Source organism: Micromonospora sp. NPDC005205, assembly GCF_040608275.1.
Lineage (GTDB): Bacteria > Actinomycetota > Actinomycetes > Mycobacteriales > Micromonosporaceae > Micromonospora.
In genome coordinates, this window is the sequence record NZ_JBEXHV010000023.1 from 1 (window position 1) to 56453 (window position 56453).

Consider the following 56453-nt stretch of genomic DNA (forward strand, 5'->3'; position numbering starts at 1 on the left):
CTTCCTCGGCGTCCTCCCGGTTGGGCAGGAACCGGGCGCACAGCCGCAGCGCCTCGGGGCGTACCGCGAGCAGCAGGGCGTCCAGGGCGGCCGGCCCCCGACCCCACCCGAGAATTAGCAGTACAGACGACGACATAGGGGACATAGTGCTCGACGTCAACTTCTTCGACGAGCTGCGCATTGGTCTCGCCACCGCCGACGACATCCGTCAGTGGTCGCACGGCGAGGTCAAGAAGCCTGAGACGATCAACTACCGCACCCTGAAGCCGGAAAAGGACGGGCTCTTCTGCGAGAAGATCTTCGGTCCGCAGCGGGACTGGGAGTGCTACTGCGGTAAGTACAAGCGCGTTCGGTTCAAGGGCATCATCTGTGAGCGCTGCGGCGTCGAGGTGACTCGCTCCAAGGTCCGCCGTGAGCGGATGGGGCATATCGAGCTCGCCGCTCCGGTGACCCACATCTGGTACTTCAAGGGCGTTCCGAGCCGGCTGGGTTACCTGCTGGACCTCGCTCCCAAGGACCTCGAAAAGATCATCTACTTCGCCTCGTACGTCGTGACGAGCGTGGACGCGGAGTCGCGTCACCGCGACCTCTCGACGATCGAGAACGAGATCCTGGCTGAGAAGCGGCAGTCCGAGAACAGCCGCGACTCGGAGATCGAGAAGCGGGCCGCCAAGCTCGAGGCCGACCTGGCCGAGCTGGAGGCCGAGGGTGCCAAGGCGGACGTCCGGCGCAAGGTCAAGGAGGGCGGAGAGCGCGAGATGCGCCAGATCCGCGACCGGGCCCAGCGCGAGATCGACCGCCTGGACGAGGTGCTGGACACCTTCCGCAAGCTGGAGCCGAAGCAGCTGGTCACCGACGAGCTGCTCTACCGCGAGCTGCGCGACCGGTTCGGTGAGTACTTCACCGGTTCCATGGGCGCCGAGGCGATCAAGGCGCTGGTCCAGAACATGGACCTCGACGCCGAGGCCGAGAGCCTGCGGGAGACCATCCGGTCCGGCAAGGGTCAGCGGAAGATCCGGGCGCTCAAGCGACTCAAGGTCGTCGCGGCGTTCCTGAACACCCGCAACTCGCCGCTCGGCATGGTGCTGGACTGCGTCCCGGTCATCCCGCCGGACCTGCGCCCGATGGTGCAGCTCGACGGTGGCCGCTTCGCGACCTCCGACCTGAACGACCTGTACCGCCGCGTGATCAACCGGAACAACCGCCTCAAGCGGCTGATCGACCTCGGCGCGCCCGAGATCATCGTCAACAACGAGAAGCGGATGCTCCAGGAGGCCGTCGACGCGCTGTTCGACAACGGCCGTCGCGGCCGGCCGGTCACCGGCCCGGGTAACCGCCCGCTCAAGTCGCTGTCCGACATGCTCAAGGGCAAGCAGGGCCGGTTCCGCCAGAACCTGCTGGGCAAGCGCGTCGACTACTCCGGCCGTTCGGTCATCGTGGTCGGCCCGAAGCTGAAGCTGCACCAGTGCGGTCTGCCCAAGCAGATGGCGCTGGAGCTGTTCAAGCCCTTCGTGATGAAGCGGCTCGTCGACCTCAACCACGCACAGAACATCAAGTCCGCCAAGCGGATGGTCGAGCGTCAGCGCCCGGTCGTGTGGGACGTGCTGGAAGAGGTCATCGGCGAGCACCCGGTGCTGCTCAACCGGGCGCCGACCCTGCACCGCCTGGGCATCCAGGCCTTCGAGCCGCAGCTGGTCGAGGGCAAGGCGATCCAGATCCACCCGCTGGTCTGCACCGCGTTCAACGCCGACTTCGACGGTGACCAGATGGCGGTGCACGTGCCGCTGTCCGCCGAGGCTCAGGCCGAGGCGCGGATCCTGATGCTGTCGTCGAACAACATCCTCAAGCCGGCCGACGGTAAGCCGGTCACCATGCCTACCCAGGACATGGTCATCGGTCTGTACCACCTCACCCACCTCACCGCCGGTGAGAAGGGCGAGGGCCGGGCGTTCAGCTCGGACGCCGAGGCGCGGATGGCCTTCGACAACGGCGAGCTGCACCTGCAGGCGCCGGTGAGGATCCGCCTGCGCGGCGTGGTCGGGGTCGACAACGGCAACGGCTCCGAGGCGTGGACCGCCCCGGAGGGCTGGGTCGAGGGTGACCCGCTGACCGTGGAGACCACCCTGGGTCGGGTGCTGTTCAACGAGACGCTGCCGCAGGGCTACCGCTTCGTGAACTACGAGATCCGCAAGGGTCAGCTCTCCGCCATCGTCAACGACCTCGCCGAGCGCTTCCCCAAGGTGGCGCTGGCCGCCACCCTGGACGGGCTCAAGGAGGCCGGTTTCCACTGGGCCACCTGGTCCGGCGTGACGATCGGCATGGAGGACGTCATCGCACCGCCGCGTAAGGCGGAGATCCTGGCGAAGTACGAGAAGGACGCCGACCAGATCGACAAGCAGTACCAGCGTGGTCTGATGACCGCCGAGGAGCGTCGCGGCGAGCTCATCGAGATCTGGACCAAGGCGACCAACGAGGTCGCCAAGGAGATGGACACCGCGCTGCCGCAGGAGAACCCGCTGTGGAAGATGATCAACTCGGGTGCTCGCGGTAACCTGCTCCAGCTCCGGCAGATCGCGGCGATCCGTGGTCTGGTGGCCAACCCCAAGGGCGAGATCATCCCGCGGCCGATCAAGGCCAGCTACCGGGAGGGTCTGTCCGTGCTGGAGTACTTCATCTCCACGCACGGTGCCCGTAAGGGTCTCGCCGACACCGCGCTGCGGACCGCCGACTCGGGTTATCTGACCCGTCGTCTGGTGGACGTCTCCCAGGACGTCATCATCCGCGAAGAGGACTGCGGCACCGACCGGGCGATCCCGATGCAGATCGGCGAGAAGCTGGACGGCAAGCTCGTCGTCCACACCCACGCCGAGACCAGCGTGCACGCCCGTACGCTCGCGGACGACATCAAGGGGCCGGACGGCACCGTGGTGGCCGAGCGCGGTCAGGACATCAACTCCATCGGGGTCGACAAGATCGTCGCCGCTGGTGTGGAGACGGTCCGGGTGCGCAGCGTGCTCACCTGCGAGTCGAAGCTGGGCGTCTGCGCGGCCTGCTACGGCCGGTCGCTGCCGACCGGTAAGTCGGTCGACATCGGCGAGGCGGTCGGCATCATCGCCGCCCAGTCCATCGGTGAGCCGGGTACGCAGCTGACGATGCGTACCTTCCACACCGGTGGTGTCGCGGGTGAGGACATCACCCAGGGTCTGCCGCGTGTGCAGGAAATCTTCGAGGCTCGGGTCCCGAAGGGTAAGGCGCCCATCGCCGACACCCCCGGTAAGATCCGGATCGAGGATGGCGAGCGCTCGCGCAAGATCATCGTGGTGCCGGACGACGGCAGCGAAGAGATCGTCTACGACAAGATCTCGAAGCGCGTCAAGCTCCGTACCCACGACGGCGGTCACGTCGCGGTCGGCGAGAAGCTGACCGAGGGCACCATCGACCCGCACGAGCTGCTGCGGATCATGGGTCCGCGGGCGGTCCAGGTCCACCTGACCAGTGAGGTCCAGGAGGTCTACCGCTCGCAGGGTGTGCTCATCCACGACAAGCACATCGAGATCATCATCCGCCAGATGCTCAAGCGGGTGACGGTCATCGACTCCGGCTCGACCGAGTTCCTGCCGGGTGTGCTCGTCGACCGGGCGCTGTTCGAGTCGGAGAACCGCCGGCTCGTCTCGGAGGGCGGCGAGCCCGCCGCTGGTCGTCCGGTGCTGATGGGTATCACCAAGGCCTCGCTGGCCACCGACTCCTGGCTCTCGGCGGCCTCCTTCCAGGAGACCACCCGGGTGCTGACCGACGCTGCGATCAACTCGCGCAGCGACTCGCTGGTCGGCCTCAAGGAGAACGTGATCATCGGAAAGCTCATCCCGGCCGGTACCGGCATCAGCAAGTACCGCAACGTCCGGGTCGAGCCGACCGAGGAGGCCAAGGCCAAGGTCTACTCGATGACCGGTTACCCGGAGACCGACTACGGGTTCGGGCCGGCCGGCGGGCAGGCCGTGCCGCTGGACGACTTCGACTTCGGGTCGTACCGCTAAGCACCAGTCACACGACGAGGCCCCCGGTGAAAGCCGGGGGCCTCGTCGTGTCCGTGCCAACCCACCGCTTGCGCCGGGTTCGGCATGATGGGGGGATGACGACCGCACCCGGGCAGGTGTCCGTCGCCCAGCAGGGCGTGCGCCACCCGCTTGACCCGGACCCGGCCCGCGCCACGAAGGCACGGGCGGTCTTCGCGCTGGGCCTGCTCGGCATGCTGACCGGGTTGTTCATCGGTGGCGTGGTGCCGGCCACTGTGGCCCTGCAGCTGGCCCGGCAGGCGCGCCGGGAAGCGTACGCCTCGGGGGGTTTCCTGACCGGCGGCGTCTGGCTGCGGCGGGGGGAGTGGATGGCCTGGACCGGCCTGGTGCTGGTCGCGGTCAGCGTCGTGGCCGCTGTGGTCATCGGGGTGGTCCGGTTGGCCGGCGCCCCGTTCGGCCACGACTACCCCGCGAACATGGACTGAGCCACCGGTGGCCGCGCCCGGCGCGGGCGGCGGTGCTGCCGGCGGTAGCCTGGCCGATGTCCACCGTGTGACGGTGGCGGCCTTTCGACAGGAGGACCTCGTGACGGAACCGGCGCGGCCCCCTGCGGACGAACCGGCCGGCCCGCCGGACGTGCCGGCTCCGCCACCCGAGCCGAGCGACTGGGCGCGCCCCGGCCCGAGCGACGAGACCCACCAGCCGGCGTCCGCCCCGGGCCCGCAGGCCCCTGCGACGCCGCCTCCCGGTTGGGGTCCGAACGGCTGGGACGCCACCGCGACGCCCGGCTCGGACCAGCCGTACCCGGTCTCCAGCGCACCGACCTCGACGCCGCAGGGCTGGGGCCCGCCCACCTCCGGACCGGGTGTGCCGCCCGGCTGGGGCCCACCGCGGGCTGGTTCGGGAATGCCCCACGGCTGGGGCCCGTCTTCGTCCGCACCGGGTGTACCGCCAGGCTGGGGTCCGTACCCGTCTGCGCCGTCCGCGCCGCCCGGGTGGGGCCCGTCGCCGTCCGCGCCGGTTGCGCCACATGGCTGGGGCCCGCCGTCGTCCGGGCCCGGTGCGCCGTACGGTTGGGGCCCGCCGCCGCCGGGGCACGGCCCCGGGTGGGGTGGCACGCCGGGGCGTTCCGTACCGCCGCCCACCGACGACCAACGCCGGCCGCCGAAGCGGGTGGAAGCGGTTTCGGGTACGCCGTTCGGCGTCGTGCACCTGGACGTGGCACCGGTCACCTCCGGGCTGGCCATCGGGGCGCTGGTGGCGGGGATCGCCTCACTTCTGGTCTCACTGCTGGTGATCTGCTTCGGAGTGGCTTTCAAGAACGACGGCGGGGCCTGGGCCTCCGGGGCGTTCGCCGCGCTGGGTGTGCTGGCCGGCGGGGCGGCGGTCGTCATCGGGCTGCTCGGCCGGCGACAGATCCGGCGGCCGACCGCCCCCTCCGCGGTCCAGTTCACCGGTCGCGGGCTGGCGATGGCCGGGATCAGTTGCGGCGCGGCGGGGGCGCTGCTCAGCCTGCTGGGCCTGGGCCTTGCCCTGCTTCTCACACTGACCTGAGGGTCATCACCGACAGATCCGGCACCTGACGGCGGTTTTCCGCGGAAGGCTTCCGGTCGCCCCGGGGGCGATGGGTGCTTCTGCGGGGAAGCCGGTACACTTGTATTCGTAGGTGCCCATCGCGGGCGACAGGGCAGGACGAGATCCGGCCGGCTGGTGTGAGACAGTCGCCGGGCCATTCCGTTTTGACCTGGGCGGTTGTGGTAGGTACTCTTTCCCCTTGTGCCCGGGCATGCCCGGGCAACTCGTGCGTGCGCTGTTTCCGGCTTACGGACGGCGGCACGACAAGCCAAGGATCCGGAGCGGGGCGACCCGCGCGCCGGTGACAAAACCCGGTACGAACGCGAGAGCGTCGCAACGGGGCCGTGACGAGGGCGACACGCCCGACCGCGGGTGCCGGGGTCTCCGCAAGGCGACCCTGGTCGGAATGTAGGAGAGCCGGTCATCAGGCCGGCTAACGAGCAGACGGCGCGGCCGCGGATGCGGCCGAAGGGAGCGGAGAAACCCGGTGCCCACGATCCAGCAGCTGGTCCGAAAGGGCCGCCAGGCGAAGACGACCAAGACCAAGACCCCGGCGCTGAAGGGTTCCCCTCAGCGGCGCGGCGTGTGCACCCGCGTGTACACCACTACCCCGAAGAAGCCGAACTCGGCGCTGCGCAAGGTCGCTCGCGTGAAGCTCAGCAGCCAGATCGAGGTGACCGCCTACATCCCCGGCGTCGGTCACAACCTGCAGGAGCACTCGATCGTGCTCGTTCGCGGCGGCCGGGTGAAGGACCTCCCCGGCGTGCGTTACAAGATCGTTCGCGGCTCGCTGGACACCCAGGGCGTCCGCAACCGCAAGCAGGCGCGCAGCCGTTACGGCGCGAAGAAGGAGAAGAGCTGACATGCCGCGTAAGGGACCCGCTCCGCGGCGGCCACTGGTCGCTGACCCGGTGTACAACTCGCCGCTGGTCACCCAGCTGGTGAACAAGATCCTGCTCCGCGGCAAGCGTCAGCTCGCCGAGACCATCGTGTACGCGGCCCTCGAGGGCTGCCGCGAGAAGTCCGGCACCGACCCGGTCGTCACCCTCAAGCGGGCGATGGACAACGTCAAGCCGACCCTCGAGGTGCGCAGCCGTCGTGTCGGTGGCGCCACCTACCAGGTTCCGGTCGAGGTCCGCCCGACCCGGGCGACCACCCTGGGCCTGCGCTGGCTGGTCACGTACTCCCGCGCCCGGCGCGAGAAGACCATGGTCGAGCGGCTGATGAACGAGCTGCTGGACGCGAGCAACGGCCTCGGTGCCGCCGTCAAGCGGCGCGAGGACACGCACAAGATGGCCGAGTCGAACAAGGCCTTCGCGCACTACCGCTGGTAACACCCTGGTTCCGGCGCCTCCGGGCGCCGGAACCGCCACCAGTTGTGTCGAGACGACGATAAGTAGGGATTGAAGTGGCCGCCGCAGACGCGCTCGCCAAGGTACGCAACATCGGCATCATGGCGCACATCGATGCCGGTAAGACCACGACCACCGAGCGAATCCTGTTCTACACCGGCATCACGTACAAGATCGGTGAGGTCCACGAGGGCGCTGCCGTCATGGACTGGATGGAGCAGGAGCAGGAGCGTGGTATCACCATCACCTCCGCTGCTACCAAGTGTGAGTGGAAAGACCACACGATCCAGATCATCGACACGCCCGGCCACGTCGACTTCACGGTCGAGGTCGAGCGGTCGCTGCGGGTCCTGGATGGTGCGGTAGCGGTATACGACGGTGTCGCCGGCGTGGAACCGCAGACGGAGAACGTCTGGCGGCAGGCCGACAAGTACAACGTCCCGCGTATGTGCTTCGTCAACAAGCTCGACCGGACCGGCGCCGACTTCTTCCGCTGCGTGCAGATGATGATCGACCGGTTGAACGCCACCCCGCTGGTGCTCCAGATCCCGATCGGGCTCGAGGGTGACCACATCGGTGTCGTCGACCTGATCGGCATGCGCGCGCTCACCTGGCGCGGGGAGACCCAGAAGGGTGAGGACTACGCGGTCGAGGAGATCCCGGCCGAGCTGGCCGACTCCGCTGCCGAGTGGCGCGAGAAGCTGATGGAGACCCTTGCCGACGTCGACGACGCGGTGATGGAGAAGTACCTGGAGGGCGAGGAGATCTCCGCCGAGGAGATCAAGGCCGCCATCCGGCGTGCCACCATCGCCGGCAAGGCCAACCCGGTGCTCTGCGGCTCGGCGTTCAAGAACAAGGGCGTTCAGCCCATGCTGGACGCCGTTGTCGACTTCCTGCCGTCGCCGCTGGACGTTCCGGCGATCGAGGGTACGGCCACCGACGGCGAGACCCCGCTGCTGCGTAAGCCGTCCAACTCGGAGCCCTTCTCCGGCCTGGCCTTCAAGATCCAGACGGACAAGCACCTGGGCAAGCTCACCTACGTGCGGGTCTACTCCGGCACGCTCGATTCCGGTTCCCAGGTGGTCAACTCCACCAAGGACCGCAAGGAGCGCATCGGCAAGATCTACCAGATGCACGCCAACAAGCGGGAAGAGCGTCCGTCGGCGCAGGCCGGCGACATCATCGCCGTGCAGGGTCTCAAGCAGACCACCACCGGCGACACTCTCTCCGACCCGGCGAACCCGGTCATCCTGGAGTCGATGACCTTCCCGGAGCCGGTCATCTCGGTGGCGATCGAGCCGAAGACCAAGTCCGACCAGGAGAAGCTGGGCACTGCCATCCAGCGCCTGGCCGAGGAAGACCCGACCTTCCGCGTCCAGCTGGACGAGGAGACCGGTCAGACGGTCATCTCCGGCATGGGTGAGCTGCACCTGGACATCCTGGTCGACCGGATGCGCCGCGAGTTCAACGTCGAGGCCAACGTCGGCAAGCCGCAGGTGGCATACCGCGAGACCATCCGCCGCAAGGTGGACAAGGTCGAGTACACCCACAAGAAGCAGACCGGTGGTTCCGGCCAGTACGCCCGCGTGATCGTGAGCGTCGAGCCGCTTCCGCTGGACAACGACTCGCCGACCTACGAGTTCGCCAACGCCGTCAGCGGCGGCCGCATCCCCAGGGAGTTCATCCCCTCTGTGGACGCCGGTGCGCAGGACGCGCTGCAGTACGGCATCCTGGCGGGCTTCCCGCTGGTCGGCGTGAAGCTGACCCTGCTGGACGGCCAGTACCACGAGGTCGACTCGTCGGAAATGGCATTCAAGATCGCCGGCTCGATGGTGATGAAGGACGCGGCCCGCAAGGCCGATCCGGCACTGCTCGAGCCGATGATGGCCGTTGAAGTCACCACTCCTGAGGAGAACATGGGTGACGTCATCGGTGACCTCAACTCCCGCCGCGGCATCATCCAGGCGATGGAGGAGCGCAGCGGCGCCCGCATCGTCCGGGCCCTGGTGCCGTTGTCGGAGATGTTCGGCTACGTCGGCGACCTGCGGTCGAAGACCCAGGGCCGGGCTAGCTACAGCATGCAGTTCGACTCCTACGCCGAGGTTCCGCAGAGCGTCGCGAAGGAGATCATCGCCAAGGCAACGGGCGAGTAGCGCTCTGAGCAGGTGATTCGTGGTTGGTCGCGGGAGGGTTCACCCGCCCGCGGCCACCACGATCGGATCGCGTGAGACCGGGCCTGTAGGCTTCATCGCCGCAGAACCCACAAAGGCTCTCCGGCCTTCGGGCCGGAAAGGCTGTCGACAGAGTCCTAAGCGCCGACCGGCGCGCCGGGCGTACGAACCAAGAAGTCCACAGGAGGACACCAGTGGCGAAGGCTAAGTTCGAGCGGACTAAGCCGCACGTCAACATCGGCACCATTGGTCACATCGACCACGGTAAGACGACGCTGACGGCGGCCATCACCAAGGTCCTGCACGACCAGTACCCGGACCTGAACCCCTACACGCCGTTCGACGAGATCGACAAGGCGCCGGAGGAGAAGGCCCGCGGTATCACGATCTCGATCGCGCACGTCGAGTACCAGACCGAGTCGCGGCACTACGCGCACGTCGACTGCCCTGGGCACGCCGACTACATCAAGAACATGATCACCGGTGCCGCGCAGATGGACGGCGCGATCCTGGTGGTCGCGGCGACCGACGGTCCGATGCCGCAGACCCGCGAGCACGTGCTGCTGGCCCGTCAGGTCGGTGTGCCGTACATCGTCGTGGCGCTCAACAAGAGCGACATGGTCGATGACGAGGAGCTCCTGGAGCTCGTCGAGCTCGAGGTCCGTGAGCTGCTCTCCTCGCAGGAGTACCCGGGTGACGACCTGCCGGTCGTTCGGGTTTCGGCGCTGAAGGCCCTCGAGGGTGACCCCGAGTGGACCGGCAAGCTGCTGGACCTGATGACCGCTGTCGACACCTCGATCCCGCAGCCGGAGCGCGAGGTTGACAAGCCGTTCCTGATGCCCGTTGAGGACGTCTTCACGATCACCGGTCGTGGCACCGTCGTCACCGGTCGCGTGGAGCGCGGCGTTCTCCTGCCGAACGAGGATGTTGAGCTCGTCGGTATCAAGGAGAAGAGCTTCAAGACCAAGGTCACCGCGATCGAGATGTTCCGGAAGACCCTGGACGACGCCCGCGCAGGTGAGAACGTCGGCCTGCTGCTGCGTGGTACCAAGCGCGACGAGGTCGAGCGCGGCATGGTCGTCGTGAAGCCGGGCTCGAACACCCCGCACACGGAGTTCGAGGCGACGGTCTACATCCTCTCCAAGGAGGAGGGTGGCCGTCACACCCCGTTCTTCCAGAACTACCGTCCGCAGTTCTACTTCCGGACCACGGACGTCACCGGTGTCGTCACCCTCCCCGAGGGCACCGAGATGGTCATGCCGGGTGACAACACGTCCATGTCGGTGAAGCTGATCCAGCCCATCGCCATGGAGGAGAACCTCAAGTTCGCGATCCGCGAGGGTGGCCGCACCGTCGGCGCCGGGTTCGTCACCAAGATTAACAAGTGAGCTAGGTAACCCCGATTAGACCCGCCGCCGGTCGTGCGGCATACTAGTCAGGTTGCGTAACGACAGTTCGTCGCCTGTGTTCGGCTTTCGCTGAACCTCCGGGTGGCGAGGCAGTCGAGCGTAGGGTGGTTGGCGGCCCAGTCGCCAACCACCCTCGCACGGCGTTCAGGTCGCGGTAATGCGATCGGCGCCTTGACCCCCCGTGCGGTCAGCACCACTCCGGTACCTAGGGGCGGAGCTCGGCCCGAGGGCGCGACACGCCCGACCGCGGGGGTCGGCGAAGTGGGCCTGTGCCAGCCGGTACAGGCGCCCGCAACACAGCGGCATCGAGAGAAGGAACAGAAGCCACCATGGCGGGACAGAAGATCCGCATCCGGCTCAAGGCCTATGACCACGAGGTCGTCGACTCCTCGGCTCGGAAGATCGTCGAGACGGTGACGCGCACCGGGGCGCAGGTCGCGGGCCCGGTGCCGCTGCCCACGGAGATCAACCGTTTCTGCGTTATCCGCTCGCCGCACAAGTACAAGGACTCGCGCGAGCACTTCGAGATGCGCACGCACAAGCGGCTGATCGACATCATCGACCCGACCCCGAAGACGGTCGACTCGCTCATGCGCCTCGACCTGCCGGCTGGCGTCGACATCGAGATCAAGCTGTAGGGACCGGACAATGGACAGGCAAGTCAAGGGGATCCTGGGCGCCAAGCTCGGCATGACCCAGGTCTGGGACAACAACCGTGTTGTTCCCGTGACCGTGGTCGAGGCCGGCCCGTGCGTCATCAGCCAGGTTCGTAGCGCCGAGAAGGACGGTTACTCCGCGGTCCAGCTGGCGTACGGCACCATCGACCCGCGCAAGGTCAAGAAGCCGATCAGCGGGCACTACGCCAAGGCGGACGTGGCGCCGCGCCGGCACATCGTCGAGCTGCGCACCACTGACGCTGGGGAATACTCGCTCGGCCAGGAAATCACTGTCGAGGAGTTCCCGGCCGGCGTCACCATCGACGTCACCGGCAAGACCAAGGGCAAGGGCTACGCCGGCCCGATGAAGCGGCACGGCTTCCACGGTCTGGGCAGCAGCCACGGTGTCGAGCGCAAGCACCGCTCGCCCGGCTCCATCGGCGCCTGCGCCACTCCGGGTCGTGTCTTCAAGGGCACCCGGATGGCCGGCCGCATGGGTGGCGTTCGCTACACCGTGCAGAACCTCACCGTCCAGGCGGTCGACACCGAGAACAACCTGCTGCTCGTCCGGGGTGCCATTCCTGGCCCCAAGGGCGCGCTGGTTCTGGTCCGTACCGCGGCCAAGAGCAAGGTGAAGAAGGGCGGTGCGGCCAAGTGACCACCGTTGACGTGCGCACCGTCGAAGGCACCACCAGCAGCTCCGTGGAGCTGCCGGCGGACATCTTCGACGTGCAGGCCAACGTCGCGCTGATGCACCAGGTCGTGGTGGCCCAGCTCGCGGCGGCCCGACAGGGCACACACAAGACCAAGACCCGGGCTGAGGTCGCCGGTGGCGGCAAGAAGCCTTACAAGCAGAAGGGCACCGGTCGCGCCCGGCAGGGCTCGATCCGCGCGCCGCAGTTCGCCGGCGGTGGCGTCGTGCACGGTCCCGTGCCGCGCGACTACAGCCAGCGGACCCCGAAGAAGATGAAGGCCGCCGCGCTGCGGGGTGCCCTCTCCGATCGGGCCCGCGCCGGGCAGGTGCACGTCGTCGAGGCGTTCGTCTCGGGCGAGAAGCCGTCGACCAAGGCGGCCCTGGCCACGCTGACCAAGCTCACCGAGGCCCGTCGGGTCCTGGTCGTGCTGAGCAGCACCGACGAGCTGAACTGGGTGTCGCTGCGCAACGAGCCGCGGGTGCACCTGATCGAGTCCGGCCAGCTGAACACGTACGACGTGCTGGTGGCCGACGACGTGGTCTTCACCAAGGACGCCCTGGACGAGTTCCTGGGTGTGCCCGCCGAGACCACCGAGGAGGGTGGCAAGTGAGCACCATCGCCGACCCGCGCGACATCATCGTGGCGCCGGTCGTCTCGGAGAAGAGCTACAGCGAGCTGAACCGGAACTGGTACACCTTCCTGGTGCACCCGGACGCGAACAAGACCGAGATCAAGATCGCTATCCAGCAGATCTTCAACGTCCGCGTCCTGACGGTCAACACGCTCAACCGCCAGGGTAAGCGCAAGCGCACCAAGACCGGCTTCGGTCAGCGCAAGGCGACCAAGCGGGCGATCGTGAAGCTGGCTGACGGTGACCGCATCGAGGCCTTCGGCGGCCCGGTCAGCTGAAGGGTGTAGACAATGGCTATCCGTAAGTACAAGCCGACGACGCCGGGCCGACGTGGCTCGAGTGTCGCTGACTTCGCCGAGATCACCCGGTCCACGCCGGAGAAGTCGCTGCTGGCTCCGTTGCCGAAGAAGGGCGGGCGTAACGCCCACGGCCGGATCACCACGCGGCACCACGGTGGCGGTCACAAGCGTCAGTACCGTCTGATCGACTTCAAGCGGGTCGACAAGGACGGCGTGCCGGCGAAGGTCGCTCACATCGAGTACGACCCGAACCGCACGGCGCGCATCGCGCTGCTGCACTACGCCGACGGCGAGAAGCGCTACATCCTCGCGCCGAAGGACATGAAGCAGGGCGACCGCGTCGAGTCCGGTCCGGGCGCCGACATCAAGCCGGGTAACAACCTGCCGCTGCGCAACATCCCGGTCGGTACCACGATCCACAACGTGGAGCTGCGTCCGGGTGGCGGGGCCAAGCTGGCCCGTTCCGCCGGCGTCGGCATCCAGCTGCTCGGCCGCGAGGGCGCGTACGCGACCCTGCGTATGCCGTCCGGCGAGATCCGGCGGGTGGACGTGCGCTGCCGCGCCAGCGTCGGCGAGATCGGCAACGCCGACCAGTCGAACATCAACTGGGGTAAGGCCGGCCGGATGCGGTGGAAGGGCAAGCGCCCGACCGTCCGTGGTGTCGCCATGAACCCGGTCGACCACCCGCACGGTGGTGGTGAGGGTAAGACCTCCGGTGGTCGCCACCCGGTCAACCCGCAGGGTAAGCCCGAGGGCCGCACCCGCCGTAAGGGCCAGCCGAGTGACCGGCTGATCGTCCGCCGCCGCTACGCCACGCGTAAGCGCGGCTGAGGGAGATAAGACATGCCTCGCAGCCTGAAGAAGGGCCCGTTCGTAGACGACCACCTGCTCAAGAAGGTGGAAGTTCAGAACGACAAGGGCTCCAAGAACGTGATCAAGACCTGGTCGCGGCGCTCGACGATCATCCCCGAGATGCTGGGGCACACGATCGCCGTGCACGACGGACGCAAGCACGTCCCGGTGTTCGTGACCGAGGCGATGGTCGGGCACAAGCTCGGCGAGTTCGCGCTGACCCGCACGTTCAAGGGTCACGAGAAGGACGACCGGAAGAGCCGTCGGCGCTGACGCCGCCAGGCATACGGATAGAGGGAACAAGGGGTTACAGCGATGCCAGGAAAGGGCGACGCTCCGGTGCTTCCGGGCGCGCGGGCGGTTGCGCGGCACGTGCGCATCTCGCCGATGAAGGCGCGCCGGGTGGTCAACCTCGTCCGCGGCCTGCCCGCGAAGGAGGCGCTCACGGTGCTGCAGTTCGCGCCGCAGGCTGCGAGCGAGCAGGTGTACAAGGTGCTCGCTAGCGCGATCGCCAACGCGGAGAACAACGAGCGGCTGGACCCCGACGCGCTGCTCGTCAGCGAGGCCTTCGTGGACGAGGGCCCGACGATGAAGCGGTTCCAGCCGCGGGCGCAGGGTCGGGCGTACCGAATCCGCAAGCGCACCTGCCACATCACCGTGGCGGTCGAAGCGGTCGCGCCGGCAGCGCCGAGGAAGGCCGCGGCGAAGAAGGCCGCCCCGGCCACGGAGGCCGCACCGGCCGAAGCGCAGAGCAAGACGGAGGACGCCGAGTAATGGGTCAGAAGGTTCACCCCACTGGGTTCCGGCTCGGCATCTCGACCGACTGGAAGTCCCGCTGGTTCGCGGACAAGCTCTACAAGGACTACATCGGCGAGGATGTCAAGATCCGCCGCATGATGTCCAAGGGCCTCGAGCGTGCCGGGATTTCCAAGGTCGACATCGAGCGCACCCGCGACCGGGTCCGGGTCGACATCCACACCGCCCGGCCGGGCATCGTCATCGGCCGTAAGGGTGCGGAGGCCGACCGGATCCGCGGCGAGCTTGAGAAGCTCACCGGCAAGCAGGTTCAGCTGAACATCATCGAGGTGAAGAACCCCGAGTCGGACGCTCAGCTCGTCGCGCAGGGCGTGGCCGAGCAGCTGTCCAGCCGGGTCAGCTTCCGTCGGGCGATGCGCAAGGCCATGCAGTCGGCGATGAAGAACCCGGTCTGCAAGGGCATCCGGGTTCAGGTCTCGGGTCGCCTCGGCGGCGCCGAGATGAGCCGGACCGAGTTCTACCGTGAGGGCCGGGTTCCGCTGCACACGCTGCGGGCCAACATCGAGTACGGCTTCTTCGAGGCCCGTACCACGTTCGGCCGGATCGGTGTGAAGGTCTGGATCTACAAGGGCGACGCCGTCATGGGCCGGGAGACTCCGGCCGAGGCCGGTCCGTCTCGCCCGCGTCGTGGTGAGCGTGGCGACCGTCCCGAGCGTCCGCGTCGTGGCCGGTCGGGTTCGTCCGGCACCACGGCTGGTGGCACCGAGGCCGGTCGGGCTGCTGCGACCACCATCGCGCAGCAGGCCGAGACGCCGAGCGGCGAGCCGGTGGACAGCGCAGCTGTCGCCGCCGTGGCTGCTCCGGCAGAAACGCAGCAGGAGGGCTGACAGATGCTGATGCCGCGCAAGCCCCCGAAGGGCTTCCGCAAGCCGCACCACCCGGACCGCAGTGGCGCGTCCAAGGGTGGTAACCGGGTGGTGTTCGGCGAGTTCGGGATCCAGGCTCTCGAGCCGGCGTACGTGACGAACCGGCAGATCGAGTCGGCGCGTATCGCGATGACTCGCCACATCAAGCGTGGTGGCAAGGTCTGGATCACGATCTTCCCGGACCAGGCCCTCACCAAGAAGCCTGCCGAGACCCGGATGGGTTCCGGCAAGGGCTCGCCCGAGTGGTGGGTCGCCAACGTCAAGCCGGGTCGGATTCTCTTCGAGATGTCCTTCCCCAACGAGCAGACCGCGCGAGAGGCCATGCGTCGCGCGATCCACAAGCTCCCGATGAAGTGCCGCATTGTTACGCGCGAAGTGGGTGAATCCTGATGGCAGCGGGCGTTAAGGCGACCGAGCTGCGTGAGCTCTCCGAAGAGGAGCTGGTCACGAAGCTGCGGGAGGCCAAGGCGGAGCTGTTCAACCTCCGCGTACAGGCCGCAACCGGGCAGCTGGACAACAACCGGCGGTTGCAGGTCATCCGTCGGGAGATTGCCCGGATCTACACGATCATGCGTGAGCGTGAGCTGGGGCTCTCGGCCGCGCCGACTGAGGTGACTGCATCATGACCGAAGAGACCGCCACCGCCGCCGCGCGGTCGCGCCGCAAGGTCCGCGAGGGCCTGGTGATCAGCGACAAGATGGACAAGACCGTCGTTGTCGAGGTCGAGGACCGGGTTCGGCACGCGCTGTACGGCAAGATCATGCGCCGTACGAGCAAGCTGAAGGTGCACGACGAGCAGAACGCCGCTGGCACCGGTGACCGGGTTCTCATCATGGAGACCCGGCCGCTGAGCGCCACCAAGCGTTGGCGGATCGTGGAGATCCTGGACAAGGCCAAGTAGCGAAGGCTCGAGCCCGGCGGTTGCGTCGGGCGTAGGTTCCGCCAGGCTCCGGCCGCTACGGCGGCCGGAGAACCGGCAGACATAGGAGATAGACGTGATTCAGCAGGAGTCGCGACTGCGCGTCGCCGACAACACGGGTGCTCGGGAGATCCTTTGCATCCGGGTTCTCGGTGGCTCCGGTCGGCGCTACGCGAGCATCGGCGACGTCATCGTGGCCACGGTCAAGGACGCGATCCCGGGTGCCGGTGTGAAGAAGGGCGATGTCGTCAAGGCGGTCATCGTTCGCACGGCCAAGGAGAGGCGTCGGCCGGACGGCTCGTACATCCGCTTCGACGAGAACGCCGCCGTCATCATCAAGGACGGCGGGGACCCGCGTGGAACCCGTATCTTCGGCCCGGTGGGTCGGGAGCTGCGGGACAAGCGGTTCATGAAGATCATTTCCCTCGCGCCGGAGGTGTTGTGACCGTGAAGGTCAAGAAGGGCGACACGGTCGTCATCATCGCCGGCAAGGACAAGGGTGCCAAGGGCAAGGTCATTCAGGCCTACCCGCGGCAGGACAAGGTCCTGGTCGAGGGCGTGAACCGGGTCAAGAAGCACACCCGCATCAGCACCACCCAGCGTGGCGCCAAGACCGGCGGCATCGTCACTCAGGAGGCCCCGATCCACGTCTCGAACGTGCAGGTCCTGGACTCCGACGGCAAGCCGACCCGCGTCGGTTACCGGATCGACGACAACGGCCAGAAGGTCCGCATCGCGCGTAGCACCGGTAAGGACCTGTGATGACCACGGCTACCGAAAAGACCCTGCCGCGCCTCAAGGAGCGGTACCGCAACGAGATCGTGGCCCAGCTGCGTGAGCAGCACAGCTACGGCAACCCCATGCAGGTGCCGCGGCTGGTCAAGATCGTCGTCAACATGGGTGTCGGCGAGGCTGCTCGCGACGCCAAGCTGATCGACGGCGCGGTCCGCGACCTCGCCACGATCACCGGCCAGAAGCCGCAGGTGCGGCGGGCGACCAAGTCCATCGCGCAGTTCAAGCTCCGCGAGGGCATGCCGATCGGCGCGAAGGTGACTCTTCGCGGCGACCGGATGTGGGAGTTCCTGGACCGGCTGCTCTCCATCTCGCTGCCGCGCATCCGCGACTTCCGCGGCCTTGACGGGCGCAAGCTGGACGGGCACGGCAACTACACGTTCGGTCTGACCGAGCAGTCTGTGTTCCATGAGATCGACCAGGACCGGATCGATCGCCAGCGGGGCATGGACATCACGGTGGTCACCACCGCCACGACCGACGACGAGGGCCGGGCGCTGCTCAAGCTCCTGGGCTTCCCGTTCAAGGAGAACTGAGATGGCCAAGAAGGCGCTGATCATCAAGGCGGCCGCGAAGCCGAAGTTCTCGGTTCGCGCGTACACCCGCTGCCAGCGGTGCGGGCGTCCGAAGGCGGTCTACCGCAAGTTCGGGCTCTGCCGGGTCTGCATCCGGGAAATGGCCCACCGCGGTGAGCTGCCGGGTGTGTCCAAGGCTTCCTGGTAAGGGCGACCGCGTCCCGGCCGTCGGCCGGGAACTCCTGCACCGATTAGGTATTGCTCTTCGCCGTAGGCCCGGAGCTGATGCTCCGGGAACCCCGGCGAGAAAGGCTGACGAAATCCATGACGATGACCGACCCGATCGCAGACATGCTCACGCGTCTGCGTAACGCCAACCAGGCGTACCACGATCAGGTGAAGATGCCCTACTCCAAGATCAAGGCGAACATCGCCGAGGTCCTGAAGGCCGAGGGTTACATCGCCACCTGGTCGGTCGAGGAGCCCGAGGAGGGCGCCGTCGGCAAGCGACTGGTCGTCGAGCTGAAGTACGGCCAGAGCCGCGAGCGGAGCCTGGCCGGCATCAAGCGCGTGTCCAAGCCCGGTCTCCGGGTGTACGCCAAGTCGGACGGGCTCCCGCGGGTGCTCGGTGGGCTGGGCGTGGCGATCATTTCGACGTCCCAGGGGCTGCTGACCGACCGGCAGGCCCGCAAGCGGAGTGTTGGCGGGGAAGTCCTCGCCTTCGTCTGGTAACGGGAGACAGGTAGAAATGTCGCGAATTGGACGTAAGTCGATCCCGGTACCAGCCGGCGTCGACATCACGATCGACGGGCAGACCGTCAAGGTCAAGGGCCCCAAGGGCCAGCTCCAGCACACCCTCGCCGAGCCGATCACGGTCGAGCGGGCAGAGGATGGGCAGCTGAGCGTCAACCGGCCGAACGACGAGCGCAAGGCCAAGGAACTCCACGGCCTGAGCCGTACGCTGGTTGCCAACATGATCGTCGGGGTCACCGAGGGCTACCGCAAGAGCCTGGAGATCGCCGGCACCGGTTACCGGGTCACCGCCAAGGGTTCGGACCTCGAGTTCGCGCTCGGGTTCTCGCACCCGGTGGTCGTCCCCGCCCCGGCGGGCATCACCTTCACGGTGGAGCGGCCGACCCTGTTCCACGTGGCTGGCATCGACAAGCAGCAGGTCGGTGAGGTCGCCGCCAACATCCGGAAGATCCGCCCGCCGGAGCCCTACAAGGGCAAGGGCGTCAAGTACCAGGGCGAGGTCATCCGCCGCAAGGCTGGAAAGGCAGGTAAGAAGTGAGCGCCACGCTGCTCAAGCGCCGCCGCGGTGTCGCCGCCAAGCGCGCCGTTGGGCGTGCGCGTCGACACTTCCGCGTCCGCAAGAACGTCAGCGGTACGGCCGAGCGTCCGCGCCTGGTCGTCACCCGCTCGCTGCGGCACATGGTCGCCCAGGTCGTCGACGACACCAAGGGTCACACCCTGGCGTCGGCGTCGACCCTGGACGCCTCGCTGCGCGGTGCGGAGGGCGACAAGAGCGCCCTGGCTGGCAAGGTGGGCGCTCTGCTCGCCGAGCGGGCCAAGGCCGCCGGCGTCTCCAAGGTCGTCTTCGACCGCGGCGGTAACCGGTACGCGGGGCGAGTCGCCGCGCTTGCCGACGCCGCCCGCGAAGCCGGGCTCGAGTTCTAACAACCCCGTCACGAGAGAGAAGGAAGGCTGCTGATGCCAGGTCAACAGCGCCGTGGCGGCGGGTCCGGTGGCAACGAGGGTGGTCGCCGCGACAACCGCCGTGAGGGCGGCCGCGGAAACGCGCCCGTCGAGAAGACCCCGCACCTTGAGCGGGTCGTCGCGATCAACCGCGTCGCCAAGGTCGTGAAGGGTGGTCGTCGCTTCAGCTTCACCGCCCTGGTGATCGTGGGCGACGGCGACGGCACGGTCGGCGTGGGCTACGGAAAGGCCAAGGAGGTGCCCGCGGCCATCGCCAAGGGTGTCGAGGAGGCCAAGAAGCACTTCTTCAAGGTCCCGCGGATCGGTCAGTCGATCCCGCACCCGGTGACGGGTGAGGACGCCGCTGGTGTGGTGCTGCTCAAGCCGGCCTCGGCCGGTACGGGTGTCATCGCCGGTGGACCGGTGCGTGCCGTGCTGGAGTGCGCTGGGATCCACGACGTGCTCTCCAAGAGCCTCGGTTCGTCGAACCCGATCAACATCGTGCACGCCACCGTGGCGGCCCTGAAGGGGCTTGAGTCCCCCGAGCAGGTCGCGGCGCGTCGTGGTCTGCCGGTGGAGGACGTCGCGCCGGCCGCCATGCTGGCGTCGCGTGCGGGGGTGGCGCGCTGATGGCACGCCTGAAGGTCACCCAGCTCCGGTCCGGTATCGGGACCAAGCACAACCAGCGTGAGTCGCTGCGTTCGCTCGGTCTCAAGCGGATCAACGACGTGGTGGTCAAGGAGGACCGGCCCGAGATCCGCGGCATGATCTTCACTGTGAGCCACCTCGTGAAGGTCGAGGAGGTCGAGTAATGACGATCAAGGTGCATCACCTGCGCCCGGCGCCCGGTTCCAAGACCGCGAAGACCCGTGTGGGTCGCGGTGAGGGTTCCAAGGGCAAGACCGCTGGTCGCGGTACCAAGGGTTCCAAGGCCCGCAAGAACATCTCGGCGGCGTTCGAGGGTGGGCAGATGCCCATCCACATGCGCCTGCCGAAGATGAAGGGCTTCAAGAACAAGTTCAAGGTGGTCTTCCAGGTTGTCAACCTGGACCGACTCGCTGAGCTGTTCCCGAATGGTGGTCAGGTCGGCCCGCTGGAGCTCGTCGAGTCCGGTGCGGTCCGCAAGGGTCACCCGGTCAAGGTCCTCGGCACCGGGGATCTCGGCGGTGTGGCGCTCCAGGTGTCCGCGCACGCGTTCAGTGCGTCGGCCAAGGAGAAGATCGCTGCCGCCGGTGGCTCCGTCACCGAGCTGTAAGGCGTACGACCATGGCGCCCGTCCAGTTGAGAGCAACTGGCGGGCGCCATGGTCTGCCTGGGCCGTGAGCGCCCGGTAACATCGGTTTCGATTTATGTAGTCGGGCGCATCTGCCCGGACCGGGGTGAGGCTGTTAGAGTCCCATCCCAGCCATGGATTGCGGGCACTCGCCCGTGATCCACCCCGACCCGCCAGGGATCACCGGCGGCCCGCCTCGCGCAGGAGGAAGAAGTTGCTGTCCGCCTTTCTCAGTGCGTTCCGTACGCCTGACCTGCGCAAGAAGCTGCTGTTCACAGTAGGCATCATCGCGGTCTACCGGCTGGGCGCAACGCTCCCCAGCCCGGGCGTCTCGTACGGCAACGTGCAGAAGTGCCTCGACACCATCCAGGGTGACACCACCGGGGTGGTGAACCTTCTCAACCTCTTCTCCGGCGGAGCGCTGCTGCAGCTCTCGGTCTTCGCGCTGGGCATCATGCCCTACATCACCGCGTCGATCATCCTGCAGCTGCTGACCGTCGTGATCCCCCGCCTCGAGCAGCTCCGCAAGGAGGGCCAGGCCGGTCAGGCGAAGATCACCCAGTACACCCGCTACCTGACCCTCGGTCTCGGTGTGCTGCAGGCCTCGGCGTTCGTGGCGCTGGCCCGCTCGGGCCAGCTGTTCCAGAACCGCTGCGACCAGTTCCCGATCATCCCCACCGGCACCGGCATCCCGGACTGGCTGACCCTGGCCATCCTGGTGATGACGATGACCGCCGGCACCGGCATGGTCATGTGGCTCGGTGAGCTGATCACCGACCGTGGCGTCGGCAACGGCATGTCCGTCCTGATCTTCACCTCGATCGCGGCGCGGCTGCCCAGCGAGGGCTGGCAGATCAAGACCAGCAAGGGCTGGGACATGTTCGCCCTGGTCATCGCGCTGGTCCTGGTGGTCATCACCGCTGTCACCTTCATCGAGCAGTCGCAGCGCCGGATCCCGGTGCAGTACGCCAAGCGGATGATCGGCCGGCGGATGTACGGCGGCACCTCGACCTACATCCCGCTCAAGGTCAACCAGGCTGGTGTGATCCCGGTCATCTTCGGTTCGTCGCTGCTCTACCTGCCGCAGTTGGCGCTGCAGTTCTTCGACCAGACCGACCCGGGCAAGACCCAGTCGTGGATTCAGAACAACCTGGTCAACCCGAGCAGCCCGATCTACATCGCGGTCTACTTCCTGCTGATCATCTTCTTCACGTACTTCTACGTCTCGATCACGTTCAACCCGACCGAGGTCGCTGACAACATGAAGAAGTACGGCGGGTTCGTGCCGGGTATCCGCCCGGGCAAGCCGACCGCCGACTACCTGGACTTCATCCTCAGCCGGATCACCCTGCCGGGCGCGCTCTACCTCGGCATCATCTCGATCCTGCCGAACTTCTTCTTCATCTGGCTGGACAACCAGCAGTACCAGAACTTCCCGTTCGGCGGCACCGCTGTGCTCATCATGGTCGGCGTCGGTCTGGAGACCGTGAAGCAGATCGAGAGCCAACTCATGCAGCGGAACTACGAAGGGTTCCTGCGGTAGATGAGACTCGTTCTGGTTGGCCCGCCGGGCGCGGGCAAGGGCACGCAGGCCGAGTTCATCGCCGCGCACCTCTCGGTGCCGAAGATTTCGACCGGAGACATCTTCCGGTCGAACGTCACCCAGGGCACGCCGCTCGGTGTCGAGGCGAAGCGGTACATGGATGCGGGCGAGCTGGTTCCGGACGAGGTCACCATCAACATGGTCCGGGACCGGCTGGCCGAGCCCGACGCCAGCGAGGGTTTCCTGCTCGACGGCTTCCCGCGGACGACTCCGCAGGCTGCCGCTCTGGACAAGCTCCTGGCCGATCTGGGCACTGCCCTGGATCTGGTCCTGGAGCTGGTCGTCGACGACGACGAGGTGATCCGGCGGCTCTCCGGCAGGCGCACCTGCCGGGGCTGCGGCAAGATCTGGCACGTCGAGTTCGACGCCACGACCCGGCCCGGCATCTGTGACCGCTGCGGCGCCGAGCTGTTCCAGCGCGACGACGACAAGCCGGAGACGATCGCGACGCGGCTCCGCGAATACAGCGAGAAGACCGCGCCCCTGGTCGACTACTACGGCGCTCAGGGCAAGCTGGTCGGGATCGACGCCACCGGGCCGGTGGAGGACGTCACCACCCGGGCCATCGACGCGCTGCGGTCGTACGGCGGCTGAGGTCCGGCCGGGCCACGGCGGATAGAGTGCGAACAGCGGGGTACGCGTTATGTGCCCCGCTGTTCGGCAACGAAAGGTAACCGCTCCATGCGTCGTCCCCAGCTGGACATCCAGCTGAAGACCCCTGACCAGATCGAGAAGATGCGGGCCGCCGGGCTGGTGGTGGCCGAGGCGTTGCGTCGGATGCGGGAGGCTGTCGCCCCCGGTGTGAGCACCGCCGATCTGGACGCCATCGCGGAGGCGACCATCCGCGAGGCGGGCGGCGTTCCGTCGTTCAAGGGCTACCACGGCTTTCCGGCGTCGATCTGCTCCTCGGTCAACGAGCAGATCGTGCACGCCATCCCGTCGCCGAAGCAGGTGCTCCAGGCCGGTGACCTGATCTCCATCGACTGCGGCGCGGTGCTGGACGGGTGGCACGGCGACTCCGCGATCACGGTCGGGGTCGGTGACGTCGACCCGGCGCTGTTGAAGATGGCCGAGGTCGCCGAGGACGCCATGTGGGCCGGTATCGCCGCCGCTGCGCGTGGTGCCGCCAGCGGCAAGGGCCGCCTCACCGACATCTCGCACGCTGTGGAGACCGCTGTCCGCAAGGGCGGCCGGTACGGCATCGTCGACGGCTACGGCGGGCACGGCATCGGCACCGAGATGCACCAGGACCCACACGTGCTCAACCACGGTCGGCCGGGCAAGGGTCCGCGACTGGTCACCGGGATGGCCCTGGCCATCGAGCCGATGATCACCATGGCGTCCCCGCGTACCGTCGAGTTGGCCGACGGGTGGACGGTCGTCACCCGGGACGGCTCTGTGGCCGCGCACGTCGAGCATTCGATGGCGCTGCTGCCGGACGGGGTCTGGGTGCTCACCGCGTTCGACGGTGGCCGGGCCCGCCTGGGCGACCTGGTGACCGCCCGCCAACCCGCGGGCACGAAAACTCCCTAGTACGCTCCCGGCCCCGCGTCGCGCCGTTGATCATGAAGTTCCAGCCCCGACACGCCGGTGGGGCGGGCAACAGCTTCATGATCGACCGCTGTCGGGGGCGGGCGTGAGTGGCGCGACGGTGGCATGCTTGCCGGCATGGACGGGCGCGACGGGATGCGAGCCGCGGACTCGGACCGTGCGGCGGTGGCTGACCGGTTGCGGGTCGCCCTCGACGAGGGCCGACTGGATCTGCACGAGTACGACGAGCGGTTGCAGCGGGCCTACGCGGCGCGCACGTACGCCGACCTCGAGGGCCTGCTGACCGATCTGCCGCCGGTGACGCCGGCGCAGCGGTCGGGCCTGGCGCCGGTCGCCGGGTCGACGATGAGCCCGCTGGGTGACCAGCTCGATCCGGCCTTCAGCAGGGGCGTGGCCGCCCGCTGGCTGGCCGAGGTGTGGTTCCCGTACCTGCGGGTGATCGCCATCGTGGTGACCATCTGGGCGGTGACGTCGGTGCTCAGCAAGGACCTGCTCTACTTCTGGCCGGTCTGGGTGGCCGGGCCGTGGGGCGCGGTGCTGGTGGTCCGCACGGTCAGCGGGCTGGCTGCGAAGGAGCCCCAGCGCCAGGCCGTGAAGCGCCAACGCCGCCGGGAGCGCAAGCAGGCAAAGCGCGCCCTCAAAGCCGACAACGACGAACCAACCCCCTGAACCCCACCGACTCCAAGCCGCGGACCGGACTCGCCGCGGTTGGTCGATCATGAAGTTGTTGCTGCCGACTACGGCGTGTCGTGACAACTACTTCATGATCAACAGGGCCTGAGGGTGGGGTTCGGAGGGGCTCGCGCGGGTTGGTGGGTGCCGGTTTGGCGGGGGGCCGCAGGCCGGCGTACACTTTCAGATCGGCGCACAGCGTCCACTCCGGCATGCCCACCCTGCGCTTCGGTGGGAGCTGGAGCCGCGGCTGGCGCGGGCTTCTGATTCTGATCAGATTTCCGTGTAAGACGTTGTGGGCCGCCCGGTGCAATCGACGTCAGGACAGCGGAGGACATGCCGAAAAAAGACGGAGCCATTGAGATCGAGGGTCGGGTCATCGAGCCCCTGCCGAACGCCATGTTCCGGGTGGAGCTCGCGAACGGCCACAAGGTGTTGGCTCACATCAGCGGGAAGATGCGGCAGCACTACATCCGTATCCTTCCGGAGGACCGGGTCGTCGTCGAACTCTCGCCGTACGACCTGACCCGCGGGCGCATCGTCTACCGCTACAAGTAGTCCTGACGACGGCCGGGAAGTCCCGTGTCCGTCTTCGACGTCCGGTGCCGCGCAGAACGCGTAACCGGGCCAGATGGGAAGTAAGGCAACCGTGAAGGTCAAGCCGAGCGTCAAGAGGATCTGCCAGAAGTGCCGGGTTATCCGCCGGCACGGCCGGGTCATGGTCATCTGCAGCGACCCGCGCCACAAGCAGCGCCAGGGCTGACTCAGCCCGTCCGGCCGGAGCACGGCCGGGTGGCGTTGGTCCAGGCGGATCCCCAGCGACACACACATCACACATGCTCGTCCCAGCCGCGAGCGGTACGCCAGACGTACCTCTGCGTGGCTGACCCCCGGTCGGAGGCCGGGGCCCGCTCGGGCAGCGACCGATCCCGGTCGCCGGCGCTCACCGCGTCGGAAGGACGGGACGGCCGGTAGCGGGGTGGGACGGGTCCACACCTCCGCCACACATCACGAGGAGTACGCCCGCACATGGCACGTCTAGTCGGCGTGGATCTCCCCCGCGAAAAGCGGTTGGAGATCGCGCTCACCTACATCTTCGGGGTCGGTCGCACCCGCGCCCTGGAGACACTCGCCGCCACCGGCATTTCGCCGGACAAGCGCGCTCGGGACCTCACGGACGAGGAGCTCGTGCAGCTCCGCGACCACATCGAGGGCAACTACAAGGTTGAAGGCGACCTGCGCCGCGAGGTCGCCGCTGACATCCGCCGCAAGGTTGAGATCGGCTGCTACGCCGGCATCCGGCACCGCCGGGGCCTGCCCGTGCGTGGCCAGCGGACCAAGACCAATGCCCGGACCCGCAAGGGCCCGAAGCGGACCGTCGCCGGCAAGAAGAAGCCCGGCAAGAAGTAGTTCTTAACCGGATGACGGGATCGGCCGCCGCCGAGGCGGGTCGGGTCGCAACCCAGTCCGGAAAGTCAACTAGGAGCGCACAGACTTATGCCACCGAAGGCTCGTGCCGGAGCCGCTGTAAAGAAGGTCCGGCGCAAGGAACGCAAGAACGTCGCCCACGGGCAGGCGCACATCAAGAGCACGTTCAACAACACCATCGTGTCCATCACGGACCCGACCGGTGCGGTCATCTCCTGGGCCTCCGCTGGCCAGGTCGGCTTCAAGGGCTCCCGCAAGTCGACTCCGTTCGCTGCGCAGCTGGCCGCCGAGGCTGCCGCGCGTCGCGCCATGGAGCACGGCATGCGCAAGGTCGACGTGTTCGTCAAGGGCCCCGGCTCCGGCCGGGAAACCGCCATCCGTTCGCTGCAGGCAGTGGGCCTCGAGGTCGGGCAGATCGCCGACGTCACCCCGCAGCCGCACAACGGGTGCCGTCCGCCGAAGCGTCGCCGGGTCTGAGAGGTAGAGAGAGATGGCTCGTTACACCGGTGCAGACTGCCGCCGTTGCCGGCGGGAGAAGATGAAGCTGTTCCTCAAGGGCAGCAAGTGCGATGGTCCGAAGTGCCCGTTCGAGTCCCGGCCGTTCCCGCCCGGGCAGCACGGCCGCGGCCGCACGAAGGAGACGGAGTACCTGCTCCAGCTCCGCGAGAAGCAGAAGGCCCGTCGGGTTTACGGCGTGCTGGAGAAGCAGTTCCGCGGTTACTACGAGGAAGCCGTTGGCAAGCAGGCCAAGACCGGTGAGGTCCTCCTGCAGATCCTCGAGTCGCGGCTGGACAACGTCGTTTACCGGGCCGGCTTCGCCCACTCGCGGGACATGGCCCGCCAGCTGGTCAAGCACGGTCACTTCACGGTGAACGGCAAGAAGGTCGACATCCCGTCGTACCGCGTCAAGGAGCACGACATCATCGAGGTTCGGGGCAAGAGCAAGGAGCTCACCCCGTTCATCGTCGCGCAGGCTCAGGCCGGCTCGAAGACGGTTCCGGCGTGGCTTGAGGCCATCCCGAGCCAGATGAAGGTGCTCGTGCACTCCCTCCCGGCCCGGCAGGTCATCGACACGCAGGTCCAGGAGCAGTTGATCGTCGAGCTCTACTCCAAGTAGTCCGAGCTCGTTCGGTGGCCCGCCCTTCGGGGCGGGCCACCGGAACAGTTTGTGTCGTGGGCGTCAAATAGCGGGCGCCCCGGAAGAGAAGAGAAAAGATGCTCATCAGCCAGCGACCCTCCCTCTCCGAGGAGTCGATCAACGAGACCCGGTCCCGGTTCGCCATCGAGCCGCTGGAGCCGGGCTTCGGCTACACCCTGGGTAACTCGCTGCGGCGTACGCTGCTGTCGTCGATCCCGGGCGCGGCCGTCACCTCGATCAAGATCGACGGTGTGCTGCACGAGTTCACCACGATCCCCGGTGTCAAGGAGGACGTGGTCGAGCTCGTCATGAACATCAAGGAGCTGTGCGTCAGCTCCGAGCACGACGAGCCGGTCAGCATGTACCTGCGTAAGCAGGGCCCGGGCGATGTGACCGCGGGCGACATCCAGCCCCCGGCCGGCGTCTCGGTGCACAACCCGGATCTCAAGCTCGCCACCCTGAACGGCAAGGGCCGGCTCGACATGGAGCTGACCGTCGAGCGGGGCCGGGGCTACGTGACGGCGGCGCAGAACAAGCAGTCCGGCGCCGAGATCGGCCGCATCCCGGTCGACTCGATCTACTCGCCGGTGCTGAAGGTGACCTACCGCGTCGAGGCGACCCGTGTCGAGCAGCGCACCGACTTCGACCGGCTGATCATCGACGTCGAGACCAAGCCGTCGATGGGTCCGCGTACCGCGCTGGCCTCCGCCGGTTCGACGCTGGTGGAGCTGTTCGGGCTCGCCCGGGAGCTGGACGAGACCGCCGAGGGCATCGACATCGGGCCGTCCCCGCAGGACGCCCAGCTGGCGGCGGACCTCGCTCTGCCGATCGAGGAGCTGGACCTCACTGTCCGCTCCTACAACTGCCTCAAGCGCGAGGGCATCAACTCCGTTGGTGAGCTCATCGGGCGTACCGAGGCCGACCTCCTCGACATTCGCAACTTCGGTCAGAAGTCGATCGACGAGGTCAAGATGAAGCTCGCCGGGATGGGTCTCGGGCTGAAGGACTCGGCTCCGAACTTCGACCCGGCGCACGTCGTGGACACCTTCGGCGAGGCCGACTACGACACCGACGACTACCGCGAGACCGAGCAGCTCTAGTCCGCGCTGCCGCCACAACTGAGGAGCACCAAAAATGCCCACGCCCACCAAGGGCCCCCGCCTCGGCGGCAGCCCCTCGCACGAGCGGCTGATGCTGGCCAACCTGGCGACCGCGCTGTTCCAGCACGGGAAGATCCAGACCACCGAGACGAAGGCCCGGCGGCTGCGCCCGCTGGCCGAGCAGCTCATCACCAAGGCCAAGCGCGGTGACCTCGCCTCGCGGCGTCGGGTGCTGGGTGTCGTCAAGGACAAGGACGTGGTCTACGCCCTGTTCGACCAGATCGCGCCCCGGTACTCCAACCGCCCCGGCGGTTACACCCGGATCGTGAAGACCGGTCCGCGCAAGGGTGACAACGCGCCGATGGCCATCATCGAGCTGGTGGAGGAGCTTCAGGTCGCCGAGCCGAAGGCGAACAAGAAGACCGCCGCCCGCAAGGCCGCGCAGCAGGACAAGCTCGAGGCGCTCGCCCCGGCCGACGAGGCCCCGAAGTCGGCTCCGGCCGACCAGGACTCCGAGGCGCCGGTGTCGGCGTCCGGTGACACCGACGCCGCCCGCGAGGACAGCGACGAGGCCACCGAGAACAAGGCCTGATCAAGGGCATCGTCGGGCCCGGCACCCCATCGGGGTGTCGGGCCCGACCCGTAACAGGAGGTACGAGGTGGACGAGCGGATCCGGCTGCGGCTGGACGTCTCGTACGACGGCACCGACTTCTCCGGCTGGGCACCCCAGCCGACCAGGCGCACCGTCGCGGGGGTGCTCGTCGAGACCCTGGACCTGGTTCTCGGCGTCGGTACCGCCACCGGGCTGACGGTGGCCGGGCGGACCGACGCGGGAGTGCACGCCACCGGTCAGGTGTGCCACGTGGACCTGCCCGTGGACGTGTGGCGCCAGCACGAGGGGCGGCTGCTGCGTCGGCTGGCCCGGCTGCTCCCCGCCGACGTGCGGGTACGGGCGATGACCGAGGTGCCGGCCGACTTCGACGCCCGGTTCTCGGCCACGTTCCGGCGATACGAGTACCGGGTCACCGACGCTCCCTTCGGCGCCGAGCCGTTGCGCCGCCACGAGGTGCTGGCCTGGCCGAAGCCGTTGGACCTGGCCTCGCTGAACGCCGCCGCCACCGGGCTGGTGGGGGAGCACGACTTCGCCGCGTACTGCCGGCGCAAGGAGCACGCCACCACACTGCGCGAGGTGACCCGGCTGGAGTGGCGTCGCGACCCGGACGGCATCCTGGTCGCCACCGTGCAGGCGGACGCGTTCTGTCAGGCGATGGTGCGCAGCCTGGTGGGAGCCATGCTGGTGGCCGGGGACGGCCGCCGCCCGGTCGAGTGGCCGGGAACTCTGCTCACCCAGCGGGAGCGGTCCAGCGAGGTGACGGTGGCCCCCGCGCGCGGGCTGACCCTGGTCGCCGTCGGTTACCCGGCAGATCCGGCCGAGTACGCCCAACGGGCGACCCTCACCCGCCGGCTGCGGGTTCCGATCGAGGGCTGACCGTCCGCACTGTCATTCGCCGGGCAGATCGCCCTGGTTGGCGTTGCTGCCGGTAGGTGCCGCCGTCGGTTGCGAGGCGGTGCCACCGTCGGCCCGGCTCTGCAGCACGCCCCGGCTGAGGTGCAACTCGATCATGTCGAACAGGATCTCGCGGACCTTGGCGTCTCCCGCCTTCACCGCTGTGCCGTCCTTGCGAACCACCAGTGCGTACGCCAGGTAGTGGCCACGGACCTGCCAGCCGACGCGTGCCGGGGCGTTGGCCAGGACATCGGTGCCGTCGCCGTCGTCAACGGTGAGGCCACGGAAACGGCCCTGCCGCTCGTCGAGAAGTTGCCGGAGCCGGTCTCGGGCGCGTTCCGCGCTGACCTTGTCGGTGAGGTTGAACAGGCCGGCGGTGACCAGGTGGTCGCCGCCGGGCGTGCTCAGCGTGCCCCGGACGACCTGGTTGCAGCCGAGGAGAACCAGCAGGTCGGCGACCTCGTCGGTGGCGGCGACGGCGCAACTGCCGCTGGACTGTGTCTTGAGCACCTGGTAGCTCGGCTGGCCGTCGGTGAGCTTCACGTCTTTGGTGGGGAAGAGTTCCTTGGCGGTGAGCGGGGCCCGGTCGGACTCCCGGGAGTCGAGGGCGAGCCGTTCCGCCGACGCCGACGTGGGGGCGGCGTTCGGCTGGTTCGTCGGGTTGCTCTGCGGCTGCTCGCCGCGGTCGATGAGCAGCGCGGCGGCGCCGAGGCCACAGAGGGCGAGCAGCACCAGGACGGCTGCGCCGCCGATCAGTGCCTGCCACAGTCGACCGCCGCCGCGCCGGGCGGGCGGCTCAGCCGCCGTCGCCGAGGTGTAGATCTGGCTGCGCGGCGGTGCGGGTGGGATGTCGGCGCGTGTCGGCACCGCCTGCAGCGCATCGGTGTGAGCGGTCGGCCCGAGCTGCGGCATCTCGGCACGAGCCGGTGCCGGCTGCGACGAGGGCAGCGAGAGCTGGTTCGGGCGGGGCAGCGACGGCGTGGGGAAGCGCGACGGAGAGGGCCCGGCCGGCGGGGGCGGACCGGCGCCGAGCACCGACAGGTCGGACCCGGGCTCCGGGTACTCCTCGAAAGCGTCCTCATCGGACTGGTACCGATACACCATGTCGCCCAGAGTAGGAGTCATTGTCCCTTTAGGGGGTAATTTCGGGGAAATGTACGTGTGGGCCGCGTCAGGTCCGCCCCGGACCGATGCGAGAATTGTCGGGTGACCGGCGACCACTACTTCACCGCTCAGCCCACCAGCGACGCCCCGGCGCGCGAGGTCGAGTTCACCGTCGCCGACCGCGACTACCGGCTCACCTCGGCCGGCGGGGTGTTCTCCGCCAGCCGGCTCGACCCCGGCACCGCGGTGCTGCTGCGCAAGGCCGAGCTGCCCGCCGACGACACCACCGGTGACCTGCTCGACCTCGGCTGCGGGTTCGGGCCGATCAGCTGCGTACTGGCCGACCTCGCGCCCAGCAGCACCATCTGGGCCGTCGACGTCAACGCCCGGGCCCGCGAACTGACCGCCGCCAACGCGGCTCGGGTCGGTGCCGCCGACCGGGTCCGGGTCAGCGCGCCAGACGACGTTCCGGACGACGTCCGCTTCGCCCAGATCTGGTCGAACCCGCCCATCCGGATCGGCAAGGACGGGCTGCACGACCTGTTGCTGCGCTGGCTGCCCCGACTCGCCCCGGACGGCGTCGGCTGGTTGGTCGTCGCCCGACACCTCGGCGGCGACTCGCTGCAACGCTGGCTCACCGAGCAGAGCTGGCAGGTCGATCGGTACGCCAGCCAGAAAGGCTTCCGGGTGCTGCGCGTCACCCGGTAATTGGATGTACCCCCCGACCCTCACTGGGGCAGGATCCCGGCGTGGGATACGTGGACGTGGCAGCGGTCGGGCACATCCTGCCCGACGGTCGGGAACTCTTCGCCGACGTGTCGTTCCGGGTCGGTGAGGGCAGCAAGGTCGCCCTGGTCGGGCCGAACGGCGCGGGAAAGACGACGCTGCTGAGGATGGTCGCCGGCGACCTGCCGGTGCGCAGCGGCGTGGTCGCGCGGGCCGGCGGGCTGGGTGTGATGCGCCAGTTCATCGGCATGATCGGTGACGAGTCGACCCTCGCCGACCTGGCGTTGTCGCTGGCCCCTCCGGCGCTTCGCGACGCCGGCCGGCGGCTCGGCGAGACCGAGGCGGCCATGCGGGCGGCTGAGACCCACGGCAAGTTCAGCAACGCCGCGGGCAAGGCCCAGTTGGCGTACGCCGATGCGCTCGGCGCCTGGGGCGAGGCCGGCGGGTACGACGCCGAGGTGCTCTTCGACACCGTCGCGACCATCGTGCTCGGTAAGCCGTGGGACGCCGTACGGGACCGTCCGGTGCGTACCCTCTCCGGCGGCCAGCAGAAGCGCTTCGCCCTGGAGTTGCTGCTGCGCGGCCCGGACGAGGTGCTGCTGCTCGACGAACCTGACAACTTCCTCGACGTGCCCGGCAAGCGCTGGCTGGAGGCGCGACTGCGCGAGTCGACGAAGTCGGTGCTCTACGTCTCGCACGACCGCGAGCTGCTGGCCCAGAGCGCCGACCGGGTGGTCGCCGTCGAGGGTGGCAGTGCCTGGGTGCACCCGGGCGGCTTCGCCAGCTGGTACGAGGCTCGGGTGGCTCGGCACGCCCGCCTCGACGAGCTGCGCCGGCGCTGGGACGAGGAGCACCAGAAGCTGCGCGAGCTGGTGCTGATGTACAAGCAGAAGGCCGCGTACAACGACGGGTTGGCCTCGCGTTACCAGGCCGCGCAGACCCGGTTGCGCAAGTTCGAGGAGGCCGGGCCGCCGCCCGTACCGCCGAAGGACCAGGACATCCGGATGCGGCTCAGCGGCGGGCGGACCGGCAAGCGCGCGGTCGTCTGCGAGCAGCTGGAGCTCGACGGCCTGACATTCCCCTTCGACCTGGAGATCTGGTACGGCGACCGGGTGGCGGTGCTCGGTGCCAACGGCACCGGCAAGTCGCACTTCCTGCGGCTGCTGGCCCGCGGCGGCACCGACCCGGACCCGGCGAACGGCCCGGTCGACGGCGCGGGCGCGCTCGCTCCGGTGATGCACGAGGGGTCGGCCCGCCTCGGTGCCCGGGTCCGCCCCGGGCACTTCTCCCAGACTCACGACCGGCCGGAGCTGATGTCGAAGACGCTTGTCGAGATCCTCTGGCGGGGCGACGAGCACCGCACCGGGATGGACCGGCACGCGGCGATGGGTGTGCTCAGTCGCTACGAGCTGGCCGCGCAGGGCGACCAGCGCTTCGGCACGCTCTCCGGCGGGCAGCAGGCCCGGTTCCTGGTGCTGCTGTTGGAGCTGTCCGGGGCGACTCTGCTGCTGCTCGACGAGCCCACCGACAACCTCGACCTGGCCAGCGCGGAAGCTCTCGAAACGGGCCTTAACGCCTTCGAGGGGACGGTGATCGCTGTCACCCACGACCGTTGGTTCACCCGCTCCTTCGACAGGTTCGTGCTGTTCCGAGGCGACAGCGAGGTGGTGGAGACCCCGGAACCGGTCTGGGATGTGAAGTGAGCGGTTCCCGGCCGGCATAGGGTGGATTCGTGACTGAGATGACCTATCGCCGGCTGGGCGACTCCGGGCTCGTGGTGTCCGTGGTCGGCATCGGCTGCAACAACTTCGGCCGCAAGTTGGACCTCGACGGCACCCGGGCGGTGGTGGACGCGGCCCTGGACGCCGGGATCACCCTGTTCGACACCGCCGACATCTACGGCGAGCCGCAGGGCGGCTCCGAGGAACTGCTCGGGCAGGCGCTCAAGGGCCGCCGGGACGACGTGGTGGTGGCCACCAAGTTCGGCATGGACATGAACGGTCTCAACGGACCGGACTACGGCGCGCGGGGTGCGCGGCGCTACATCGCCCGCGCGGTGGAGGCGTCGCTGCGCCGGCTCGGCACCGACCACATCGACCTGTACCAGATGCACGAGCCCGACCCGGGCACCCCGATCGACGAGACCCTCGCCGCACTGGACGACCTGGTCCGTGACGGCAAGGTGCGCTACCTGGGCAACTCCAACTTCGCCGGCTGGCAGATCGCCGACGCGGACTGGGTCGCCTCATCCAACGGCCGGTCCCGCTTCATCAGCGCGCAGAACCACTACAGCCTGGTGGAGCGGTCCGTGGAGGCCGAAGTGATCCCGGCGTGTGAGCGGTTCGGCCTCGGCATGCTGCCGTTCTTCCCGCTCGCCAACGGCCTGCTCACCGGCAAGTACAAGCGGGAGGGTCAGCCGCCGGCCGGCAGCCGGCTCTCCGGTGGTGGCCGGTACGCGGAGCGGCTCGCCGCGGCCGACTGGGACACCATCGAGGCGATCGAGGCGTACGCGGCCGAGCGGGGTCTGACGATGCTCCAGGTGGCGATCGGCGGACTGGCCGCCCAGCCGGCGGTGACCTCGGTGATCGCCGGTGCCACAACGCCCGAGCAGGTGCGCGCCAACGCCGCCGCCGGCGTCTGGGAGCCCAGCGACGACGATCTGGCGGCGCTGCGCGCCATCCTCTGACGGCGCGCTGTCGCTGATCCACCCGCGTTCCCTGAAATCGGGGCATCTGCGGTCTGCGGAAGCCCCGACTTCATGGAAGCCGAGACGACACAGGGCCGGGCCGCTCGTCGCGGCCCGGCCCTGTCATGCACTGCTGGTTCGGGTCAGGTGGTGCGTCGGCGGCCGAAGAGCATGGCCACCCCCATCGCCGCGGCGACGAGCACGAGACCGGCCGCCGCGAACGGCCACCAGGCGGCGCTGCCGGCGTCGTCCGTCGGCGTGGTCACCGCGACCGGCGCGGGCGCCGGCGGCGACTGCGCCGCCTTGGCCTGCACCGTGGCGGTGGCCTTGCCCGCCAGGGGAGCGGGGGAGTTCACCGACACCTTCCACGTGCCGGTGGAGAGCACCGGGCCGCTGCTGTAGAAACCCTGCCCCTCGGGCTGCGGTTCCAGCTGCACCGGCCCGACCCGCTGCCCGTTCGGACCGGTGGCGGTGAGGACCAGCCGCACCACCTGCTCCAGCCGACGGCCATCGGCGTAGGTGGCCTGGATGGTGACTCCCTGAGCCCCGTCGCCGGCCACAGTGAGTTTGAGCTTGTCGGCCTGCGCCGCCGGAGCGGCCTGGGCTGCCTGCGCCGCCGGGGCGGCCTGGGCTGCTTGCGCCGCCGGGGCGGCCTGGGCTGCTTGCGCCGCCGGGGCGGCCTGGGCTGCCTGCGCCGCCGGGGCGGCGGCGGACAGGGTCAGGGCCAGCCCGACGAACACGGCGGCCAACGCCTTGCGGATACCGGTCACGGACATCTCCCTTCCTACCGATGAGGGAGGCCCCTCCCCGACGCCGCAGCGCCGAGGAGGGGCCTCGTCGGATCAGAGCTGGCGACCGGGTGCCAGCCGGGTGGCGTCGCCACCAAGCCGTCCGGTGCCCTTGACCGAGTCACCGTCGTTCGCCTTGACCCCGGCCTTGCTGGCCGCGCCGCCGAGCCGAACGATCATGGCATCGGCGTCCCGGATCAGGACGTCCCGGACCTCCGCCTCGCCCACCAGCGCGGTGTCGGAGGCGAGCGTCCGGAACGCGGTCAGCTGCCGGACAGCCGCCTTGTCGTCGCCGGCCGCCTCGGACGCACGGACAGCGTCGAGCTTGTTCGACAGCTGCTTGTGCGCCTTGGTCGAGAGCCGCCCCGTCGCCTTGAACCGGTCCAGCAGACTCTGCATGTCCCGGAACGAGGTGGTGACGAAGAACCGGACCGTCGAGGTGGTCTTGTTGCCCGCCTTGTCGGTCGCGGTCACGGTCAGCTCGTGCAGGCCGAGCGACAGGTCGTACATGGCCTGCAGGGTGCCACTGGTGTACGCCTGGCCGTCGAGCTGACCGACCACGCTGGCGATGCCCGAGGTCGGGTCAACGGCCTGCCAGGCCACCCGGACGTCCTGGCTGTCGCCGTAGAGCTGGCCGTCGGCCAGCCCGGACACCAGCAGCGTCGGCTTGGTGCCGTCGATGCGCAGCACCGCCGACTTCAGCGTCTCGACGTTGCCCGCCCTGTCCGCCGAGCGGAACAGCAGCTCGTGCTGTCCGTCGCCGGTCACCTCGATCGGCGTCGAGTACGGCGCCCACGCGCCACCGTCGAGCGACCACTCCACCGTCTTGACACCGGAACCGGCGTCGGTGGCGGCCAGCACGACCGGGATGGTCCCGTTGTGCCAACCGGCGTCGTTCGCCGGAGCGAACGTCGCGGAGGTCACCGGCGCGGTGGCGTCGATCTTGACCGAGACGGTCTTGGTCGCCTCCACGTTGCCGGCCTTGTCCGTCGAGCGGAACCGGAGCTCGTGCTCGCCGTCCCCGCTGACCGCCACCGGAGCGGTGTACGCCGTCCAGGTGGTGGCCCCGTCCAGCTGGTACTCCGTACCGGCGAGCCCGCTACCGCCGGCCTCGTCGGCACCGGTGAGCGTGATCGTCACCGGCCCGGTGTGCCACCCGTCGGTCGGGGTGCCGGAAACCGCCGCAGTGGTCACCGGTGCCGTCTCGTCGGCCACCTCCGTGCTGAGCCGGAAGTAGTCGAACGAGGCGGTCTTCGACGCCGTCTGGTTGGCGCCGAGGGTGAACAACCCGACCTTCGGGGTGGCACCCACCGCGCTGTTGGTCAGCGTCTCCAACGCGGTCCAGGCCGTGCCGTCGGCCGAGTACGACGCGGTGAACGTGTCGCCCGTGCGGGCCAGCCGCAGGTGCCACACCGCCGAGGTCAGGTTGCCCGCCTCGGGCTGCGGGTTCTGGACCACCCCGGCGATCTCGCTGCGGAACTCGATCCGCCGCGTCACCGCCTGGCCGGCCTGGTTGTCCGCGATGAAGTCGAGCTTCAGGTAGTTGTCGTCGTCCGCCTGCACGAGCAGACCCGCCTGCTGGTACTGCTCGTTCAGCAGACTGCCGTCGACCTTCGTCTCCAGGGTCCAGTCGCCCGACGGCGCGGTCTGGAGGATGAAGTTCTTCGGCCCGGTGTTGTCGGTGCCGTAGATGTCACCGTTGGGCACGTCGATGCGCAACGAGCCACCGGTGACCCGGTAACCGTTCGGGTCCTCCCGAAGGATCGCGTCCCACCGGCACTTGTCGAGCGTGCTGCCGGTGAACTCGTCCGACGGGTCGACCGGCCCGGCCGGGGCGTCCGGCGTCACCTGGAACGAGTCGAAGGCCGCGTCGACAACAGGTGCCTCAGTGCCACCGTTGAGCGCGAAGACCCCGATCCGCGGGTTGGTGATGCCGGCGAGCGCGGCCGAACGGCCCACCGGGGTGAACGTCTGACCGTCGCCCGAGGCGGACGCGGTCAGGTTCGTCCCGTCGCTGGTGATCCGCAGGTACACGGTGTCACCGGCAGGTGCGTTGGTGGCGTCGGCGGCCTCGTTGCGAGGAGTGGCCGCCGTCTCCCGGATGAACTCCACCCGACGGCTGCCGTTGTACAGCAGGTCCACCTTGGCGTAGTTGTCGTCGTCGCCGTACACCAGCAGACCTGCCTGCTGGTAGTTGGCCGTCACCGGCAGGGTGACCTTGGTGGTCATCTCCCACGCGCCGGTCGGGGCCGCCTGGAGCACCAGGTTCGTGGCGTCGTTGCGAGCGCCGTAGAGGTCACCAACGCCAGTGGGCAGCCGGAGCGCGCCGCCACTGAGCGAGTAGAGCTGGTTCTCCCGGATCACGCTGGTCCAGCGGGCCTTGTCGAGGCTGTTGCCGTTGAAGTCGTCCGAACGCGCCCCGAAGCAGGACGTGTCCGGAGCGTCGACCCGCACCGGCACCGTGGCGTACGACTTGGCGCCCTTGCTGTCGGTCACCGTGAGGGTGGCCGTGAAGGTGCCCGCGGTGGTGTAGGTGTGGCTGGCGTCCACTGTGGTCGCCGTGCCTCCGTCACCGAAGTCCCAGGCGTACGTCAGCGGGGTGTCGCCCTCGGCGTCGGTGGCCGTGCCGTCGAAGGCGACGGTGACCGGTGCGGTGCCGGTGCCCGGGGTGGCCGTGGCGCTGACCACCGGCGGCCCGTTCTCGGTGACACCGCGGCCGACGAAGTCCATCCAGTTGACGTTGAACAGCGAACCACTTCCGCCGTTCGGATCGCGCGCCAGGAAGTACAGCGAGCCGCTCGCGGCACCGGTGACCGGCGCGCTCACGTCCGTGTACGTCTGCCACGCCCCGGTCGACGGTACGACGGCCGTGGCGACCACCGGTCCGTCGACAGCACCGGCGCGCACCTCGATCCGACCGCCAGCGGCGGCGGAGGCGGCCCGGAACCGGATCTCGGTGATGTTGGTCAGGTTCGCCGGGGCGACCGACCACCAGTCCCCGTCCTCGATGAAGGCGATGCTCTGGCCGCCACCGGCGGTGTCGGCGCCGGCCTCGCGCTGCACGCCGGGGTCTCCACCACCGGTGCTCACCGGGGCGCGCCCGGTGGCGGTGAAGTACTCGGCCTGCTTCTGCTTCGGCTGGAGGACCTCGATCTGCCGGCCGGTCAGGGCACCGGAGCCACCGGCTCCACCCTCGTCGGTGTAGGTGGCCTCGAAGACCGCGAAGACGTTCGCCTCGGCGCCGTGCCCGGAGGCGAGCGACGTCTGGACGGTGCCGGTGCAGCCGGTGTGCTGCTCCAGCGGGTGGGCGTGCTCGTCGTGACCGAGCAGCACCTGCAGCCCGACCCGGGCGCAGTCGATCTCCCCGTCCTCGGGGTCGGTCACCTTGATGGTGTACCGGACCTGGTCACCCCAGTTGAAGAAGCCACCGTCCGGCGGGAACTCGATGGTTACCGTCGGCGCGGTGTTGCCGACCGTCACCGGCACGTTGGCCACCGCGGTACGACCCTTGGGGTTGGTGACGGTGAGCTGGGCGGTGTAGTTGCCCGCCGTGGCGTACGTGTGGGTCGGGTTGGCCTCGGTCGAGGTCTGCCCGTCGCCGAACGTCCAGGCGTAGGTGAGCGCGCCACCGTCCGGGTCCCGGGAACCGGCGCTGGAGAACGTGACGGCCAACGGCGCCGGACCCGAGGTCGGGTTGGCGGACGCCGCCGCGATGGGCGCACGGTCACCGGCGGTGTAGTCGATCCGGTAGACGCCGGAGTTGTCGTTGTTGCCACCGAAGCCGCTGCCCCACTCGATCAGGTACAGCGCGCCGTCCGGGCCGAACTCGAAGTCCATCGGCCGGACCATGCTCATGCCGGTGAGCAACTGGTTGATGTCCACCAACGACTTGCCGTCGGGGGTCACCTGCATGGTGTACATCTTGTTCTGGTTCCACTCACCGAGCAGAGCCTTGCCGTCGTAGTACGCCGGCCACTTGCGGTTCGAGTTCAGGTCGGCGTCGTAACGGTAGACCGGGCCACCCATCGGGGCGCCGCCGCCGCCGATCTCCGGGTAGCGCGCGTCACCGGCGTACCCGTAGTCGACGGTCGCCGGGACCACCGGCGGAAGGTTGGTCAGGCCGGTGTTGTTCGGCGAGTTGTTGACCGGTGCGGCGCAGTCGAACTTCGGGCCACTCGGACCGGACGGGAACGTGTAGTCGTTGTACGCCTCGTTCGTGCCCGTGCAGTACGGCCAGCCGTAGTTGCCCGGGGTGACGATGTTCCACTCGACCAGACCGCGGGGGCCGCGGTTCGGGTTGTCGGTGTTGGCGTCCGGCCCGTAGTCCGCCACGTACAGCGTGTTGGTCTTCGGGTCGGTGCCGATCCGGAACGGGTTGCGGAAGCCCATCGCGTAGATCTCGGGACGGGTCTTCTCGGTGCCCGCCGCGAAGAGGTTGCCGGCCGGAACCGTGTACGTTCCGTCGTCCTCCGGGTGGATCCGGATCACCTTGCCGCGCAGGTCGTTGGTGTTCGCGGAGGTGCGCTGCGCGTCGTAGTCCTGGCGGCCCGCCCGCTCGTCGAGCGGCGAGTACGAGTTCGACTCGAACGGGTTGGTGTTGTCACCGGTGGCCAGGTAAAGGTTGCCGTCGCCGTCGAAGGTCATGCTGCCCCCGGCGTGGCAGCAGGTGTTGCGCTGGGTGTCGACCCGGAGCACCTGCTTCTCGCTGGCCAGGCTGATGGTGTCGCCGGTGACCGTGAAGCGGGACAGCAGGTTGCGGGTGACCCCGTCGTTCGGGGCGTAGTACAGGTACACCCAGTTGTTCGTGGCGAAGTCCGGGTCGAGCCGGATGCCGATGAGACCGTCCTCGTTGCCGGTGAAGACGTCCAGGTCGACGGCGGTGACGGTGTTGCCGGTGTCCGGCTTCACGATCTGCACGCGACCGTCACGCTCGATGTAGAAGACCCGCCCGTCGGGGGCGATGTCCAGCTCCATCGGGTTGCTGGTGTTGCTGTCCAGCGTGACCTTCTCGAAGTTCGAGGTCTTCGAGGCGCCGCAGTCGGCGTTCTCGACGCCGGCCGCGGTGCGGATGCCGCCGAGCAGGTGGGACAGGAACTCGGGCTCGGCGTACGACTCCCGGGTGTGCCCCAAACCGGTGTACCAGGAGCGGCCACCGTCGTAGTCCTGACACCAGGCGACCGGGTGGTCCGCACCCATCGCGCCGGCGCCGGGGGTGTAGCTCTTCTCGTCCAGGCTGGCCAGCACGTGCACGTCCGGCCGGGGGTTGCTCTGGTAGTTGTACCACTCGTCGAACCGGGACCACCGGTCCGGCAACCCGGCCGTGGACGGGTGGGCGTGGTCCTCCACCTTGACGGTGGCCGTCTGGTTCTGCGGGTGGTTGGCGAAGTACGCGCCGACCAGGTCGCCGTACCAGGCCCAGCTGTACTCGGTGTCCGACGCGGCGTGGATGCCGACGTAGCCGCCGCCGGCCTTCACATAGCGCTCGAACGCCGCCTGCTGGTCGGCGTTGAGCACGTCACCGGTGGTGGAGAGCCAGATCACCGCCTTGTACTTCGCCAGGTTGGCGTCGTTGAATGCTGCGCCGTCCTCGGAGTTGTCCACTGTGAATCCGTTGGCGGCGCCGAGCTGTTGGATGGCGGCGACGCCGGTGGGGATCGAGTCGTGCCGGAAGCCGGCGGTCTTGGAGAAGATCAGGACGGAGAAGGGATCGGCCGCGGCCTTTGGCGCCTTCGGCGCCACCTGGCTGACCGGGGCTGCGGCTTTCGCATCCCGTGGGGGAGCCTGGGCGGCCGCCTGCGCGGGCGCGCCGAACAGGGTGGTCGAGGCCATGGCCAGGGAGATCAGGGTTGCGGTGATTGGTACGCGGGCACGACGAGAACGGGACACGCCGCCTCCTGTGTCGTAGTGACAGAGCTCGCGGGAGTCGGCTCGCCGAAGGCCGTCCCTGATGGAGCCGGTGGTCACACCGTGCCAGGGTGCCCCCACCGACATTTTGTCGAATCGCTGAACAAATTAATTCGGCTGGTTCGATGTCGGGCAAGATGCGGACGGGTAACGGTTCTGCAACGGGAGGCGACATTCCGAACAGGACCGTATGAAGTGCCCCATTGGATCTAGCTCGTTTTGACGCGCCGGCCCGGCCGGCCACCGCCGACCCCGCGCCTTGGCAGGCCGCCGGATCTGTCGTACGGTGACACGCAAGTAACCCACGGGAGCCCGGTGTACCGGGCTGAGAGGGGGGCTGACAGCCCCCGACCGTCGAACCTGATCCGGATAATGCCGGCGCAGGGAGGAGCGTTGCCATGCCGTCCCTGGGGCGATTGCATCTCGTCACCGACACCCGACCCGGTCGCGACCCACTCGCCGTGGTCCGCGCCGCCCTCACCGTGGCCCACGCCGACCTGGTGGTGCAGGTCCGGGTCGAGGATGCCGCCACCGACCGCGAGGCGTACGACCTGACCGGGCGGGTGTTGGCGCTCTGCGCGCCGTACCGGGCGACCTGCCTGGTCAACGACCGGTTGCACGTGGCGCTGGCGGTCGGCGCGGCAGGTGGGCACGTCGGCGTCGACGACCTGCCGGTCGCCGCCGCCCGCCGGGTGCTCGGCCCCACCGGTGTGCTGGGCGCCACCTCTCGCGCGCCGGGCCCGGCGGCCGAGGCCGTCGCGGCGGGCGCCAGTTACCTGGGCGTCGGTCCGTGTCACGCCACCAGCACCAAGACCGGCCTGCCGGACCCCATCGGGCCCGCCGGAGTACGCGCCGTCGTCGACGCCGTCGACGTTCCGGTCATCGCGATCGGCGGAGTGACAGCGGCCCGGGTGCCGGCGCTGCGGGCCGCCGGGGCGTACGGGGTGGCGGTGGTCGGCGCCGTCTCCTCCGCCGCCGACCCGGCACGGGCAACCGCCGAGCTGATCGAGGCCCTGACGTGCTGACCGGCCGGTCCCCGTCACCGCCGTCGAGCGACCGGGTCCGGCCGGACGTGGCAGTAGTGGGGGCGGGGCCGATCGGGCTGGCCATCGCCTGGCGTTGCGCCGCTCGCGGGCTGCGGGTGGTGGTGCACGATCCGGCACCCGGCTCGGGGGCGTCGGCGGTGGCCGCCGGCATGCTCTCTCCGGTCGCCGAGGCGTACTTCGGTGAGCGGCAGCTGACCGGGTTGCTTTTGGCATCCGCTGCCCGCTGGCCGGCGTTCGCCGCCGAGTTGACCGAGGCGACCGGGGTCGAGATCGGCTACCGGACCGAGGGCACCCTGATGGTCGGGCTCACCGGCGACGACCTGGCCGAGGCGCGCCGGCTGTGGGCGTACCAGCAGGGGTTGGGCCTGCCCGTGACGCCGCTGCGCCCGAGCGAGCTGCGCGACAGCGAACCGGCGCTCGCCCCACGGGTGCGCGGCGGCGCGCTCGCGCCCACCGACCATCAGGTCGACCCCCGGCTGCTGGTGCCGGCACTGCGCACGGCCGCGCAGCGGGCCGGCGCGGTGCTCGTGCCGCAGCCGGTCCGGAAGCTGTCCGATGTGGACGCGACGATCACCGTTGTCGCCGCCGGCTGCGGGGCCACAGCGCTCACCGGCCTGCCCGTGCGGCCGGTGAAAGGTCAGATCCTCCGGCTCCGCGCGCCCGACGGCGTCGCGCCGGGCTTCCGGCACGTGATCCGGGGGTACGCCGACGGCGAGCACGTCTACCTGGTGCCCCGCGCCGACGGTGAGGTGGTGCTCGGCGCGACGGTCGAGGAGCGCTCGGACACCACTGTCACCGCCGGTGCTGTGCAACGGCTGCTGCGCGCCGGGGTCGACCTGCTGCCCGAGCTGGCCGAGTACGACCTGGTCGAGGCGGTCGCCGGGCTGCGCCCGGGCACCCCGGACAACGCGCCGATCCTCGGGCCGCTGCCCGACCGACCGGACGTCCTGGTCGCCACCGGGCACCACCGGCACGGCATCGTGCTCACCCCGATCACCGCCGACCTGATCGCCGACCTGGTGCTGGGCGGCGTACCCGACCCGATGCTCGCGCCCTTCCGGGCCGACCGCTTCGGCGGTGCCGCGGTGGCCGCGTCGGGCGGACCTGAACCGGGTGTGGAGGGGGACCTGTGGAGTTGACAGTGAACGGGGCCGGGCGCAGCGTCGCCGCCGGCGCGTCAGTGGCGGACCTGGTCCGCGACATCGTGGCGCACCCACGTGGGGTGGCGGTCGCTGTCAACGGCGAGGTGGTGCCCCGGACCGGCTGGCCGGCACGGGCACTGCGCGACGGTGACCGGGTCGAGGTGCTCACCGCGGCGCAGGGCGGGTGAGCGGCGTGCCGTTCGAGCTGGGTGGGGAGACCTTCACCTCACGGCTGATCCTCGGCACCGGCGGTGCCGCGAACCTGTACGTCCTGGAGCAGGCGATCCGGGCGTCCGGCACCGAGCTGGTCACAGTGGCGCTGCGCCGGGTGGGCACGGCACCGGGCTCCACGGGTGGGCTGCTGGAGTTGCTGGACCGGTGCGGCGTACGCCTGCTGCCGAACACCGCCGGCTGCCACACCGCGACCGAGGCGGTGAAGGTGGCCCGGTTGGCCCGGGACGCGTTCGACACCGACTGGGTCAAGCTGGAGGTGATCGGCGACGAGCGGACGCTCCTGCCCGACGGGGTGGAGCTGCTTCGCGCCGCCGAGGAGTTGGTCGCCGACGGTTTCACAGTGCTGCCGTACACCAGCGACGACCCGGTGCTCGCCCGCCGCCTCGCCGACGTGGGCTGCGCGGCGGTGATGCCGGCCGGCTCGCCGATCGGCTCGGGGCTCGGCATCGGCAACCCGCACCACATTCGACTCATCCGGCAGGGTGTGGACGTGCCGGTGATCCTCGACGCCGGCATCGGCACCGCGTCCGACGCGGCGCTGGCAATGGAGCTGGGCTGTGACGGGGTGCTGCTGGCCAGCGCTGTCACCCGGGCGGCCGACCCGGTGGCGATGGCCACCGCGATGCGGTACGCCGTCGAGGCGGGCCGGCTGGCGGCCCAGGCCGGCCGGATCGAGCGGCGCTTCCACGCGCTCGCCTCCACCCCCGACGAGGGAAGACCCGAGCTGTGACCCCGCCGTCCGGGGTTGTCGTGTTGACCGACCGGCTCGTCGCGCGGGAGGGGCTCGACCGGGTCGTGGCGGGAGCCGTGGCCGGGGGAGTGCGCTGGGTGGTGCTGCGGGAGAAGGACCTGCCCCGCGCCGAACGCGTCGCCCTCGCCGCCGACCTGCGCGCGATCCTCGCCGACGTCGGCGGAACCCTCATCGTGGCCGGCCCCGACCCGCTCGGCGGTGACGCCGTGCACCTGCCCGCCGCCGGCCCGTACCCGCCGCCAACCCACCCCCTGGTAGGCCGCTCCTGCCACGACCGCAGCGAGCTGGACCGCCTGACCACCGAGCACTACGCCACCATCTCCCCGGTCTGGCCGACGAAGACCAAACCGGGTTACGGCCCACCCTTGCTCGTTGCAGGCCTGGGCAGCCTGGTTCGCGCCAGCCCGGTGCCCCTGCTGGCCCTCGGCGGAGTCGAGACACCGGAACAGGTGATCGCCTGCGTCCAAGCAGGAGTCGTCGGAGTAGCCGTACTGGGCGCACTGATGCGAGCAGAAGACCCCGCCGAAACAGCGGCGAGTCTGACCAGCGCTTATGTCGAGGCGGTCACCCCTGTGCTGACCCGAACCCGGCGCGGGGTCACCCAGGTCCCCACGTCAGGGCTGCGGCCGACAGTGCCCACGCAGGGATCAAGCCTGACCGCCCGGAGTGGGCACTGTCGGCCGCAGCCCCAAACCGCAACCAAAGAGAGCAAATGACCCCGCGAACACTACTGACCATTGCCGGCTCGGACTCCGGCGGCGGCGCCGGCATCCAGGCGGACCTCAAGGTCTTCGCCGCACTGGGCGCGTACGGCACCAGCGTCCTCACGGCGGTCACCGCGCAGAACACCCGGGGTGTCGACGCGGTGCTGCCGCTGCCCCCGCGCACTGTCACCGAGCAGTTGGACAGCGTGCTCACCGATTTCACAGTCTGCGCCGTGAAGACGGGGATGCTCGGCACCCCGGCGATCGCGGACGTGGTGGCCGAGGCCGCCCGGGACGGCCGGCTGCCCCATCTCGTCGTCGACCCGGTGCTGGTCGCCACGAGCGGTCACCGGCTCGGCGTGGTGGGTGCTGTGGAGCGGCTGCTGCCGTACGCCACTGTGGCGACCCCGAACTGCGCGGAGGCCGCGGCGATCACCGGACGCCCGGTGGGCGACGTGGCCGCGATGGTCGTGGCCGCCGAGGCCCTGGTGGCCGGCGGCCCGGAGTACGTGGTGGTCACCGGCGGTGACCTGGAGGGGGGCGAGGCGGTCGACGTGCTGCACGGCGGCGGCGTCACCACTGTGTTGCGCGCACCCCGGGTGACCACCCGGCACACACACGGCACCGGGTGCTCGTTCTCGGCGGCGATCGCGGTGCGGCTCGGTCTCGGCGACCCGGTGCCGGACGCCGTGGGGGCCGCCAAGGAGTACGTGCTCCGTGCGCTGACCGGCGCGCGGGGCTGGGAGCTGGGCGCGGGGCGCGGGCCGCTGAACCACTTCGGCTGGTCCGCTTGATCACCAGGGAGGCTGTCATGCACGCACGAGGCAAGGTGTACGTCGAGGGTTCACGGCCGGATGTCCGGGTGCCGTTCGCGGAGGTGGGGCTGACCGGTGACCTGCCGCCGGTGCGGCTCTACGACACGTCCGGCCCGGGATCGGATCCGTTGGTGGGGTTGCCCGCGCTGCGCGGCCGGTGGATCGCCGAGCGGGGTGACGTGGCACCGGTGCGGGGTGCGGGCACACCGCTCGCCGGGGTGGACAATCGCCGGCCCACGCAGTTGGCGTACGCGCGGGCCGGCGTGGTGACGCCGGAGATGGAGTTCGTGGCGATCCGGGAGAACGTCGAACCGGAACTCGTGCGGGCCGAGATCGCCGCCGGTCGGGCGGTGCTCCCGCTCAACGTCAACCACCCGGAGTGCGAGCCGGCGATCATCGGTAAGGCGTTCCTGGTCAAGGTGAACGCCAACATCGGCACCTCGGCGGTCAGCTCGTCGGTCGCGGAGGAGGTGGAGAAGCTGACCTGGGCCACCCGCTGGGGCGCGGACACCGTGATGGACCTGTCCACGGGTAAGCGGATCCACGAGACCCGTGAGGCGATCGTGCGGAACTCGCCGGTGCCGATCGGGACGGTGCCGATCTACCAGGCGCTGGAGAAGGTCGGCGGCGACCCGGTGAAGTTGAGCTGGGAGGTGTTCCGGGAGACAGTGATCGAGCAGGCCGAGCAGGGCGTGGACTACATGACTGTGCACGCCGGGGTGCTCCTGCCGTACGTGCCGCTGGCCGTGGACCGGGTGACCGGGATCGTGTCCCGAGGCGGTTCGATCATGGCGGCGTGGTGCCTGGCGCACCACGAGGAGAACTTCCTCTACACCAACTTCGAGGAGCTTTGCGCGCTGCTCGCGCGCTACGACGTGACGTTCTCCCTCGGCGACGGGCTGCGCCCCGGGTCGATCGCCGACGCCAACGACGAGGCGCAGTTCGCCGAGCTGCGCACCCTCGGTGAGCTGACGAAGATCGCCTGGGCGTACGACGTCCAGGTGTTGATCGAGGGCCCCGGGCACGTACCGATGCACAAGATCAAGGAGAACGTGGACCTTCAGCAGGAGTGGTGCCACGAGGCGCCCTTCTACACGCTCGGTCCGCTGACCACCGACATCGCGCCCGCGTACGACCACATCACCTCGGCGATCGGCGCCGCGATGATCGGCATGTTCGGCACCGCGATGCTCTGCTACGTCACGCCGAAGGAGCACCTCGGCCTGCCGGACCGCGACGACGTGAAGGCGGGCGTGATCGCGTACAAGATCGCGGCACACGCGGCGGACCTGGCCAAGGGGCACCCGGGCGCGCAGGCCTGGGACGACGCCCTGTCGAAGGCGCGGTTCGAGTTCCGCTGGGAGGATCAGTTCAACCTCTCGCTGGATCCGGAGACCGCGCGCTCGTACCACGACGCGACCCTGCCGGCGGAGCCGGCGAAGACCGCGCACTTCTGCTCGATGTGTGGCCCGAAGTTCTGCTCCATGAAGATCACCCAAGAGCTCAAGGAGTACGCGGCGCGCGGCATGAAGGACAAGTCGGAGGAGTTCGTCTCCGGCGGGAGCAGGGTCTACCTGCCGCTCGCCTGACTTCCCCGCGGGCGGAGGCCGTCCCTGTGTTGCGAGGCGACGCAGGGACGGCCCGCCTGGCCGGTGTCGGCCTGCGCGGCCCGGCGCGTGGCGATGTCGCGGGGTCGGTCAGACGACCGGTCGGTGCGTCTGCGTGGTGGAGTCAGTCGCGGTGGTGTCGACCGGTGGAGCGCAACGACCGGCGGCTGTTCTCCTGCTCGGGCTCGTTGTCCGACACCGGCTTGCTCAGGCCGGCGACCCAGTCGACGAATTCCTCGTCCTGGGACGCCAGCGGCTCCGTCTCATCCGACGTCTTCGGGCTCTCCTCGTCGGCGCGGGAGCGGTTGCGGCGGAACAGCCCACCGAGCCGCCCTCGCCGGGAGGGCTGCCCTGCCACCTTCGGTTGCGTCGGTTCTGCCGACGTGGTGTCGGTAGGCGTCAGATCGCCGGTGCCGGTGCCGGTGCCGGTGCCGGTGTTGGTGTCCGCACCGGTGGGCGCGCCCTCCGGCCGGCCCGGGTGTTCGGCCGGAGCGGTCTCGCCGGCTTCGGTTGGCGCTGTCCGTGTCGTCGAGCTGTCCTGCGGTCCCGCGGACCCGCGGCGCCGGGAGGTGTCGAACGCGTTCCAGGTGCCGGCCCGGCTCAGGTCCGGCAACGGTGCCCGATGCCGTGGCCTCGGCCCGGTCGGCGCGTCAGGACTGCTCGACCCCGCCGATGCCGTTGCCCCCGGCTCGGAGGCCTGCGGTGGCACCGTCCACGTCGAGGTGACCGGCCAGGCCGACGGCGCGGGCGTCCACCGGTCCGTGTCCGGGTCATTGGCGGCGGTCGCCGCGAACAACCCGGCGGCCGGAACGTCCTCGGCGTCGGACCGCGCGCTGTCGGTGCCACGAGCCCCGGCGATCGCGGAATCGCTGGTCGCGTCGGCCGCTGCTGCCTCGCTGCCCGTGCCGGCCTTCGGGACGCGCGGGGTGGCTTCCGCGCCAACCTGGTAGGCAGTGGTGGTCGGTGCTGGTGTCGCCCCCGTCCCGGTGGTCGGGGTCTGTGTGGCGTCGGTCGGCGTGCTGGGGGACTCCGGGTTGGCCGGCACCTGCGTCGCGCCGATTTCGGCGGTCGTCGACGCGGCCGGTGCTCGCTTCGAGCCGGTGGCGGAGGTGGCAGGTGCTGGCTTTGCGCCGGTGGCGGAGGTGGCCGGTGCTCGCTTCGCGCCGGTAGCGGTGGTCCGGTCTGCTGCCGTGTCGGAGCCAGCAGCCGAGGTGACCTCGGAGGTCGAACTCGACAGCTCACCCAGGCTTCCCTGGCTGGACGCCAGAGTGCCGGTGGCGGTGCTGTCGGCGGACCTGCCCGACCGGGTGCCCTTCGTGGCGCGGCCGGTGGTCGTCTCGGGGGTGGTCGTCGCGTCGGTGGTCGCCTTGCTTGCGGTCGTCGCGTCGGTGGTCGTCGCGTCGGTGGTCGTCTCGCGAGCGGTCGTCTTGCTGGGGGTTGCCGAACCGGCAGAGGACGTGCCGTCGGCCACGTCGGAGGCGGTGGCGTCCGGGTTGGCTTTCGGCTTGCGGCTGCGTCGCGGCTTGATCGTCGGCGGCGCCTCGGGCGTGCCGTGGTCGGGCGTGCCAGCTGTGCTCGGCGCTGGTCCCGTGCCCGTCGACGCCGTGGCGTCGGGACTGGGAGCGTCAGTGCCAGGCGATGCCGTGCTGGTCGCCTCGGCGCCGCTGCCCGCGCTGGTCGGGCCGGAACCGGGTGCGCCCGTGGCGCTCGCCGTGTCGGCGGACTTGCGGGTGGTGCGCCCACCGGTCGGCCTGCCACTGGTCGCGGTGCTGCCGCTCGGGTCAGTCGCCGTGCTGCCGCTCGGGTCCGTCGCCGTGCTGCTGGTCGGCTCGTCGACGGCCCGGCCGCCCGTCGGGGTCGCGGCGTCGGCGCGGCCGGCCGTCGTGCCGGTCGCGGTGGCGTCGGTGACGATGCTGACGTCCGCGCCGGCCGAGGGCTCGGTAGTGGCCAGGACATCATCCTGACGCGCGGGCGTCTGCCCGGCGGCGGTGAACTCACCGGTCGGCGCGGTCAGCCAGGCCGCGGGCTGAGCCGGTGCGGCGGCAGTAGCCGGTGCGGCGGCAGTAGCAGTGGCGGGAGCCGGACCGTGCTGTCCGCTCGCTGTGGTCGCCGGCCAGTCCCAGTGGGCCGGGACGGTGCGTACGGCATCGGGATCGCCCGTCGCCCACGGACCCGCAACGACGCCGGCGGGCGTCGTGCGGGTGGCCAGCTCCGTGTCGGTGCCCTCGGCGCTGTCAGTGTCGTTCGGCGCGCTGTCTCCGCCGTTCGCCGCGCTGTCCTTGTCGTTCGGCGCGCTGGTCAGCGCCGGGCCGGTGGACAGCGGGCGCAGGATGGCGGTGGGCTCGATCGCCTGCGGATCGTTGGTACGGGTGCCCATCGGCCAGCGCAGCAGCGCTGCGGCGGCCGCGCCGAGCGCTCCGGCGAGGATCGCGATCAACGAGCCGTAGTAGGGGGCGGTCTGGTAGCGGTCCACGGCGTCGCCCGGACCGGCGGTCAGGTAGGCGAACGCCACCAGCACCGGACCGGCCACCCCGGTGGCTCCGCTGACCAGTGGAGCCTGACCCCGCGAGCGAGCCAGCCCGGCGGTCGCCGCGCCGGCCAGCAGCGCCACGATGGGCAGCAGGAGCATCGCCAGTCGCTGTGCGGCGGCGTCGTCGAGCCAACTCGGCTCCAGTACGCCGAGCCGGACGGTCGGCAGTGGGCCGGCCGTGCCGAGCGACGGTAGGACGGAGATCAGCGCCAGCAGCCAGACCGTGCCGGCCACGGCCGCCATGTTCCACCCCAGCTCGGGCCGGAACAGGACGGCGATCGCCGCGCCCGCCCCGATCACCGCACCGACCATGGCGCAGATACCCACCGCCCAGACCGGGTCGACGGAGATCAGCTCTGCAGCGCGGGCGGGCTGCATGCAGAGCGGGGCGATGACTGTGGCACCGAGCGCTGCCGCGCCGCCGACCGCCAACTGCCGGCCGGTGCTGGCCGCCGGAGCGTCACGGCGAGCGAGGCGTCCGGTCAGGACGGCGCCGGCGACGGCTGCGTTGGCGGCGAACCAGCCCACCCAGACCAGCTGGGCCGGCCACTGGTTGACTGTCGTACCGGTGAATGCGCCGGTCAGGCGGACGATGCCGAAACCGTACGCGACGCCGAGCTGGCCGGCTCCGGCCAGCACGCTCACCCCGAGCGCCGTGAGCAGCAGTCTGCCCCAGGTCCGAAAGGCCATGTCCGGCACGTTACGCACCCGGTACACCCGATAGCCAACGGCGCGCCGCGCGGCACGCCGGTGGCCATCGGCGGGTCTACTTGAGTTCGACCAGCCGAGCCAGGTAAGTCGTATCCCCGACATTGGTCAGCATGTGCACCGCGCCCGGGTCCCGGTAGACGACTCCACCGGTGGGCTCGACGGCGTCGATCAGGGTGCCGTCGATGGTCTGTACGACGTTCTTGGCGCCCTCGATCGCCACCACCAGGTACGGGTGGTCGTGCCGGTGCAGCGGCTGCCGCTCACCGGGTTCGAGGCGGATGTGCCAGACCCGGACCCGGTCGTTCTCGAACACGATCTCCTGGCCCACCGGTCCGAGTTCGGTTCCGTCGATCACGTCGGTCATCGTGCTCCGTCCAGTTGGGGCAGCACCTCGGCGGCGATCAGCTCAAGGTGGTCGAGGTCGTCGAAGTCGATCAGGCGCAGGTGGACCCGGGTGGTACCGATCGCGGCGAACTCGCCGAGCCGCTGCGCGAGCTGCGCGGGGGAGCCGACCACCGGGTCCTCCGGTGGCAGAGCGCTCTTCTCGTGCAGAGGGGCGGCCCGATGCTGGGCCTCCGCGTCGGTCCGGCCGATGGCGACGACGATTCCGGCGGACAGCACCAACGGGGCGCGCCCGGACTCCGTCCGTCCGGTGCGCTCACACGTCTCGCGCACCCGGTCGTACGCTGCGGCGGTGGCGGCCACGGACTTGAACGGCATGTTGAACTCGTCGGCGTACCGGGCAGCCAGTTCGGGTGTGCGCTTGGGGCCACGCCCGCCCACGATGATCGGCGGGCCGGGCACCTGCACCGGCTTGGGCAGGGCGGGAGCGTCCACCAGGCGGTAGTGGTCGCCGGTGAAGCTGTAGGTCTCGCCGGGTGGGGTTCCCCACAGCCCGGTGATCACCTCAAGCTGCTCGGCCAGCCGGTCGAAACGCTCGCCGACCGCCGGGAACGGGATGCCGTACGAGGTGTGCTCGCGCTCGTACCAGCCGGCGCCGATGCCGAGGTCGACCCGGCCACCGCTCATCTGGTCGACCTGCGCGACCATCACCGCGAGGGGGCCGGGCAGGCGGAACGTGGCCGACGTCACCAGGGTGCCGAGTCGGATCCGCTCGGTCTCCCGGGCCAGCGCGGCGAGGGTCAGCCAGGCGTCGGTGGGGCCGGGCAGGCCCGGGTCGGCGCCCATCGACTGGTAGTGGTCGGCGCGGAGGAAACCTTCGTAGCCACAGGCCTCGACCAGCCGGGCGAACCGGAGCTGGGTGTCGTAGCTGGCGCCACGGTTCGGCTCGGTGAAGACCGACACCCGCATTGTCAGTGTCCTTCCGCGCCGGCGGTGGCCGGCTGTTCGCGTTCCATCAGCAGTTCGTGCAGGTCGGCGCTGACCTGGGCGACGTCGGCCAGGTGGGCGTTGCGGCCCAGGGTGCGAGGCCGGGGGATGTTCACGTCGACGACCTTGCGGATCCGGCCTGGGCGCGGGCTCAGCACGACCACCCGGTCGGCGAGCAGCACCGCCTCGTCGATCGAGTGGGTGACGAAGACGATGGTCGGCTTGTTCTCCATGTGCACCCGCTGGAGTTCGCCGGAGAGTTCCTCGCGGGTGAGCGCGTCCAGTGCGGAGAACGGCTCGTCCATCAGCATCACCCGGGGCTCACCGATCAACGACCGGCACAGCGACACCCGCTGCTGCATTCCGCCGGAGAGTTCGTGCGGCAGCCGCTTCTCGAAGCCGGCCAACCCGGCCACGTCGAGCAGTTGCCGGGCCCGCTCCCGGTGCTTGGCGCGGCTCCAGCCGAAGATCTCCACCGGCAGCAGGACGTTGTCCAGCACGGTGCGCCAGGGCAGCAGCGCCGGCTTCTGGAACAGCATGGCGATGTCCTGGCGGGGGCGGGCGATCGGCGTACCGGCGACGGTGATCTCACCGGCGCTCAGCGGGAGCAGCCCGGCGATCAGCCGCAGCAGTGTGGACTTGCCGCAGCCGGAGCGGCCGAGCACGGCGACGAACTCGCCCTCGGCGACGTCGAGGTTGATACCGCGCAGCGCCTCCACCCGGCCGGATCGGCCCTCGAAGGTACGGGACACCCCGGACAGTCGGATCATCTCCGGCGTACCTCCGCTGAGTGGACGGTCAGGAATCCGACAAAGGCTAGCCGCCCTGTCGAGGTATCGCACCGGCTGGGGTGGTCGTCAGGTTGTTTCCGTTCCGCAACCCGATACGCCTGGCGTCGCAACTGTGGGTTTCTCGTACGCTGTGCCCGCGAAGAGTCCCCCCACGACGGCGGCGCCCGGCTTCCACCCCTCCCGCCGGCCCGTCACGACAACCCCCTCCGGTGGCCTGCCGGCCCCGGTCGGAAAGGACATGGTGCACTGATGAGAAGGCTGACCCGTACGGTCGCTACGGCCGCGCTGGCCACCACCCTCGCCCTTGTCTCCGCCTGCAGCAGCGGGTCGGATTCGGCCGACGATGCCAAGGGCGGCGACGGGACGACGCTGACGAAGGTGACCTACCTCACCTCGTTCGGTAACTTCGGCCGTGACTCCTACGCCTGGGTGGCGAAGGACAAGGGCTTCTTCAAGGACGCCGGTTTCGACGTCGAGATCAAGGCCGGTCAGGGCACCGGTGGTGTGATCCAGACCGTCGTCGGCGGCCAGGCCGACTTCGGCCCGATCGACCTCACCGGCGGCCTGCTCCAGCTCGGCAACGGCCAGGCGAAGGACTTCACCGCGGTGGCCGCGATCCAGCAGCGCACCATGGCGGGCATCGCCACCGTCGAGGGCAAGAACATCAGCTCGCCGAAGGACCTGGAGGGCAAGAAGCTCGCCGACACCCCCGGCTCCGTCGTCCGCAACCTGTTCCCGACGTACGCCCGGCTCGCCGGTGTGGACGCGACCAAGGTGACCTGGGTCAACGGTGAGGCCCAGGCGCTGATCGGCACGCTGGCCTCCGGCTCGGTGGACGGCATCGGTCAGTTCGTCGTCGGTCAGCCGACCATCGAGGCGGTGGCCAAGAAGAAGGCCGTCATGCTGCCGTACAGCAACGTGATGCAGGATCTCTACGGCAACGTGCTGATCACCTCCTCGAAGATCGCCAAGGAGAAGCCCGAGATGGTGAAGAAGTTCACCGCGGCGCTGCTCAAGGGCCTGGAGTACAGCCTGGCGAACTCCAAGGAGGCCGCCGACATCCTGAAGAAGAACGTCGACGCCACCAACCCGGTCTCCGCCGCCGCCGAGCTGGAGCTGATGGCCGCGTACGTCCGTTCCGGCAACACCGGCACCGCGATCGGCACCCTGGACAGTGGTCGGGTCGCCAAGAGCATCGCCATCCTGCAGGGCGCCGGCGCGCTGAAGCAGAACATCACCCCCGAGCAGATCATCGACTTCAGCCTCGCGCCGAAGGCCTGATCGTCCGGTCGTCATCAGGGGGTACGTCCCGCCGATCCCGGTGGGGCGTACCCCCGTCGCTCGTCGGCCCCCGGCGGGCCGTGGGATTTCGAGGAGGACAGAGATGACCGACGTCCGGTCAGCGGACCCGGCGGTGGCGGAACCTCCGCCCCCGAGTGCCGGCCCCGAGGTGGGGCGAGCGGGTCGAGGTGCCGGTCTGCGGGCCGGAGCCGAGGCGGTGCTGCCCGCGGTCGGCATCCTGGTCGCGCTGGCGGCGTGGTGGCTGATCGCCCGGCTGGAGCTGGTTCACCCCGCAGCCCTGCCCCCACCCGGCGACGTGCTCACCGCGTTCGTCGACAAGCCGGCGCAGCTGCTGGAGCACACCTGGGACACCACGTTGGAGATCCTGACCGGGTTCGCCCTCTCGGTGGCCGCTGGTGTGCTGATCGGGCTCTCGCTGGCCAGTTCCCGCACCGTGGAGCGGATGTTCACGCCACTGCTGGTCGCCGTGAACGCGGTGCCGAAGATCACGCTGGGTCCGCTGCTGGTGGTGGCGCTCGGCTGGGGCCAGAAGCCGATCCTGACCATGGTGTTCCTGCTCTGCTTCTTCCCGATCGTGCTGTCCACCGCGACCGGGTTGACCACCACGCCGGCCGACCTGGCCGAACTGGTGCGGTCCTGGAACGCCTCCCGCTGGCAGGCTTTCCGCAAGGTGCGCTTCCCGGCCGCGTTGCCGCAGATCTTCGTCGGTCTCAAGGTCGCCATGCCACTGGCCGCGATCGGCGCGGTGATCGGTGAGTTCCAGGCCGGCGAGAGCGGCCTAGGTTTCGTCATCACGCAGTACGCCGGTGTCGGCGACACCGCCACCGCCTGGGCGGCGATCATGCTGGTGGCGCTGGTGAGCATCCTGCTCTACTCGGCGCTCCTGCTGATCGAGCGGTTCGCCCTGCCCTGGGTGCGAGAAACCACAAGCAGCCGCTAACCACCAGAAGAGATCAACGACCAGCACCAGGACTCAGACCAAGATCAAATCCCAGTAACGCGAAGGGCCGGCCTCCCAGTGGAGACCGGCCCTTTTCGTCGACGCTGCTGGCGCAGAGGGTGTGGCCGACCGTGCCCGGCGGAGGGATCAAGCCTGACCGCCCGGAGCCGGGCACGGTCGGCCACACCCCACCCGGCACCCGACGAAGAGCGCCGGGACCAGACGACATGAGGCCCGAGCGTCTACCCAGCCAACCGCCAGCGCCCGTTGCGGGCGACCAGCGTGGTGAGCGCCTGCGGCATCAGGCCGCTGTGGTTGTCCGGCGTCATGCGGATCGGGCCGGAGAGGCCGTCCATCTGGGACGTCTCCAGCACGTCCCGGATGCCGTTGCGGTCCACCTTCCCGATCTCACCACCGGCGCGCAGTTCGGCGTCGGCGATGAGCTGGACGGCGTCCGCTGCGAACGACGAGGACCCGTTGTAGCCACCGAAGCGGGCCGTGTAGTCCTGGAACCACTGCCGCCGCGCCGCCTTGGCCGGCGTGGTCGCGATCACGTCATCGATCACCATCGTCTGCGTGAAGATCAGCGTGGCCTTCTCGGTCGCCTTGGCCGCAGCGCCGAGAAAGAGGTCCCCGGCCGCTGCCGCGTCGAAGTAGATCGACCCACGGAAGACGGTCTGCTGGACGGTGGTGGCGGCCAGTGTCGCCTGCTCCGGCGGGGTCCAGAAGACCATCGCGTCGGGCTTGCCCGACGCGAGTTGCTGGACCTGCTGGCTGACGTCGGTGTCGGTGGTCTTGACCCGCTGCTGTCGGAGCGTGATCTTGGCCTTGTCGAGCTCGCTCTTGAGCGCTGTCGCGCCCTCCTGGCCGTAGTCGTCGTCGCTGACCAGCATCCCCACCTTACGGATGTTGTTGCGGCGCAGTTCGGTGGTCAGTGCGGCGGCGCTGTCCGGGGCGTTGGGGCCCAGCTTGAACACGTAGCGCCGTTCAGCGGCCGGTGCGGCGATCGCGCCGGAAGCGGCCAGCGCAATGGTGGGAATCCGCTTCTCGTTGATGGTCCCGACGGCTCCGACCGCGCATTCGTTGCAGCCGCCCATGATGATGGCGCTGACCTTCGAATCGCTGCTGAAGTCGACGATGTTGCGAAGTGACTCGGCCGAGTCGGAACGGTTGTCCTTCACCTTCAGGTCGATCCTCCGGCCGTTCAGTGCTCCGGAGGCGTTCAACTGATCGACCTTGAGTTCTAGGGCGCGCTGGTATGTCCGGCCAACTGTGGCTGCGGCGCCGGACAGTTCGAGATCGGCGGCGATCACGATCGGACTCGTGTCCTTCTCCGCCTCACCAAACTGGCAGCCGGTGAGCGTGGTGGCCACTACGGCCGATGCGAGCGCCGCGATGGTCGCGGAGCGGATGGGGCTCAACTCAGTCCTCCAGGTGCGGGCGCGGGCGCTGCCCGGTCACCGCCGCTAATCCGTCCTCAGTGGAGGACGGGATCTCCTCTGCCGTACGGTGTGCGCGAAGCCTGCAAAACCTTGCCAATGGCCGGCGCTGTGGTCAAGCGCGGACCCCGGCAGCATTTTCGGGACGGCCATCCCACATGCTGGGGTAACGCAATGTTTGCAAAAGCTCACTTTGCATACACGCGTGACCACTCTGGAGTTACATGCCCTGTTCAGGGGCTTGCGGAAATGAAGGTATCAGTTGCCCGGATCACGGGATGCGCTCCGTCCGACCGTTTCCTACCTCACTGCGGCTTCCCAAACACGATCATCTCTGATGAAATCGCGGCCGTGCCGCGCGTGGTCCCCTCCGCT

At 69.4% G+C, this 56453-nt stretch carries 60 protein-coding genes and 1 riboswitch; of the genes, 52 read left to right on the plus strand and 8 right to left on the minus strand.

All coding sequences use genetic code 11. The annotated features are described in order from the left end of the window. Window positions 1–146: 146 nt before the first annotated feature. From ABZU43_RS28955 to truA, 40 genes are all read left to right on the plus strand, one after another. A complete protein-coding gene (locus tag ABZU43_RS28955) occupies window positions 147–4034 on the plus strand; it encodes a DNA-directed RNA polymerase subunit beta' (protein ID WP_355009602.1) in 3888 nt (1295 codons plus the stop codon). Between the two features lie 95 nt (window positions 4035–4129). Continuing rightward, window positions 4130–4498 carry a hypothetical protein gene (locus tag ABZU43_RS28960; protein WP_210784125.1) on the plus strand — a complete coding sequence of 123 codons (369 nt, stop codon included), beginning with the start codon at window positions 4130–4132 and terminating at the stop codon, window positions 4496–4498. A 688-nt stretch (window positions 4499–5186) separates the two neighbouring features. Further along, window positions 5187–5567, plus strand: a complete 381-nt coding sequence (locus tag ABZU43_RS28965) for a hypothetical protein (protein ID WP_355009603.1) — start codon at window positions 5187–5189, stop codon at window positions 5565–5567. Between the two features lie 508 nt (window positions 5568–6075). Next, the gene (rpsL, locus tag ABZU43_RS28970) at window positions 6076–6450 is read left to right on the plus strand and encodes a 30S ribosomal protein S12 (protein ID WP_007465318.1); all 375 of its coding nucleotides are present in this window, start codon (window positions 6076–6078) and stop codon (window positions 6448–6450) included. A gap of 1 nt (window position 6451) precedes the next feature. Next, window positions 6452–6922 (plus strand): 30S ribosomal protein S7, encoded by a 471-nt coding sequence (gene rpsG / locus ABZU43_RS28975; RefSeq protein ID WP_030489583.1) that lies wholly within the window; start codon window positions 6452–6454, stop codon window positions 6920–6922. 74 nt (window positions 6923–6996) lie between these two features. Further along, on the plus strand, window positions 6997–9093 hold the full coding sequence (fusA, locus tag ABZU43_RS28980) for an elongation factor G (protein ID WP_355009604.1): 2097 nt from the start codon (window positions 6997–6999) through the stop codon (window positions 9091–9093). Window positions 9094–9305: 212 nt separating this feature from the next. Next, the gene (tuf, locus tag ABZU43_RS28985) at window positions 9306–10499 is read left to right on the plus strand and encodes an elongation factor Tu (protein ID WP_030489585.1); all 1194 of its coding nucleotides are present in this window, start codon (window positions 9306–9308) and stop codon (window positions 10497–10499) included. A 350-nt stretch (window positions 10500–10849) separates the two neighbouring features. Then, window positions 10850–11158, plus strand: coding sequence for a 30S ribosomal protein S10 (rpsJ, locus tag ABZU43_RS28990; RefSeq protein WP_007073037.1), 309 nt, complete (start codon window positions 10850–10852; stop codon window positions 11156–11158). 10 nt (window positions 11159–11168) lie between these two features. After that, window positions 11169–11834: a 50S ribosomal protein L3 gene (rplC, locus tag ABZU43_RS28995; RefSeq protein WP_355009605.1), complete on the plus strand. Its 666-nt coding sequence runs from the start codon at window positions 11169–11171 to the stop codon at window positions 11832–11834. Next, a complete protein-coding gene (gene rplD / locus ABZU43_RS29000) occupies window positions 11831–12481 on the plus strand; it encodes a 50S ribosomal protein L4 (RefSeq protein ID WP_110563096.1) in 651 nt (216 codons plus the stop codon). The genes rplC and rplD overlap by 4 nt, the downstream gene beginning before the upstream one ends. Next, window positions 12478–12780, plus strand: coding sequence for a 50S ribosomal protein L23 (rplW, locus tag ABZU43_RS29005; RefSeq protein ID WP_007465304.1), 303 nt, complete (start codon window positions 12478–12480; stop codon window positions 12778–12780). Before rplD ends, rplW begins: the two co-directional genes overlap by 4 nt. Window positions 12781–12792: 12 nt before the next feature. Continuing rightward, the gene (rplB, locus tag ABZU43_RS29010; protein ID WP_053653944.1) at window positions 12793–13632 is read left to right on the plus strand and encodes a 50S ribosomal protein L2; all 840 of its coding nucleotides are present in this window, start codon (window positions 12793–12795) and stop codon (window positions 13630–13632) included. 12 nt (window positions 13633–13644) lie between these two features. After that, on the plus strand, window positions 13645–13926 hold the full coding sequence (gene rpsS / locus ABZU43_RS29015; RefSeq protein ID WP_007465299.1) for a 30S ribosomal protein S19: 282 nt from the start codon (window positions 13645–13647) through the stop codon (window positions 13924–13926). Window positions 13927–13968: 42 nt separating this feature from the next. After that, window positions 13969–14427, plus strand: coding sequence for a 50S ribosomal protein L22 (rplV, locus tag ABZU43_RS29020; protein ID WP_007465297.1), 459 nt, complete (start codon window positions 13969–13971; stop codon window positions 14425–14427). Further along, a complete protein-coding gene (gene rpsC / locus ABZU43_RS29025) occupies window positions 14427–15296 on the plus strand; it encodes a 30S ribosomal protein S3 (protein ID WP_355009606.1) in 870 nt (289 codons plus the stop codon). Before rplV ends, rpsC begins: the two co-directional genes overlap by 1 nt. 3 nt (window positions 15297–15299) lie before the next feature. Beyond that, complete coding sequence (gene rplP, locus ABZU43_RS29030) at window positions 15300–15725, plus strand: 50S ribosomal protein L16 (protein ID WP_355009607.1); 426 nt, start codon at window positions 15300–15302, stop codon at window positions 15723–15725. Beyond that, window positions 15725–15961, plus strand: coding sequence for a 50S ribosomal protein L29 (gene rpmC, locus ABZU43_RS29035; protein ID WP_007465283.1), 237 nt, complete (start codon window positions 15725–15727; stop codon window positions 15959–15961). Before rplP ends, rpmC begins: the two co-directional genes overlap by 1 nt. Beyond that, window positions 15958–16236 carry a 30S ribosomal protein S17 gene (rpsQ, locus tag ABZU43_RS29040; protein WP_355009608.1) on the plus strand — a complete coding sequence of 93 codons (279 nt, stop codon included), beginning with the start codon at window positions 15958–15960 and terminating at the stop codon, window positions 16234–16236. The genes rpmC and rpsQ overlap by 4 nt, the downstream gene beginning before the upstream one ends. A 94-nt stretch (window positions 16237–16330) precedes the next feature. Next, a complete protein-coding gene (gene rplN, locus ABZU43_RS29045; protein WP_023358185.1) occupies window positions 16331–16699 on the plus strand; it encodes a 50S ribosomal protein L14 in 369 nt (122 codons plus the stop codon). Beyond that, complete coding sequence (gene rplX / locus ABZU43_RS29050) at window positions 16696–17016, plus strand: 50S ribosomal protein L24 (protein WP_203120238.1); 321 nt, start codon at window positions 16696–16698, stop codon at window positions 17014–17016. Before rplN ends, rplX begins: the two co-directional genes overlap by 4 nt. Next, a complete protein-coding gene (gene rplE / locus ABZU43_RS29055) occupies window positions 17016–17582 on the plus strand; it encodes a 50S ribosomal protein L5 (RefSeq protein ID WP_354944330.1) in 567 nt (188 codons plus the stop codon). Before rplX ends, rplE begins: the two co-directional genes overlap by 1 nt. 1 nt (window position 17583) lies before the next feature. Then, entirely contained in the window at window positions 17584–17769 is a 186-nt protein-coding gene (locus ABZU43_RS29060; RefSeq protein ID WP_007465272.1) for a type Z 30S ribosomal protein S14, read from the plus strand. A 116-nt stretch (window positions 17770–17885) separates the two neighbouring features. Beyond that, on the plus strand, window positions 17886–18293 hold the full coding sequence (gene rpsH / locus ABZU43_RS29065; protein WP_272613586.1) for a 30S ribosomal protein S8: 408 nt from the start codon (window positions 17886–17888) through the stop codon (window positions 18291–18293). A gap of 16 nt (window positions 18294–18309) precedes the next feature. After that, entirely contained in the window at window positions 18310–18852 is a 543-nt protein-coding gene (rplF, locus tag ABZU43_RS29070; RefSeq protein ID WP_091402383.1) for a 50S ribosomal protein L6, read from the plus strand. 8 nt (window positions 18853–18860) lie between these two features. Beyond that, a complete protein-coding gene (rplR, locus tag ABZU43_RS29075; RefSeq protein ID WP_181518401.1) occupies window positions 18861–19238 on the plus strand; it encodes a 50S ribosomal protein L18 in 378 nt (125 codons plus the stop codon). 33 nt (window positions 19239–19271) lie between these two features. Further along, window positions 19272–19886: a 30S ribosomal protein S5 gene (gene rpsE / locus ABZU43_RS29080; RefSeq protein ID WP_007465263.1), complete on the plus strand. Its 615-nt coding sequence runs from the start codon at window positions 19272–19274 to the stop codon at window positions 19884–19886. Further along, window positions 19886–20068: a 50S ribosomal protein L30 gene (gene rpmD / locus ABZU43_RS29085; RefSeq protein WP_007465262.1), complete on the plus strand. Its 183-nt coding sequence runs from the start codon at window positions 19886–19888 to the stop codon at window positions 20066–20068. Before rpsE ends, rpmD begins: the two co-directional genes overlap by 1 nt. Next, complete coding sequence (gene rplO / locus ABZU43_RS29090) at window positions 20068–20511, plus strand: 50S ribosomal protein L15 (protein WP_030329906.1); 444 nt, start codon at window positions 20068–20070, stop codon at window positions 20509–20511. The genes rpmD and rplO overlap by 1 nt, the downstream gene beginning before the upstream one ends. 232 nt (window positions 20512–20743) lie before the next feature. Continuing rightward, on the plus strand, window positions 20744–22072 hold the full coding sequence (gene secY, locus ABZU43_RS29095) for a preprotein translocase subunit SecY (RefSeq protein WP_355009609.1): 1329 nt from the start codon (window positions 20744–20746) through the stop codon (window positions 22070–22072). Further along, window positions 22073–22726 (plus strand): adenylate kinase, encoded by a 654-nt coding sequence (locus tag ABZU43_RS29100; RefSeq protein WP_088950228.1) that lies wholly within the window; start codon window positions 22073–22075, stop codon window positions 22724–22726. A gap of 87 nt (window positions 22727–22813) precedes the next feature. Beyond that, complete coding sequence (gene map / locus ABZU43_RS29105; protein ID WP_355009610.1) at window positions 22814–23665, plus strand: type I methionyl aminopeptidase; 852 nt, start codon at window positions 22814–22816, stop codon at window positions 23663–23665. 135 nt (window positions 23666–23800) lie between these two features. Continuing rightward, the gene (locus ABZU43_RS29110) at window positions 23801–24352 is read left to right on the plus strand and encodes a DUF1707 domain-containing protein (RefSeq protein WP_355009611.1); all 552 of its coding nucleotides are present in this window, start codon (window positions 23801–23803) and stop codon (window positions 24350–24352) included. A gap of 339 nt (window positions 24353–24691) precedes the next feature. Then, window positions 24692–24913, plus strand: a complete 222-nt coding sequence (gene infA / locus ABZU43_RS29115; protein WP_007073013.1) for a translation initiation factor IF-1 — start codon at window positions 24692–24694, stop codon at window positions 24911–24913. 91 nt (window positions 24914–25004) lie between these two features. Further along, window positions 25005–25118, plus strand: coding sequence for a 50S ribosomal protein L36 (rpmJ, locus tag ABZU43_RS29120; protein WP_088952025.1), 114 nt, complete (start codon window positions 25005–25007; stop codon window positions 25116–25118). Window positions 25119–25384: 266 nt separating this feature from the next. Beyond that, window positions 25385–25765: a 30S ribosomal protein S13 gene (gene rpsM / locus ABZU43_RS29125; RefSeq protein ID WP_030329917.1), complete on the plus strand. Its 381-nt coding sequence runs from the start codon at window positions 25385–25387 to the stop codon at window positions 25763–25765. Window positions 25766–25852: 87 nt separating this feature from the next. After that, the gene (gene rpsK / locus ABZU43_RS29130; protein ID WP_030329919.1) at window positions 25853–26260 is read left to right on the plus strand and encodes a 30S ribosomal protein S11; all 408 of its coding nucleotides are present in this window, start codon (window positions 25853–25855) and stop codon (window positions 26258–26260) included. Window positions 26261–26273: 13 nt separating this feature from the next. Beyond that, window positions 26274–26900 (plus strand): 30S ribosomal protein S4, encoded by a 627-nt coding sequence (gene rpsD / locus ABZU43_RS29135; RefSeq protein ID WP_030329921.1) that lies wholly within the window; start codon window positions 26274–26276, stop codon window positions 26898–26900. 98 nt (window positions 26901–26998) lie between these two features. Beyond that, window positions 26999–28021: a DNA-directed RNA polymerase subunit alpha gene (locus ABZU43_RS29140; protein ID WP_007465227.1), complete on the plus strand. Its 1023-nt coding sequence runs from the start codon at window positions 26999–27001 to the stop codon at window positions 28019–28021. 34 nt (window positions 28022–28055) lie between these two features. Next, window positions 28056–28613: a 50S ribosomal protein L17 gene (rplQ, locus tag ABZU43_RS29145; protein ID WP_355009612.1), complete on the plus strand. Its 558-nt coding sequence runs from the start codon at window positions 28056–28058 to the stop codon at window positions 28611–28613. Window positions 28614–28680: 67 nt separating this feature from the next. Further along, window positions 28681–29511 (plus strand): tRNA pseudouridine(38-40) synthase TruA, encoded by an 831-nt coding sequence (gene truA / locus ABZU43_RS29150; RefSeq protein WP_355009613.1) that lies wholly within the window; start codon window positions 28681–28683, stop codon window positions 29509–29511. Between the two features lie 12 nt (window positions 29512–29523). On the opposite strand, the gene ABZU43_RS29155 is transcribed toward truA, so the two are convergent. Beyond that, window positions 29524–30633 carry a hypothetical protein gene (locus ABZU43_RS29155; RefSeq protein WP_355009614.1) on the minus strand — a complete coding sequence of 370 codons (1110 nt, stop codon included), beginning with the start codon at window positions 30631–30633 and terminating at the stop codon, window positions 29524–29526. 102 nt (window positions 30634–30735) lie between these two features. Between ABZU43_RS29155 and ABZU43_RS29160 the strand changes: the two genes are divergently transcribed. Genes ABZU43_RS29160 through ABZU43_RS29170 form a run of 3 tightly spaced genes read left to right on the plus strand, consistent with a single transcriptional unit; the run spans window position 30736 to window position 34045 of the window. After that, complete coding sequence (locus tag ABZU43_RS29160; RefSeq protein ID WP_355009615.1) at window positions 30736–31341, plus strand: methyltransferase; 606 nt, start codon at window positions 30736–30738, stop codon at window positions 31339–31341. Window positions 31342–31382: 41 nt separating this feature from the next. Beyond that, window positions 31383–33062 carry an ATP-binding cassette domain-containing protein gene (locus ABZU43_RS29165; RefSeq protein WP_355009616.1) on the plus strand — a complete coding sequence of 560 codons (1680 nt, stop codon included), beginning with the start codon at window positions 31383–31385 and terminating at the stop codon, window positions 33060–33062. 38 nt (window positions 33063–33100) lie between these two features. Then, entirely contained in the window at window positions 33101–34045 is a 945-nt protein-coding gene (locus tag ABZU43_RS29170) for an aldo/keto reductase (protein WP_355009667.1), read from the plus strand. 143 nt (window positions 34046–34188) lie between these two features. Here ABZU43_RS29170 and ABZU43_RS29175 read toward each other — a convergent pair whose 3' ends face one another. Both ABZU43_RS29175 and ABZU43_RS29180 read right to left on the minus strand, forming a co-directional pair. Beyond that, window positions 34189–34821 (minus strand): hypothetical protein, encoded by a 633-nt coding sequence (locus ABZU43_RS29175; protein ID WP_355009617.1) that lies wholly within the window; start codon window positions 34819–34821, stop codon window positions 34189–34191. Between the two features lie 66 nt (window positions 34822–34887). After that, window positions 34888–40719 (minus strand): ThuA domain-containing protein, encoded by a 5832-nt coding sequence (locus tag ABZU43_RS29180; RefSeq protein WP_355009618.1) that lies wholly within the window; start codon window positions 40717–40719, stop codon window positions 34888–34890. Window positions 40720–41031: 312 nt separating this feature from the next. Beyond that, a riboswitch (TPP riboswitch) is annotated at window positions 41032–41141 on the plus strand. Here ABZU43_RS29180 and ABZU43_RS29185 point away from each other — a divergent pair. The 7 genes from ABZU43_RS29185 (at window position 41136) to thiC (ending at window position 47018) form a co-directional block, all read left to right on the plus strand. Continuing rightward, window positions 41136–41762 (plus strand): thiamine phosphate synthase, encoded by a 627-nt coding sequence (locus ABZU43_RS29185; RefSeq protein ID WP_355009619.1) that lies wholly within the window; start codon window positions 41136–41138, stop codon window positions 41760–41762. It overlaps the preceding riboswitch by 6 nt. After that, window positions 41759–42922, plus strand: coding sequence for a glycine oxidase ThiO (gene thiO / locus ABZU43_RS29190; protein WP_355009668.1), 1164 nt, complete (start codon window positions 41759–41761; stop codon window positions 42920–42922). Before ABZU43_RS29185 ends, thiO begins: the two co-directional genes overlap by 4 nt. Then, window positions 42913–43113 (plus strand): sulfur carrier protein ThiS, encoded by a 201-nt coding sequence (gene thiS / locus ABZU43_RS29195; protein ID WP_238667543.1) that lies wholly within the window; start codon window positions 42913–42915, stop codon window positions 43111–43113. Before thiO ends, thiS begins: the two co-directional genes overlap by 10 nt. Beyond that, a complete protein-coding gene (locus ABZU43_RS29200) occupies window positions 43110–43889 on the plus strand; it encodes a thiazole synthase (RefSeq protein WP_355009620.1) in 780 nt (259 codons plus the stop codon). Before thiS ends, ABZU43_RS29200 begins: the two co-directional genes overlap by 4 nt. Next, entirely contained in the window at window positions 43886–44626 is a 741-nt protein-coding gene (locus ABZU43_RS29205; protein ID WP_355009621.1) for a thiamine phosphate synthase, read from the plus strand. The genes ABZU43_RS29200 and ABZU43_RS29205 overlap by 4 nt, the downstream gene beginning before the upstream one ends. Beyond that, window positions 44623–45408, plus strand: a complete 786-nt coding sequence (gene thiD, locus ABZU43_RS29210; protein ID WP_355009622.1) for a bifunctional hydroxymethylpyrimidine kinase/phosphomethylpyrimidine kinase — start codon at window positions 44623–44625, stop codon at window positions 45406–45408. Before ABZU43_RS29205 ends, thiD begins: the two co-directional genes overlap by 4 nt. A 17-nt stretch (window positions 45409–45425) precedes the next feature. After that, window positions 45426–47018, plus strand: coding sequence for a phosphomethylpyrimidine synthase ThiC (gene thiC, locus ABZU43_RS29215; RefSeq protein ID WP_355009623.1), 1593 nt, complete (start codon window positions 45426–45428; stop codon window positions 47016–47018). Between the two features lie 142 nt (window positions 47019–47160). Here the strand turns inward: thiC and ABZU43_RS29220 are convergent, their stop codons facing one another. The 4 genes from ABZU43_RS29220 to ABZU43_RS29235 form a co-directional block, all read right to left on the minus strand. Continuing rightward, window positions 47161–50256 carry a hypothetical protein gene (locus ABZU43_RS29220; protein ID WP_355009624.1) on the minus strand — a complete coding sequence of 1032 codons (3096 nt, stop codon included), beginning with the start codon at window positions 50254–50256 and terminating at the stop codon, window positions 47161–47163. A gap of 76 nt (window positions 50257–50332) precedes the next feature. Next, window positions 50333–50641: a cupin gene (locus tag ABZU43_RS29225; protein WP_355009625.1), complete on the minus strand. Its 309-nt coding sequence runs from the start codon at window positions 50639–50641 to the stop codon at window positions 50333–50335. Next, window positions 50638–51588 (minus strand): LLM class F420-dependent oxidoreductase, encoded by a 951-nt coding sequence (locus ABZU43_RS29230; RefSeq protein WP_355009626.1) that lies wholly within the window; start codon window positions 51586–51588, stop codon window positions 50638–50640. Before ABZU43_RS29230 ends, ABZU43_RS29225 begins: the two co-directional genes overlap by 4 nt. 2 nt (window positions 51589–51590) lie before the next feature. After that, window positions 51591–52376 carry an ABC transporter ATP-binding protein gene (locus ABZU43_RS29235; protein WP_355009627.1) on the minus strand — a complete coding sequence of 262 codons (786 nt, stop codon included), beginning with the start codon at window positions 52374–52376 and terminating at the stop codon, window positions 51591–51593. A 270-nt stretch (window positions 52377–52646) separates the two neighbouring features. Between ABZU43_RS29235 and ABZU43_RS29240 the strand changes: the two genes are divergently transcribed. Together ABZU43_RS29240 and ABZU43_RS29245 are read left to right on the plus strand one after the other, a co-directional pair. Further along, window positions 52647–53678 (plus strand): ABC transporter substrate-binding protein, encoded by a 1032-nt coding sequence (locus ABZU43_RS29240; protein ID WP_355009628.1) that lies wholly within the window; start codon window positions 52647–52649, stop codon window positions 53676–53678. 103 nt (window positions 53679–53781) lie between these two features. Further along, the gene (locus tag ABZU43_RS29245) at window positions 53782–54639 is read left to right on the plus strand and encodes an ABC transporter permease (protein ID WP_355009629.1); all 858 of its coding nucleotides are present in this window, start codon (window positions 53782–53784) and stop codon (window positions 54637–54639) included. A 242-nt stretch (window positions 54640–54881) separates the two neighbouring features. On the opposite strand, the gene ABZU43_RS29250 is transcribed toward ABZU43_RS29245, so the two are convergent. Next, window positions 54882–56060: an ABC transporter substrate-binding protein gene (locus ABZU43_RS29250; RefSeq protein ID WP_355009630.1), complete on the minus strand. Its 1179-nt coding sequence runs from the start codon at window positions 56058–56060 to the stop codon at window positions 54882–54884. Window positions 56061–56453 lie beyond the last annotated feature (393 nt).

Bases quoted from the DNA above. Each gene is read 5' to 3' on its own strand.
- rpsM (WP_030329917.1), top strand. From the start codon at position 25,385: ATGGCACGTCTAGTCGGCGTGGATCTCCCCCGCGAAAAGCGGTTGGAG.
- rplB (WP_053653944.1), top strand. From the start codon at position 12,793: ATGGCTATCCGTAAGTACAAGCCGACGACGCCGGGCCGACGTGGCTCG.
- ABZU43_RS29245 (WP_355009629.1), top strand. From the start codon at position 53,782: ATGACCGACGTCCGGTCAGCGGACCCGGCGGTGGCGGAACCTCCGCCC.
- ABZU43_RS28960 (WP_210784125.1), top strand. From the start codon at position 4,130: ATGACGACCGCACCCGGGCAGGTGTCCGTCGCCCAGCAGGGCGTGCGC.
- rplQ (WP_355009612.1), top strand. From the start codon at position 28,056: ATGCCCACGCCCACCAAGGGCCCCCGCCTCGGCGGCAGCCCCTCGCAC.
- map (WP_355009610.1), top strand. From the start codon at position 22,814: ATGCGTCGTCCCCAGCTGGACATCCAGCTGAAGACCCCTGACCAGATC.
- rpsQ (WP_355009608.1), top strand. From the start codon at position 15,958: ATGACCGAAGAGACCGCCACCGCCGCCGCGCGGTCGCGCCGCAAGGTC.
- thiC (WP_355009623.1), top strand. From the start codon at position 45,426: ATGCACGCACGAGGCAAGGTGTACGTCGAGGGTTCACGGCCGGATGTC.
- rplC (WP_355009605.1), top strand. From the start codon at position 11,169: ATGGACAGGCAAGTCAAGGGGATCCTGGGCGCCAAGCTCGGCATGACC.
- ABZU43_RS29060 (WP_007465272.1), top strand. From the start codon at position 17,584: ATGGCCAAGAAGGCGCTGATCATCAAGGCGGCCGCGAAGCCGAAGTTC.
- thiD (WP_355009622.1), top strand. From the start codon at position 44,623: ATGACCCCGCGAACACTACTGACCATTGCCGGCTCGGACTCCGGCGGC.
- rpsD (WP_030329921.1), top strand. From the start codon at position 26,274: ATGGCTCGTTACACCGGTGCAGACTGCCGCCGTTGCCGGCGGGAGAAG.
- ABZU43_RS29225 (WP_355009625.1), bottom strand. From the start codon at position 50,641: ATGACCGACGTGATCGACGGAACCGAACTCGGACCGGTGGGCCAGGAG.
- ABZU43_RS29155 (WP_355009614.1), bottom strand. From the start codon at position 30,633: ATGGTGTATCGGTACCAGTCCGATGAGGACGCTTTCGAGGAGTACCCG.
- rplE (WP_354944330.1), top strand. From the start codon at position 17,016: ATGACCACGGCTACCGAAAAGACCCTGCCGCGCCTCAAGGAGCGGTAC.
- rplP (WP_355009607.1), top strand. From the start codon at position 15,300: ATGCTGATGCCGCGCAAGCCCCCGAAGGGCTTCCGCAAGCCGCACCAC.
- rpsG (WP_030489583.1), top strand. From the start codon at position 6,452: ATGCCGCGTAAGGGACCCGCTCCGCGGCGGCCACTGGTCGCTGACCCG.
- rpsS (WP_007465299.1), top strand. From the start codon at position 13,645: ATGCCTCGCAGCCTGAAGAAGGGCCCGTTCGTAGACGACCACCTGCTC.
- ABZU43_RS29140 (WP_007465227.1), top strand. From the start codon at position 26,999: ATGCTCATCAGCCAGCGACCCTCCCTCTCCGAGGAGTCGATCAACGAG.
- ABZU43_RS29235 (WP_355009627.1), bottom strand. From the start codon at position 52,376: ATGATCCGACTGTCCGGGGTGTCCCGTACCTTCGAGGGCCGATCCGGC.
- rpsK (WP_030329919.1), top strand. From the start codon at position 25,853: ATGCCACCGAAGGCTCGTGCCGGAGCCGCTGTAAAGAAGGTCCGGCGC.
- rplV (WP_007465297.1), top strand. From the start codon at position 13,969: ATGCCAGGAAAGGGCGACGCTCCGGTGCTTCCGGGCGCGCGGGCGGTT.
- rpsE (WP_007465263.1), top strand. From the start codon at position 19,272: ATGCCAGGTCAACAGCGCCGTGGCGGCGGGTCCGGTGGCAACGAGGGT.
- rpmC (WP_007465283.1), top strand. From the start codon at position 15,725: ATGGCAGCGGGCGTTAAGGCGACCGAGCTGCGTGAGCTCTCCGAAGAG.
- ABZU43_RS29240 (WP_355009628.1), top strand. From the start codon at position 52,647: ATGAGAAGGCTGACCCGTACGGTCGCTACGGCCGCGCTGGCCACCACC.
- rplO (WP_030329906.1), top strand. From the start codon at position 20,068: ATGACGATCAAGGTGCATCACCTGCGCCCGGCGCCCGGTTCCAAGACC.
- ABZU43_RS29100 (WP_088950228.1), top strand. From the start codon at position 22,073: ATGAGACTCGTTCTGGTTGGCCCGCCGGGCGCGGGCAAGGGCACGCAG.
- rplF (WP_091402383.1), top strand. From the start codon at position 18,310: ATGTCGCGAATTGGACGTAAGTCGATCCCGGTACCAGCCGGCGTCGAC.
- ABZU43_RS29220 (WP_355009624.1), bottom strand. From the start codon at position 50,256: ATGGCCTTTCGGACCTGGGGCAGACTGCTGCTCACGGCGCTCGGGGTG.
- rpsH (WP_272613586.1), top strand. From the start codon at position 17,886: ATGACGATGACCGACCCGATCGCAGACATGCTCACGCGTCTGCGTAAC.
- ABZU43_RS29230 (WP_355009626.1), bottom strand. From the start codon at position 51,588: ATGCGGGTGTCGGTCTTCACCGAGCCGAACCGTGGCGCCAGCTACGAC.
- ABZU43_RS29110 (WP_355009611.1), top strand. From the start codon at position 23,801: ATGGACGGGCGCGACGGGATGCGAGCCGCGGACTCGGACCGTGCGGCG.
- ABZU43_RS29170 (WP_355009667.1), top strand. From the start codon at position 33,101: ATGACCTATCGCCGGCTGGGCGACTCCGGGCTCGTGGTGTCCGTGGTC.
- infA (WP_007073013.1), top strand. From the start codon at position 24,692: ATGCCGAAAAAAGACGGAGCCATTGAGATCGAGGGTCGGGTCATCGAG.
- rpmD (WP_007465262.1), top strand. From the start codon at position 19,886: ATGGCACGCCTGAAGGTCACCCAGCTCCGGTCCGGTATCGGGACCAAG.
- ABZU43_RS29175 (WP_355009617.1), bottom strand. From the start codon at position 34,821: ATGTCCGTGACCGGTATCCGCAAGGCGTTGGCCGCCGTGTTCGTCGGG.
- rpsC (WP_355009606.1), top strand. From the start codon at position 14,427: ATGGGTCAGAAGGTTCACCCCACTGGGTTCCGGCTCGGCATCTCGACC.
- ABZU43_RS29185 (WP_355009619.1), top strand. From the start codon at position 41,136: ATGCCGTCCCTGGGGCGATTGCATCTCGTCACCGACACCCGACCCGGT.
- rpsJ (WP_007073037.1), top strand. From the start codon at position 10,850: ATGGCGGGACAGAAGATCCGCATCCGGCTCAAGGCCTATGACCACGAG.